We start from the raw sequence: 56,338 nt of genomic DNA on the forward strand, positions 1-56,338 counted from the left end.
TTTGTCCCTCCCCCCCCCCCCCCCCCCCCCCCCACACCCCCCCCCCACCCCCCCCCCCCCCCCCCCCCCCCCCCCCCCCCCCCCCCGCGGCCCTTGGTGTTTAAGGTTTGTTGACGCAGTGTTGCCGAAGCGCGTCACCGGCCTTTGCCCGCCCTGTGACATACCGCACGGCGATTCCCGCCGTTCGGGGGGCTCCCAGGCAAGTTCGGATGCGATGGAGGCCCTACCGGCCCAGGCTGCGACTCAACTTGACCAAGAGTCAGCTGACTGAAGGTCGGCGCAGGATAGCGCCGTGACCATGTCATGGTCAAGGACTATCTTTATTACCCCATCCTTCGGTCAAATGTCCTCCACCTGTCTTTCATTGGCACACCGGCAGGCCAACAGCCGTGCCGGCATGGGGAGGACGTCACAACGTTGAAGATATCCACGAGGACCGCCGCGGCCGCCGCTGCCGTGGCGGTCACCGCTGCACTCGGCGCCGGGCTGCTGCCCGGGACGGCCGCGGCCGCACCGGTCTCCATCACCCGGGACCCGGCCGACGCCGCCCTGTCCCAGGCCGCCAAGGTCGTCCACGACCTGCCGGGCCCGCTGACCGAGAAGGTCAAGGCCGAGCAGAAGGCCGCCACCGAGCAGTTGCTGGCCGGCACCGCAAAGATCGAGCAGCACGGCAGCAGCACCAGCATCAAGCTGGGCCGCGACAAGTACGTCGAGCTCGCCCGGCAGCGCACGGACAAGATCTTCACCATCCTGGTCGACTTCGGTGACCAGGTGGACAACACCACCAAAACGCCGGACGGCAAGGTCAAGTACGGCGGCACCCCCGGTCCGAAGCACAACCAGATCGAGCAGCCGGACCGGAAGACCAACAACTCGACCGCCTGGCAGGCCGATTACAACCAGGCCCACTACCAGGACCTCTACTTCAGCAAGGACAAGCCCTCGCTGAAGACCTACTACGAGCGGCAGTCCTCCGGCCGCTACTCTGTCGACGGTGTGGTCTCCGACTGGGTCCGGGTACCGTGGAACGAGGCCAGGTACGGCTCCAACTTCTGCGGCCAGCACGTCTGCTCCAACGCCCAGGACCTGATCCGCGACGCGGTCGACATCTGGTACAAGGACCAGAAGGCCAAGGGCCAGACGGACGCCCAGATCAAGGCCACCCTGGCCGAGTACGACAAGTGGGACCGCTACGGTTCGCACCACGACGGGAACTTCAACCAGCCCGACGGGTACATCGACCACTTCCAGATCGTGCACGCCGGTGAGGACGAGTCCGCCGGCGGTGGCAAGCAGGGCACCGACGCGCTCTGGGCCCACCGCTCCTACGTGTACGGCAACCTGACCGGCCAGGCCGGCCCGGACAACAACAAGCTCGGCGGCGTCCAGATCGGCGACAGCGGTTTCTGGATCGGCGACTACACCATGCAGCCGGAGAACGGCGGCCTCGGTGTCTTCGCCCACGAGTACGGCCACGACCTCGGTCTGCCGGACCTCTACGACACCTCCGGTTCCGGAGACGACAACTCGGTCGGCTTCTGGTCACTGATGTCCTCCGGCTCGTGGCTGGGCACCGGCCGCAACGAGATCGGTGACCGTCCGGACGACCTGGACGTCTGGAGCAAGCTCCAGCTCGGCTGGCTGAAGTACGACAAGGCCAAGGCCGGTCAGGACTCGGTCCACCTGCTCGGCCCGGTGGAGTTCAACACCGCCCGCCCGCAGGCCCTGGTCGTCAACCTGCCGAAGAAGACGGTCACCACCGAGATCAACACCCCGTACGCGGGCAACGGCGAGTGGTGGAGCGGCAGCGCCGACAACCTCAACGTCACGCTGACCCGCGACCTCGACCTCACCGGCAAGACCTCCGCCAGCCTGAGCGCCAAGGGCTGGTACGACCTGGAGCAGGACTTCGACTTCGCCTACGCCGAGGTCTCCACCGACGGCGGCGCCAACTGGAAGGCCCTGGACGGCACCTTCGACGGCAAGGCCATCCCGAAGAACAGCGCGGGCGCGGCCGGCCTGACCGGCAACTCCGGCAACAAGTGGGGCGACCTGGTCTTCCCGCTGGACGCCTACGCCGGCAAGGCCGTCAAGATCCGCTTCCGCAACACCACCGACGGTGGCCTGCACCTCAAGGGCCTCGCCCTCGACAACATCGCCGTCACCGCGGACGGCAAGGCCGTCTTCTCCGATGACGCCGAGAACGGTGACAACGGCTGGACGGCGACGGGCTTCTCCCGCATCTCGGGCAAGTTCTCCAAGGACTACGACCAGTACTACCTGGTCGAGAACCGCCAGTACGTCTCGTACGACGCGACCCTCAAGGTCGGCCCGTACAACTTCGGTTCGGCCGCCCAGCCCGACCGGGTCGAGCACTACGCCAACCAGAACGGCGTGCTGATCTGGCTCTGGGACACCTCGCAGGCGGACAACAACACCAGCGCCCACCCGGGCACCGGCCTGATCCTGCCGGTCGACGCCCACCCGGCCCCGCTGAAGTATTCCGACGGCAAGTACATGCGCTCGCGCGTGCAGGGCTACGACTCCACCTTCGGACTGGAGAACACCGACGGCCTCAAGCTCCACAAGGCCGACGTCCTCACCACCATCCCGTCGTCGAAGGCCGTCCGCACCTTCAACGACCACACCACCAGCTACTGGGACGCCGCGACGCCCACCAGCAGCGTCAAGGTTCCCGACACCCACACCAGCATCTCGGTCATCTACCAGAGCCTCAACAAGCTGGAGACCGTGATCGCCGTCCGCCCGGTCAAGTGACCTGAGCGGTAGGCAGTCCGGGCCCCGGTGGAGCGATCCGCCGGGGCCCTTGCCGCTTCCCGGCAGCCGGTCCGCCATGGCAGCCGGCGAGGATCTCCCGCACTCGACCCGGCAGGACCACGGCCGCGGTCTTCCGGAGAGCCCGATCCGATCGGACGTCAGCTCGGGCCGTGGAGCGGGTGGCATCCGCTCCCCCGCGCACCGGAGTCAGGACTGGAGCAGGGCGAGGAAGGCCGCCATGGCCTCGGAGATCTCCTCGGGCGTCCAGGTGAGGGCTTCAGCGGCCACCGTCACCTCGGTCACCGAGTGCCCGGCCAGGCCCGGTTCGCCGGGTTCGAGCCAGCCCCAGAAGAGGGCGATGCCCCTCTCCTCGGCGAGGCGGAGGCCGGCCTCGTCCAGGGCCTTGGCGGGGTACGGGAGCCAGAGCTGGAACTGGTGGGTGTGCGGCGGCTCGGGGAAGACCCGGGCACCCGGCACCCGGGCCAGTGCGGCGGCGACCGCCCTGGCGTGGGCCACGTACTCGTCCAGGCGCGGGAGTTCGCGGTCCAGGCCGGCCAGCGCCGAGAGCACGGCGGGCCACTGCTGGTAGAGCTGGCCGCCGTAGCGGTGCCGCCAGGCGCGGGCCTCGCGGACGAAGTCCCCGGATCCGGCGAGCGCGCCGCCGCTGATGCCGCCGAGGGTCTTGTAGAAGGAGACGTACACCGAGTCCGCCAGGGCGGTGATCTCGGGCAGGGTCCGGTTGAAGTGCCGGGTGGACTCCCAGAGCCGGGCGCCGTCGAGGTGGACGGCGGCACCGCGCTCCCGGGCGGCGGCGACCAGCTCGACCAGCTCCGTCCAGGTCGGCAGGAGGAATCCGGCTTCCCGGAGCGGGAGTTCGATCATCAGGCTGCCGAAGTGCTCGCCCAGACACCGGAGTTCGCCGGCGGTGGGAAGCCTGGGGGCGGCGGTCGGCCAGACCGCGTCCAGGCCGCTGAGCCGGGCGTACGCACGGCGCTCGTGCACCTCGGGGTGGGCGAGCGGGTGCATGGCCACCGTACGGTTTCCACTGCGTTCGGCCCAGATCCGCAGGGCGGCCTGCTGGGCCATCGTCCCGGTCGGGAAGAAGACCGCGTCGGGCTTGCCCAGCAGGCCGGCGACCCGGACCTCGAGCGTCCGGGCTATGCCGTCGCCGTAGAAGTCGGGCCGCTGGTCGAGGTCGTACGCCGCAACGCCGTCGGTGGACGGCTCGTGCAGCGCGGACAGTTCGGTCAGCCGGTCGCGGATGCTCGTCGGGCGGACGCCCGAGAGGAGGCGCTCGCTGCGGCGGAACGCGGCGAACCGGCGCTCGCGCGGGATGTCGGCGGAGCCGGTGTCAGGTTGGTAACCCATCCGCCGATAATCCCCGATCCCACGTCCGCGCAACATGCCTCGGACACACATCAGTTGAGGGAATCCGCCCGGCGGAAACGGGGGTGTGCCGGAGATCCCCCCGGGGTGCGCCGCGCCCCCGGTTCCCGTGCGATGGGAATCGCCGGCCCAGCGTCAGCGAGGCGGATAGAGCGAGTACGTCGGGAAGTTGCCGTAGAGCTTCTCCTCGGCGCCCTCGGGGCCGTAGGTGACGGCCCGGACCAGGAGGTCGCCGCCGACGAAGGCGCCCTTCCAGGAGGCGCCGAACCCGCCGAACACCTCCTCACGGTCCCCCCGGCTGCGCGGCCGGTTGATCCCGACCTTGAAGGCGAGCAGGTCAGGGGCGAGCCGGTCGGCGAGGGCCAGGTCGTCGGTGGCGAGCGAGGCGACCAGGGAGCCGTTGCCCGCGTTCATCGCGGCGAGCAGCTCGGCCTCGGTGTCGACCAGGACGACGGAGTCCAGCGGGCCGAAGGGCTCGGAGTGGTGCAGCGCCCAGTTGGCGGGCGGGTCGAGCAGGGCGGCGGGCGCCAAGTAGGCGTCGGCGCACTGCCCGTCGAGGAAGACGCCCGCCTCCAGGCTTCCCCGGTGGAGCGGGACGGCCCGGCCGGCCACGGCGGCGTCGAACCGGCTGCGCAGCTCGGCCGCCTTGGCGGCATGGATGACCGGCCCGAAGTCCAGCTCGGGCAGCGGGTCCTCCGGGGCGGCGACCGCCAGCGGATGCCCGAACCGCAGGTCGGCGAGCACACCGAGGTAGGCCTCCAGGAAGGCCGGGAAGAGCCGGCGCTGCACGACGTAACGGGGGTAGGCGGTGCAGCGCTGTTTGGCGTACTCGAAGCCCTTGCGCAGGTGCGCCGCGAGCGTCGGCCAGTCGGTGAAGTCCCACACGCCCCAGGTGTTGAGGCCCTCCTGCTCCAGGAAGTGCCGCCGACCCAGGTCGGCGAGCGCGGTGGCGGCCTTGCGGCCGTTGGCCCGGCCGCCGACGAAGGCCAGCGCGCCCAGCCCCTCGGCCCGGATCAGCGCGTCTGCGATCTGCCCGCCCGTCCCGGAGAGCAGGGTGACCGGCAGCCCGGCCCGGTGCATGACCGCGTGGGCGAGGGTGAGGCAGTGGAAGCCGCCCTGCGACGGGGTCTTGGCGACCACCGCGTTCCCGGCCAGCAGCTGGACCAGTTCGGCGTGCACCTGGACGCTCATCGGGTAGTTCCAACTGGCGATGTTGGAGACAGGACCGGGCAGCGGGGTGCGCCCGACCATCTGGCGGTCGATGTCGTCCAGGTACCAGCGGACACCGTCCAACGCCCGATCGACGTCGGCGCAGGCCAGCCGCCAGGGCTTGCCGATCTCCCAGACCAGCAGCAGGGCCAGCAGGTCGCGCTGCCCGGCGAGGCCCTCGACGGCGGCGGCGACCCTGGCCTCCGCCCAGGCCGCGTGCCGGTCGACGGCGAAGGCGACCGCGCGCCGCGCCTCCTCGATGCCGACCCGGGGTGGTCCCGGTACCGGGGTGCCGTCCAGCGGTGTGCTGTGCTCGCCGGGGGTACCGACGGCACGCCACTCGCCGCGTACCAGGTTGAGCAGTCGGTCGGGCGCGAATGCCTCCGGCGCGGCCCGTACGCAGCGGGCGTAGGTCTCGTTCCAGGACGTGCCGGGTTTGAGCCGCGGTGCCGCCATGGGAGGTCCTCCGGTGAGGGAAGAGGTGCTCGGACAGGTCGGGTGCTGCCGTGGTGCGGACAGGGTGGCACGGCCCGGCGAGCGGGGACAGCGGGCCGGGCGGCGGAACTGTGCCCCGGCTCACGATTCCGTCCTGGCAGGGCCGGGTAGCCGACCGCCCGCCGGACGCCGTTCGTGGCGATTGTCACAGCGCCCGACCCCGGTACGAGGCCTGGTAGTAGCCGTCGGCCGCCGAGTGGATCACGGCCGCGGCGGAGCCGGCCGAGGTCTTCCCGCCACCGTCGCGGACCAGGCCGCGACAGATAAGAAAGGGACAAAAGGGATGATCCACTCGAAAGATCACCACATCCGGGGATCGAAGATCACGGACTGCCGGGACTACCAGCCGTAGTAGCGGACGGGTTTGGGCACCGGCCCCGGTGGCGGCTTAGATCTGTCTGTCCCGAGCCCGGCATGCCCTCAGCGGCCCTGTGCCGGCGTCCCCGTCCCCGAGGTGCCACGACCCGATGCCTTCCCGCCATACCGCCCGCCGTCTGCTTGCCGAAGCGATCAACACCGGAAGTGCCACCGCGACGGTCGGCGCCCGCAAGCTCGCCGACGCGATCGGCACCGGCCGCACCGGCGCCGCGATCGGCGCGCGCCGGCTCGCGAGGGCGGCGGAGTCCGGACGGGCCGGCACCGTGACCAGTGCCCGCAGGCTCTACCGGGCCGCCGACGCCCGTACGCCGGACCGGCTCCGCCCGGCCGTCCGGTGGGTCCGGCAGAACCGGACGACGACCGCCTGGAGCGGCACCCTGGCGGTGGCCTTCGGCGCCCTGCTGCTGCCCAGCTACGCCTCGGCGCACACCGTGCACCCCACCACCCCGGGCGACTCGGCCTTCACCTCGATCTCCACGCCGTTCCACCAGCCCGCCCTGGTCCAGGTGGCCCAGCCCACCCCGTACCAGCTGCCGCGCCCGGTCGACTCGCAGAAGGCCGTCACGGTGGCCGCCGACCTGGCGCCGAGCACCGCACCGGCCCCCGCGGCCGGGGCCGCCGCCCAGCCCGCGCCCGGCTCGCTCCTCACCCCCGGGTCCGCCTGGTCCGCCCCGGTCCCGGGCGCGCTGATCAGCAACCCGTACGGCAAGCCCAACCGCGCGTACGCCGCCGGCTACCACACCGGCGTGGACTTCGCGGTGGACTCCGGCACCCCGCTGCTCGCGGTCGGCCACGCCACCGTGGTCTCGGCGAAGTGGGACGGCGCGTACGGCAAGGAGGTCGTGCTGCGCCTGCCGGACGGTCACTTCGCCCAGTACGCGCACATGTCCTCGCTGGAGGTCAGCGCCGGGCAGACGGTGTCGGCGGGCCAGCAGATCGGCCGCTCGGGCACCACCGGCAACTCCACCGGGCCGCACCTGCACTTCGAGATCCGCAGCGCCAACCGGTACGCGGCGGTCATCGACCCGATCGCCTACCTCTCGGCCCGCGGGGTCAGCGACTTCTGACGCACGTCCGCACTGCGCCCCTTCCGCCTCCCCGGGCGGAAGGGGCGCTGTTGCGTCAGCCGTCCGCGGGCTCGATCCGGGCGGCGATCTCCAGCGCGACCGTCAGCGCCGCCTCCATCGCCTCGGCCACGGTGGACACCTTGGGCTCGGTGCACGCCAGTCCGCCGTTGACGGACTCCTTGAGCAGGAAGAACGCGGAGTTGATGGTGAAGAGCGCCATGGTGGCGCGCAGCCGGTCGGGGAAGCCGGCGTCAGGCCCCTGGACCAGCCGGATCATCGCCAGCATCCGGTCCTTGAACTCCAGCCCGGCCTTGGACTCCCGCAGTGCGGGCTGGTTCTCGTGGAAGAAGCGCAGCAGCGGCGCCCGCGAGGCCATGCCCGCGGCGAAGCGGCGGACGAGCTCGTCCCGCAGCTGCGGCGACCACTCCTCCTCCTGCCCCCAGGCGATCACCTCGTCGATCGGCGCGGCCATGCTCTCCACGATGCCGTGGACGATGTCGTCCTTGGTCTTGAAGTGGTAGTAGAGCGCGGCCTTGGTGACCCCGAGCCGGTCGGCGATCTCACGGAGCGAGGTCTTCTCGTAACCCTGCTCCGAGAAGAGCTCCAGCGCCACGTCGAGGATCCGCGCCCGGGTGTCGGTACGGGGGCTCTGCGTCGTACTCATGCCGTGTCGGCCTGCCTTGTGACTGCGATGGTGGGGCGGACGCGCGCCGGCTGCGGAGCGCTCCTCGGACTGCATTCTCCCTGCCCAGGGCTGTCGCGCCGAAACTGGCTTGACGCCCGGCTAGTAAACAACCTACCGTGCCAATTGATAATTAACTAGCCGGTCGACAAGTAAGTGAGCCGAGGCCCCACCGCCAAGGGGTGCGAAGGCCGCGGCCGGCCGATGCGCTTCCGGGAGACGCACCATGTCACAACAGCAGGTCGAGGCTTCGGCGGCCACCCCGCCGACCGCCGAGGGGTCGGCCGAGCCCGCGCCGAGATCACCGCGCGAAATCCGCCTGGTGATGATCGGCCTGGTGGTCGCGATGCTGCTGGCCATGCTCGACAACCTGATCGTGGGCACCGCGATGCCCACCATCGTCGGCGACCTGGGCGGCGCCGAGCACCTGTCCTGGGTGGTCACCGCGTACACCCTGGCCACCGCCGCCTCCACTCCGATCTGGGGCAAGCTCGGCGACCTCTACGGCCGCAAGGGCACCTTCCTCACCTCGATCGTGATCTTCCTGCTCGGCTCGGCACTCTCCGGCCTGTCGCAGTCCATGACCCAGCTGATCGCCTTCCGCGCCGTGCAGGGCCTGGGCGCCGGCGGTCTGATGGTCGGCGTGATGTCCATCATGGGTGCGCTGGTCCCGCCGCGTGACCGCGGCAAGTACCAGGGCATGTTCGCCGCCGTGATGGCCCTCGCCACCATCGGCGGCCCGCTGGTCGGCGGTTTCATCACCGACCACCTGAGCTGGCACTGGACCTTCTACATCAACCTGCCGCTGGGCATCGTGGCGCTCGCCTTCATCGTGGTCACCCTGAAGCTGCCCAAGGTCCGCTCCAACGCCAAGATCGACTACATCGGTGCGGTCCTGCTCACCGCCGGGATCACCTCGCTGGTCCTGATCACCACCTGGGGCGGCCAGCAGTACGCCTGGGGCTCCAAGCAGATCCTCGGCCTGGCCGCGCTCGCCGTCGCCTCGCTGATCGCCTTCTGCTACGTCGAGCAGCGGGTCGAGGAGCCGATGCTCCCGCTCGGCCTGTTCCGCAACCTGAACTTCGCCATGGTCTCGCTGATCGGCTTCATCGTCGGTTTCGCGATGTTCGGCGCGGTCACCTTCCTGCCGCTCTACCAGCAGACCGTCCAGGGTGCCTCGGCGACCAACTCCGGGCTGCTGCTGATGCCGATGATGTTCGGCATGCTGGTGGTCTCGCTGGTGGTCGGCCAGGTGGTCACCAAGACCGGCAAGTACCGGATCTTCCCGATCATCGGCACCGCCGTCATGGTCGGCGGCTCGCTGCTGCTCTCCACCCTCTCCACCGACACCAGCCGGTTCGCCTCCTCCTGCTACATGGTGGTGCTCGGCGCCGGCATGGGCTTCCTGATGCAGATCACCATGCTGGTCGCGCAGAACAGCGTGGAGCTCAAGGACATGGGCGTGGCCAGCTCGACGGCCACCCTGTTCCGGACCATCGGCGGTTCCTTCGGTGTCGCCCTGTTCGGCGCGCTCTTCAACAACCGCGTCACCGAGACGATGAAGGAGCGCATGGGCGACAAGGCCGCCACCATGGGGTCCGGTGGCAAGCTCACCCAGATGAGCCCGGAGGCGCTGCGCCACCAGGATCCCCTGATCCAGGACGCGTACCACCACGCCGTCTCCAACGGCATGCACACCGTCTTCCTGTGGGGCGCGGTGATCAGCATCGTCGCCGTCGCGGCCTCGCTCTTCCTGCGCGAGGTGCCGCTCCGCGGCGCCGGGAAGCCGTCGGGCGAGCAGTCGCTCGAAGCGGCGGCGGTCTGACACCGTCCGAACGGCCCTGTTGTGCTATTGGCACAACAGGGCCGTTCGGCATTTCTATCCCGTAGTTCTCCGCCTTCTCCGTCCTAAGCTTCGGAACGCCAGATTCGCACCGACACAGGAGTGGGAATGAGCAGCAAGGACAGCCTCCGGCGCCAGTTCGACGAGATCGACACCGATCACGACGGCTACATCGCCGCCGATGAGTTCAAGGCGTTCCTACAGAAGAACCCCAAGGTCAGCGACGCCAACGCACGCGCAGCTTTCGACTACGCCGACGAGAACAGCGACGAACAGATCAGCTTCGAGGAATTCTCCAGGTTCGTACGCTGATCGACCTGGGCGGCGGCCCGAGGCGGATCGAGGCCCCGCCTCGGGCCGCCTGGTCGTCAGTGGGGAAGTCGGTACACACCCGGGGCGACGGGCTCCACCAGGCCGTCCGCGACCAGCCCGTCCAGCGCCCGCGCCCGCTGCACGGGCTCGTGCCACACCGCGTCCAGCCGCTCCTGCGGCACCTCGCCGTGCGCCTCCCGCAGCACCGCCAGCAGCTTCCCGCGCACCTGCCGGTCCGTGCCCTCGTACGACTGGCCGCGCCGCGCCGGGCCCTCGTACGGCGGGCGGCCGGCCCGCTGCCAAGCGCAGTGGCGCAGCAGCGGACAGGCCCCGCACTCCGGGCTGCGAGCGGTGCAGACCAGTGCGCCGAGCTCCATCACGCCGACCGCCCAGGCGGCCGCGGTCTCGGCGGTGGCGGGCAGGTACTCGGTGGCGGTGCGGCGTTCGGCGGCGGTGGTCGCCTGGGCCGGGTACTCCACGCCGGTCACGGCACGGGCGAAGACCCGGCGGACGTTGGTGTCCAGCACCACGTGCCGCTGCCGGAAGGCGAACGACGCGACGGCGGCGGCCGTGTACTCTCCGACGCCGGGCAGCGCGAGCAGTGCCGCATGGTCGTCCGGCACCTCCCCGCCGTGCTGCTCGGTGATCGCCACGGCGGCGGCGTGCAGCCGCAGGGCCCGGCGCGGGTAGCCGAGCCGGCCCCACATCCGGACGGCTTCGCCCGGGGCGTCGGCCGCCAGGTCCGCCGGGGCGGGCCAGCGCTCCAGCCAAGCGGCGTACGCGGGCAGGACCCGCTTGACCGGAGTCTGCTGGAGCATGAACTCGCTCACCATGACCGCCCACGGCGAGGCGTCGGCCGTCCGCCAGGGGAGGTCGCGGGCGTTGGCCCCGTACCAGTCGAGCACGGTCGAATGGAGCAGCGGGGCGGGAGTGGAGGTGATGGCAACCATGGCCCTTCGATCCTCCCACGCCAGCCCCCGTCGCCGGTCGCCGGTCACCGGTCGCCGGTCGGAAGCGGAGCATCACGGGGCACGGGGAACGCTGCGAGCACGGGGAACGCCGTGCGGCGGAGGGTGCCGGCGTCGCGTACGCCTCCGGTCGGTGGACCGCACCGCACCCCGCCGGGGTCCCCGGGTGCCACCGGCCCGGTCCGCGAGCTCGGCCGGCCGCAGCCGCCACCCGACGCGCGCCGCTTCCCGCGCCCGTACGGAGCAACGGGGCATTCCCCTGCCCGGAGCAGTCGACGTCCCCTGGTCGGCTACGGGGCGGATCGTCGGTGGGCGACACGGCCTACATCTCTTCCCTCATCCGGGCCAAATGACGGATGATGTGAATGAAGCGACGCAGGGTCAGTGTTGGTGCATCAACGGGTACATTCAGTCTCGTAGAGTTTGCGCGTGCCCTCTCTTCGTCAACCCGTCGGACCGCTGCCCGCGTCGATCTACTGGCGGCGGCGCATCGTCGTGTCCGCTGTCCTGCTCGCCGTGATCGCGCTCGTCGTCTGGTTGACGACCGCTCAGGACGACGGCGGCAAACCCACCGGGAAGACCGCCCAGCCCGTCCCGGCGCAGTCGATCACCCCCGGCGCCTCACCGACCGGCTCCGCGATCACCACCCGCCCCGGCGGCAGCGGCGGTTCGGGCGGCGGCGTCTCGGGCGGCGGCGGTGGCGAGGTCAGCCTCACCGGCGGTGCCAGCGGCGGCAGTTCGGCCAGCCCGTCCGGTTCCTCGGCCGGTGGTTCCGGGGGCTCGGGCGGCACCTCGGGTGGCCCGGCCGGTGGCGGGTCGAACGGAGCCGTCGCGCCGCCTCCGGTGAACACGGCCGAGGTGATGGCCCTCCCGGTCTGCAGCGCCTCGCAGGTCACCCTGGAGCTGGCCGGCACCCAGAACTCCTTCGAGAGCAAGGACAAGCCGCGCCTCGCGCTGACCGTCCGCAACACCTCCGGCTCCAACTGCCGGGTGGACCTGGGCCGGACGGCGTCCGCGATCGTGGTGACCTCGGCGGCCAACGAGCGGATCTGGTCCTCCGCCGACTGCCCGACCGACAAGCAGGCCACCTGGGTTGAGATCAGCGCGGGCAACGGCCTGACCGAGACGTTCACTTGGGACCGCAGCCGCAGCAAGCCGCAGTGCGCCACCCCGGACGGTTCGACCGCCCAGACCGGCAACTACCTGGTGCAGGCGACCCTGACCGGCCCGGCCGGCGGTCCGATCACCGCCCGGACCTCGATCCGCCTCGACGGCTGAGCCCGGCTCGGCCGCCGTCCCGGCCGAGCCGGCCCGGATCCCCGCCGACAGCAAGCCGCCCGCCGTACGGAATTCCGTACGGCGGGCGGTTTGCTGTCACACGTCCGCCCCGCTCGCATCGTCCGCGCAGGGCAGTTGGGCCGGAAGAGGACTGCGGCGGCGCGGCATCGTCCGCGTGCGCAGGGCAGTTGGCGTCAGACGTACCGCTCCAGGATGGACGACTCCGCGAGACGCGACAGCCCCTCGCGCACCGAGCGGGCCCGGGTCTCACCGACGCCCTCGACGGTCTGCAGGTCGTCGATGCTGGCGGCGAGCAGCTTCTGCAGCCCGCCGAAGTGCTCGACCAGCCGCTCGATCACGGTGTTGGGCAGGCGCGGCACCTTGGCCAGCAGCCGGTAGCCGCGCGGCGAGACCGCCGAGTCCAGCGACTCGGGCGAGCCCGAGTAGCCCAGCGCCTTGGCGACCGTCTGCAGGTCCAGCAGCTCGGCGTGGGTGAGGGCCTCAAGGTCGTCCAGCACCTCGGGCACGGTACGGCCCTTCTTGGCGGCCCGCTCGGGGAAGTAGTCCCGGGCGACCAGCTCACGCTCGGGCTCGACGCCCGCGATCAACTCGTCCAGCTGGAGCGAGAGCAGCCGGCCGTCCGTACCGAGCTCCAGGACGTAGCCGGCGATCTCGGCGGCGATCAGCCGGACCATCTCCAGCCGCTGGACCACCGCCGCGACGTCCCGAACCGTGACCAGGTCCTCGATCTCGAGCGCGGAGAGGGTTCCCGCGACCTCGTCCAGGCGCAGCTTGTAGCGCTCCAGGGTGGCCAGCGCCTGGTTGGCCCGGGAGAGCACGGTGGTGGAGTCCTCCAGCACCCGGCGGGTGCCGTTGACGTACATCGCGATCAGGCGCATCGAGTGCGAGACGGCGACCACCGGGAACCCGGTCTGACGGTTGACCCGCTCGGCGGTGCGGTGACGGGTGCCGGTCTCGTCGGTGGGGAGGGTGGAGTCCGGCATCAGGTGCACACCGGCTCGGACGATCTTGGTGATGTCCTTGTCGAGCACCACCGCGCCGTCCAGCTTGCACAGCTCGCGCAGCCTGGTCGCGGAGAACTCGACGTCCAGCACGAAGCCGCCGGTGCAGAGCGACTCGACGGTGCGGTCGAAGCCCAGCACCACCAGGCCGCCGGTGTTGGCGCGGAGCACCCGCTCCAGGCCGTCCCGCAGCGGGGTGCCGGGGGCGATGGCCTGAAGGGAGGCCCGCAGCAGGGCCTCTTCGCGGGAGGACCTGTCCACCCGGTCGCTGGCTGCCACGTGACTCCTCCGGTCGCCCCGGACCGTGTGGCGTGGCGCCCGACGGTCTGTCGCTGCTCAATTACTGCACTTGATGCCAATTGGACAGATCAGAGTCTAACTGTGCACGGCAATATCGGGGCCGGGGTCAGGCCAGTTCGTCGGAGTCCACCGGCTCCCACCCGGCCATCAGCTCGTCCGGGTAGGCGGCGACGGCCGGCGCGGGAACCGGGCGGGGGGCAGAACGCCCTTGTGGTGCAGGCTTGTTGTCGCCCTCCGCCTTCGGCCTGGCGGGCCGGCGGCGACCGGGGATGGCCCGCAGCGCCTCGCCGATGTCGGAGACCTCGACCACCTTCATGCCCGGCGGCACCTTGCCCGGGTCCGGCGGGACCAACGCGTGGGTGAAGCCCAGTCGGTGCGCCTCGGCGAGCCGCCGCTGCACGCCCGTCACCCGGCGGACCTCGCCGGCCAGGCCGACCTCGCCGATCGCCACCAGGTTGCTCGGCAGCGGGGTGTCGGAGGAGGAGCTGGCCACCGCGAGCGCGATCGCCAGGTCGGCGGAGGGCTCGGTGAGCTTCACGCCGCCGACCGTCGCCGTGTAGATGTCCTGCTTGCCGAGCTTCACGCCGCCGTGCCGCTCGACCACGGCCAGGATCATCGCGATCCGGGGGGACTCCAGACCGGAGGTCGTCCGGCGCGGGGAGGGGATCTGCGAGTCCACCATCAGCGCCTGCACCTCGGCGACCAGCGGGCGGCGGCCCTCCAGGGTGACGGTCAGGCAGGTACCGGGGACGGGCTTGTCGCGGCGCGTCAGGAACAGGCCCGAAGGGTCGGCCAGGCCCGCGATGCCCTCGTCGTGCAGCTCGAAGCAGCCGACCTCGTCGGTGGCGCCGTAGCGGTTCTTGACCCCTCGGATGATGCGCAGCCGGGCGTGCCTGTCCCCCTCGAAGCTCAGCACCACATCCACCAGGTGCTCCAGCAGCCGGGGGCCGGCGATCTGGCCGTCCTTGGTCACATGGCCGACCAGCAGGGAGGCCATGCCGCGCTCCTTGGAGGCGCGGATCAGCGCGTTCGCCACCTCGCGGACCTGGGCGGGGCCGCCGGGGGCGCCGTCCAGCTCGGCGGAGGCGATGGTCTGAACCGAGTCCAGGATCAACAGGCCCGGGTTGACCGCCTCGATGTGGCCGAGGACCGCGCCGAGGTCGGACTCGGCTGCCAGGTAGAGGTGGTCGGAGAGCGCCTTGATCCGGTCAGCGCGCAGCCTGACCTGGCCGGCCGACTCCTCACCGGTCACGTACAGGGTGCGGTGCCGGTCGCTCGCGGCCTTCGCCGCGACGTCCAGCAGCAGGGTGGACTTGCCGACACCGGGCTCACCCGCGAGCAGCACCACCGCGCCCGGGACGATCCCGCCGCCGAGCACCCGGTCCAGCTCGGGCACACCGGTGGTGCGGGCGGTCGCCACCTGGCCGTCCACCTGCGCGATCGGCTTGGCGGGCGAGCTGACCGGACCGGCGGCCGTGGTGCGGATCGGCACCGCGCCGTACTCCTCGACGGTGCCCCAGGCATTGCACTCGGGGCAGCGACCGACCCACTTGGGCAGCTGGTTGCCGCACTCGGTGCAGCGGTACGCCGGGCGCGGCTTGGCGGTGGTCTTGGTGCGGGCAGCCATGCCGCCAACCGTATCGGCTGGGTACGACAACCGGGGACCGCCGGCCGCCGCAGGTGCGGGCCGGCCGGCCGCCCCGACGGCAACCGTCCCCACCCGGGCGGTCGTGCACGCGGCCCGCCCCGCCGGGGGCCGAGACGTCCGCCCGGCCGGGTGATGTCCAGGGCCCGGTCCGGTCGACGACCGCGGGATCAGGCCGTCAGCCCGGAGAGGGCGGCACCGACGTTGTCCGCCCCCAGCACCACCGGCAGCACGGTGGCGATCGCCGCGTTGTGGGTGGACATCCAGGCCTTCCACTCGCCCAGCTCCCGGTCGGTCCCCTCCCCGCCGGCCAGCCGGACGGTGAGCGGCACCAGGATGCACAGCGATGCCAGCAGCACCATCAGCACCAGGGCCAGTGCCCGGTTCCCCGCGTCGCCGCCGCTGGTCGCGATGGCGACGGCGCCGCCGACCGCCACCAGCGGATTCTTCGGATCGGAGGCGACCAGGGAGACGGCCAAGGCCGCCGACCGGCCGGGGGTGAGGCGGTCGACGGAGGACATCCAGCGCGGCGGACGGTGCACATGGCCCTCCCGCGGGCGCTCCCGCCACCGCCTGGCGCCGAGGAGCAGGAGCAGCAGCCCCACGGCCAGCCGCACCCACCACGGCCAGGAGGCTCCCGCCCCGTGGTCGGCCGCTCCCCCTCCCCGGCCCGTCCACGAGACCCCCACGAGGACCACGACCGCCGTGGTCACGGCCGCCAGGGTCGCCGCCCATCCGAGCGCGAACACGGCGCCCTTCACCCGCCCGCGCGCAGTGGCCAGCAGCAGGACCGTCGCCACCAGCGGCACCGGGCCGATCGCGATACCGGCCGCCGAGGCCAGCATCGGTCCGATCGCGTCGCCCACGGCAGTCCTCCTCTCCGGGCGGCCGGGTTCTCCCGGCGGCCGAGCAGGCCGCCACGGCGGCGGACGCGCCTGCGGCCCCGGCTCAGCGCGGTTCGAGCGGCGGCAGCCGGTACGAGCCGTCCAGCACCGCGGCCCTGGGCTGGTACATCCGCAGGATCGGCCGGAACTCGCCGGCCGGGGTCGGCAGCCAGTTCGCCGTCTCGGCCGGTTCGGCGGGCCGTTCGTGCTGCAGGAGCAGGGTGAGCGAACCGTCCTCCCCGTACGCCAGGCCCTGGGTGCGGTCGCCGATCGAGTAGCGGCCGATCGGGTTCTCGGTCAGGCGGCGGTCGGGCAGCTCGTAGACGGTGAGCGACCAGAAGGCGTCGACCGGCGGCAGGTCGTCCAGGCGCAGGGTGTACGAGTGCGCGCCGGTGAGCGGCCTGCCCGCGGCGTCGTCATGGGTGGTGGCGTAGGTGGCCTCGTACGCGTGGTTGCCCCAGAGGCCGGTGTGCGCGGCGGCCGCCCGGATGAGATAGGCGGCCCGGCGGTCGGCGGTGCGCCACTCGCGGGACGCGACCGTGCCGGGGCCGAAGTGGTCGAGGTTGTAGTCGTACAGGTGCAGGCTGACGGCCCACTCCCCGGCGGGGCGGTCCTCGGTCGGCCGGGTCACCGCCTCGACCCGCTGCCGTCCGGCCGCCAGGCCCCTGGCGAGGGCCTGGGTCCAGGCGGGGTCGGCGGCCGAGAACGGGGAGGGGCCGGCGTCCAGCAGGCCGAGCGGTGCGAAGCGCTGCTGGTAGGCCAGGTCCGGCTCGGCGGGCGGGAAGGCGGCCGTCCACTGCCGGAGCCGCTCCAGGAAGCCCAGTTCGCGGGGCACCGCAGGATCGGGCTCGGGGATCCCGGCGTACACGCCGCCGGGCTCCAGCGGGGTGAGGGCGAGGTGCCGCTGGAGGTCGAGGACCCGGGGGAGGTCGGCCGGGCCGCCGCAGGCGTAGCGGCCGACGATGGTGGCGACGACGGTCGGCGAGACGATCACCTGGACGTCCTCGGGCGGTGTGCCGTGCCAGTGCGGCGGGGTGATCAGCCAGGTCTGCTCGGCGGTGCCGGTGGAACGACGGCCCAGGTAGGCGAAGTTGTTGGTCCAGGCGTCCACGAACTGGAGCACGTAGTAGCTGCCCCGGCTGTCCGGGACGTGCAGCAGGATCGGCCCGCCGGAGAGGTCGAGCTGGGCGAAGGAGTACAGGGTGTCGCTGTTGACCGAGGGGAAGTCCGTCCGGGGCGTGGCCGGTTCCCTGGCGTGCGCGAAGTGGTTGAAGGGAGTGGGTGGCAGGCCGCCACCCATACCGCGGGCCACGAAGGCGCCGACCGTGGTGAGGTCGCGGACGATCGGGCTGCCGTAGACGTAGGCATCGGCCGCCAGCGCCTCCAGGGCGGCGTCGGACGCGGCATCGGACATGCGGGACTCCCTTCCGGATCAGTACTGCCGGCCGGCTGCCCGGTCAGTCGCGGAGGTTGAGCTGCGGCAGCTGCCAGCGACCGTCCAGCACCGGCGGCTCGGGTCCGTACACCCGGAGCACCACGGTGAACGGACCGGCGGGCGCCGGAAGCCAGTTGGCCGCCCGGTCCGGCTCGGCGGGCCTCTCGTGCTGCAGGACCAGGCTGAGCGAACCGTCCTCCCCGTACACCAGGCCCGGGGTGCGGTCGCCGAGCGAGTAGCGGCCGGCCGGGTTCACCGCCAGCAGGCGGTCGGGCAGCCGGTACATGGTCACGGACCAGAAGAACCTGGCCGGCGGGAGCTGCCCGGCCGGGAAGTCCAGGGTGTAGCGGCCCTCGGCGGCGTCCAGCGGGCGGTTGCCCTGGTCGTCGGCGAGCCAGTCGGTGGACCAGATCTCCTCGACCGGCAGCCCGTACCCGCCCTGCTGGGCTCCCACCGCGCGGGCCAGGTAGTCGCTGCCGAGCTGGGCCCGGGTGCCGAACCAGGCGGTGCTCTCCAGGCCCTTGGCCGCCTCCGCCACCAGTCTGGCCCGGCCGTCCGCGATGCCCCGCAGCATCGCCGCCCGGACGTCCAGCGGCAGCGCCGCCGGCTCGAAGTCGCCCGCACCGACGCCGAGTTCGGCCAGCCGACTGCGCAGGGCGGCCTCGGCTGGCAGCACCGGGAAGAAGCCGAGCAGGAAGTCCAGCAGGACGAAGAACTCCAGCGTCTCCAGCACCTCGTCGTCCCGCCAGACCGGCCAGTGCGGCTCGGGTGCGGCGGGCGGCGGCTCGGTGCCGAGATGGGCGCTGAGCGGTCTGAGCGAGTACTGCGCCTGGAGCTCCCGCAGCGCGGGCAGGTCCTGCGGGCCCGCCAGGTAGGTGCGGCCGAGGACGCCGACCAGTTCGGTGTCCGCCCGCAGCACGCCGTCGAAGCCCGCCCCGGCGTCCCCGGTGAAGTGCGGCCCCGCGATCAGGTAGCGGCCCGCCGCCTGTCCGGTGGTCCGGGAACCGACGAAGCCGACGTACGAGGTGTCCAGGTCGTGCACCGCCAGGACGTAGTAGCGCTCCGTGGCCGGGACCTCCAGCACCCACGGCTCCGCCCGCAGGTCCAGCCAGGCGCAGGAGTACGGGGTGTCGACGCTCGGCGCCACCAGGTCGATGTCCGCCGGGGTGAACGGGTTCGGGTAGTGCCGGAAGACGCCGAAACCGCCGACGAAACGCGGGTCCGCGTCGTCGACGGCCTGCGGGTACATGGTCCGGTAGTTCGCCAGCAGGGCGGAGCCCCAGATCCACGCCTCGGTGGCGGTCTCCCTGATCGTCGCCGGGTCCACGAGTGCCGGGTTACCCATGCTGCCGTACTCCCCACTGCCTGGCCGGACCACTGCCCGGTCACACCGGGTCACGCCGATGGCCGGCTGGCCAACCGGCGAGCTATTCGGACATTACCGTACAAAGTGGGCGCTAGACGCGGTCCGAAGCCTTGGCACGCCGGAGGTACGGCGGAGCGCGCCGAGCACGGCCCGCCGGAACGACACGCCGCACTCCGCCACGAGTGAACGAAAGTCAGCTCGAAGTGAACGGCCGTATCCAGCAAGGATCGTGACGCGCAGTCTTACCGGTATGAACATCCTCGTACTCGGCGGCACGTCCTTCCTCGGACGCGCCTATGTCACCGAAGCCCTGCGCCGCGGCCACCGCGTCACCACCTTCAACCGCGGCCTGAGCGGGGCCGACCAGGACGGCGTCGAGGCGGTCCGGGGCGACCGCGACTCGGCTGCCGACCTGGAACGGCTGGTCGACGGCCGGCGGTGGGACGCGGTGGTGGACACCGCCGGCCAGCAGCCCGCCGCGGTCGCCCTCGCCGCCCGCCTGCTGCCGCCTCACGCCGCCCACTACAGCTTCGTCTCCTCCATCCACGCCTTCGCCGACTGGCCCGCGTTGCCGGTCAGCGAGGACTCCCCAACCCACCCCTGCCCGGCCGACACCCCGCCGGACCAGCCCCCGGCCAACGCGCTGAAGGCCGGCTGCGAGCGCGCGCTGCTGGAACACTTCGGCGCCGGGCGCTCGGTGATCCTCAACTGCGGCCTGCTGATCGGCCCTTACGAGAACATCGGCCGCCTGCCCTGGTGGCTGGAGCGGATCGCCCGGGGCGGAAAGGTGGCCGCGCCCGGCAGCCCCGACCGGGCCATGGCACTGATCGACGCCCGGGACTTCGCCGCCTTCGGGCTCGACCTCGTCGAGCGCGGGGCCTGGGGCCGGTACGTGACCACCGCACCGGCCGGGTCGACCACCATGGGCGAGTGGCTGGCCACCTGTGTGGAGGTCACCGGCGGCAAGGCCGAGCTGGTCTGGATCGACGACGAGGCACTGCTGGCGGCCAAGGTCACTCCCTGGGTCGAGCTGCCGCTCTGGGCCCCCGACCTGCCCGAGTGGCAGGGCATCTGGCTGGCCGACACCACAAAGGCCCAGGCCGCCGGGCTGAACTGCCGCCCGATCGCCGAGTCCGTCCGCGACACCTGGGCCTGGATCCAGGAGCGCGGCCCCCGCACCAAGCCCTACACCCAGGGCAGCATCCCGCTCGGGATCGACCCGGCCAAGGAGCGCAGACTGTTGGACCAGGCGGCGGGCTGAACCCGGCCCGAGGGCTCCGGGCGCCCAACTGGGGGCGGGGGGAACCTGGACGGGGCGGGGAGCCCGGCTAGCGCCGGGGCACCTGGCCGAGGGGCGGGGCACCGCGTGGCCGGCCGCTGTGGAGCCGTCCCGTTTCGCGGTGCCCCGCCCCCCTGCGGGAGCCCGTCAGCGCGGCGGAGGCAGGCGCTGCAGGAAGACGTCGAACGCCGTCGGCTTGACCGCCGTGACCCCCGCGAACGGGAAGTCCATCTCCCTGATGACGATCAGTGAGATCACCACCAGCCCGCTGAGGGCCAGCACCATCAGCGCGTGCGAGAAGGTGTTGGATAGTCCGAACAGGAAGGTGAAGCCGACCGTCAGCGCACCACCGATGATCAGCGCCGCCCAGAGCAGCGGCGGCACGTCCTCGTCCACCTGGCTCAGCCGGGCGCGGCGCTCGGAGGCCAGGCTCTCCAGGTGGCTGACCGCGTGGTCGTAGAGCACCCGCTGCTGGTCGTTGCCCGCCTGGATCGCGAAGACGTCATCGCGCATCTGGTAGACGAGTTCGGTCGCGGCCGGAAGGGACTCGTGGTGGGCCATCAGCGGCCACTCGCCGTCCTTGACCGTTTGGGCGTAGTCGAGGGTGTGCTTCTCCAGCTGCGGGCCGAGCGGAGCCGGCAGCTGGCGGGAGATCCAGTAGATCCCGGCCAGCGAGTCGGCCTCCTTGAAGGTGGTCTTGCGGGCCGCGTCGTTGTTGTCCCAGACCGCGATCACCACGAACGCCAGGAGTACTGCGTAGAGCACCCCCACGGCGGCGAAGATGAACCCCGCCACATCGTTGTGAACCTCGCGTACCGGGTGCGGGATGAAGCGTTGCACCAGGTACAGCACCGCCGAGACGGCCAGCAGGACGCCGACCAGGATCCCGATGTCCAACAGACTCATACGTTGTGCTTCCTTGCCCTTGCGGTTGTGCGGACTTGCGGAGGTGGTTCCGGGTGCAAGGGCGCGGTCGGACACGGAGTCGGGGACGGGCCCTCAGTGGTTGCGGCGGGTGACCAGTTCGGCCAGCGCCAGCAGGTCGTCGGCAGCGGTCGGATCGGGGACGGCTGTGGAGAGGTGGCCGATCGCGGCCGCCATCCGCTCACAGGACTCGGTCTGTGCCCACGCCCGTCCGCCTGCGCCGTCCACCGCCGCTGCGGCGGCCAGCAACTCCTCAGCCGTCAGCGGCCGTTCGAGCGCGTAGAGCTCGGCAAGCACCGCCGCGTCCTCGGATCCGGAGGAGAGCGCGTGGACCACCGGCAGTGACTTCTTCCGGGCGGCGAGATCGGCGCCGACCGGCTTCCCGGTGACGGCCGGGTCGCCCCAGATGCCGATCAGGTCGTCGATCAGCTGGAAGGCCAGGCCGATCTCCCGGCCGAAGGCGTCCAGGGCCTGCGTGGCATTGTCGTCGGCACCGGCGTAGAGAGCGCCGATCGCGCAGGCACAGCCGAGCAAGGCCCCGGTCTTGCCCTCGGCCATGGTCAGGCACTCGGCGAGCGAGACATCGTCGCGCCGTTCGAAGGCGCAGTCGCTCTGCTGGCCCGCACAGAGCTCGACGACGCAGTCGGCGAGCCGGCGGACGGCCGCCGGGGTGGCCGGGTGGTCGTCCTCGGCGAGCGTGCGCAGCGCGAGCGAGTGCATCGCGTCCCCGGCCAGGATGGCCTCGGTGGTGCCGAACACCCGCCAGACAGTGAGACGGTGGCGCCGGGTCTGATCCCGATCGATGACGTCGTCGTGCAACAGGGTGAAGTTGTGCACCAGTTCGACGGCCGCCGCCGCCCGGACGGCCTCGGCCGGGCGGCCACCGAGGGCCTGTGCGGCTGCCAGCACCAGTGCCGGGCGGATCGCCTTGCCCGCACCGGCGTCCGCGGGCGTACCGTCCGGCTCCCACCAGCCGAAGTGGTACCCGGCGATCCGGCGCATCGACTCGGGCAGTGTCCCGATCGCGGAGCGCAGCGCCGGGTCGACCAGCGTCCGCGTCCGGACCAGCACGTCGGCGACCTGGTGGCCCTCCCGGCTGCCGCGGTCGAGTGTGAAGATCCCCATGTGTGTTCCTCCCCCGGATCGTCGGGCTCTTTCGGTGGGCCTTCCACGAGGCCGTACCGAGCCCCTCCCCCGGCCCCGGTCGGGGGGTTTTCCAATACAGGCGGTCAGCCGGGGCCTGGTCGCGAAATTCGACCGACCGCACCCCGCTTTCCGATCAGAATCCGCACCGGCCAGAAATCGACCGGACTGAATCAGTCGCGCGGACGCGCGATATCGACGTTCTCCAGTACGCCGATCGCATCCGGAACCAGAATGGCGACCGAGTAGTAGGCGCTGACCAGATAGGAGATGATCGCCTTCTCGTTGATGCCCATGAACCGCACCGAGAGACTCGGCTGGTACTCGTCCGGAATTCCGGTCTGATGCAGGCCGACGACGCCCTGGTTGTCCTCCCCGGTACGGAGCGCGATGATCGAGCTGGTGTGCCCGTCCACGATCGGGATCTTGTTGCAGGAGAAGATCGGCACACCGCGCCAGGCCGGGACCTGCTGACCGTGGACCTCGGTCGGCGTCGGGTAGAGGCCGCGCTTGCTGCACTCCCGGCCGAAGGCGGCGATCGCCTTCGGGTGGGCGAGGAACATCTTGGTGCCCCGGCGGCGGCTGAGCAGGTCGTCCATGTCGTCCGGGGTGGGCGGGCCGGAGTGGGTCTGGATCCGCTGGTCGTACTCGGCGTTCTGCAACAGGCCGAAGTCGCGGTTGTTGATCAACTCGTACTCCTGGCACTCACGGAGCGCCTCGATGGTCAGCCGCAGCTGCTGCTCGATCTGGTTCATCGGCTGGTTGTAGAGATCGGCCACCCGACTGTGGACCTGGAGCACCGTCTGGGCGACGCTCAGCTCGTACTCGCGCGGAGCGAGCTCGTAGTCCACGTACGTGGCGGGGAGTTCGATCTCGCCCTCGTGGCCCGCAGCCAGCTCGATCTCGGCCTCGCCGTGCTTGTTCTGCGACTGCTGCGCGTCGGCCAGGTAGGCGGCGATCTGGTCGCGCAGCGCCTCGGAGCGGTTCACCAACTGCTGGAACGCGGCCCAGGGCAGCACGAGCACCGTACCGGCCGTGGCGGCCTTGACCGAGTACCCCCAGAGCGCGTCGGCCTGGTGGACGGCCTCGTCGCCGAGGTGGTCGCCGTCGGCCAGCACGCCGAGCACGGTGGTCTCGCCGTACTTGCCGTTGCCGATCCTGTTCACCTTGCCGTGCGCGATCAGGAAGACCTCGTCGATCGGCTGGCCGGCCTCGACGAGCACCTCACCCGCCGCGAAGTCCCGCTGGACGAACCGCCCCGCCAGCTCCTCCAGCACCGCGTCGTCCTCGAGGCCCCGCAGCACGGGCACCTCGCGCAGCGACGGCGGGACGACCCTGACCTCCGCGCCGGTCTTCACGAAACTCACCCGGCCGCGCCCCACCGCGTAGCTCAGCCGGCGGTTCACCCGGTAGGTACCACCCGAGACCTGCACCCACGGCAGCGTCTTGAGCAGCCAGCGGGAGCTGATGCCCTGCATCTGCGGCTCGGACTTGGTGGTCGTGGCCAGATTCCGCGCGCCGGCGGTGGTCAGGCTGGTCTGCTGCCGGTCCTGCGGCTGGCCGCTCTGAGCAGGAATACCGAGATTTGTTTCGGTCGTCATTAGAGAGAGCCTCCGCATGAGCGCATGAAGTATCGCTTTACTGCACACATGCTGCGCCCAACCGGAGCCATTCGCAATCACTCTTTCGAGTGGCGGGAATAGGTGCCGAATTAGTACGACTGGTTCACCTGTTCAATTAGCTGGTCGGCCACCTTGTCGAGTCGGCGGAAATTCAGCACGTCAGGACCCTGGGGAGTAGCGAGCGAAGATCGAACAGTCGTACCCGAACGGCCGGGGTCGCGAACCCACCGCCACCCCGACCGTCGGCGCACACCCACGTGCGTACGCCTGCCTACGCACGCCTGTGCCTGCGTACGCCTGTCCGCCTGCCGACGCAGCCCTGCCAGCGCGGACCCACCCGCCGGCACTCCTGCAGATGCCCCTACAGGTGGTCCCTCAGGTACTCCGAAACGTTCCGGCACCATCCGGCGAGCTCCTCGCGGTGGTGCAGCTGCCCCTGGCACAGGGCGGCGACCTGCGCGTCGGTGAGCCGGTCGGGGCTGCGCACCTCCAACAGGTGCGAAACCTCCCGCAGCGTCGTCGACAGCCGCTCGGCATCCGCATGGCTGAGCATCACCAGCGCGTCGGTGTGGCCAATCGTCATGGAACCAGGCATCGAGCCCTCCTACAGTCGGCCCCCTGTCCGATCGGTTCCCCGTCCTGCGGGATCCCGTCCGGCCGGACCCGCGTCCGCCCGGACCCCCGTCCACGGTACGGCCGCCGACACGACGACTGCATCCGGTGCGCACCTCCGGCGCCGAGGACGGCTGCCGCGCTATCAACAGAAGGGCAAATAGGGACAAAACCTTTCATTGGAGTCCGCCATGCCGCTTCTCACCCGAGCCCCGCAGCAGTTCTTGCTCGCCCCCGACGATTCCGGCCTGATCGCCGAGATCGAGGCGTACCTGGCTTCCCTGCCGACCCCCGCGCGCACCGCCGTCCCGTACGTCTGCGCCCTCGGGAGCGTCCGCCGGCCCTGGAACGCCGGCCATCCGGAGCCCCGGTCGACCCTGCTGGACCGGATCGCCCGCCGTCCGCCCCGCCCGGTCCCGGTCAGCGTGGCCGACCATCTGCGGCTCACCTCCCACTACATCGCCTTCCACGGCTGGCTCCAGGGCGCGATGTGGGACGAGGCCGGACGGGTCTGCCTGCTCGGCGCGCAGGCGGCGGTACTCGCCCACGGGTACGGCACACCGGACCACGTCCGCCGCGGCCGCGTCCAGGTGATGGAGGTGCTGCACGGCACCGGGTACCCGGTGGCCTCCCCCGACGAGTACAACGACGCCCCGACCACCCGCCAGGCCGACGTCCACCGGCTGCTCGACCGGGCCGCGAGCCGGGCGTCCGGCCTGGGCATCTAGCGGGGCGGGCCTCCGGGCCCGCCCCCGGCCGGCGCTCCGGGGCACCGCCGCTCCACCGAGCCGGACGTCGCCGCTTCGCCAGGCCGCGCCCGGGCGGTGTACGGTCGGGTGTCGTTCGCTGGACCGGGGAAACGTGAAGGGAGTGGGGTGCCGATGGCCCCGCGCCGGAGCGCCGATCCCGCGGCCCGGACCTTCGTCGAGGAGGCCCGCCGCCGCCAGATCATCGAGTGCACGATCGACCTGATCTCCACCCGCGGCTACCCCGCGACCTCGCTCTCGGCCATCGCCGAGGAGGCCGGCATCTCCAAGTCGGCGGTGCTGTACCACTTCTCCTCCAAGGACAACGTCACCCGGGCGACGCTCGACCACGTCTTCGAGCAGTTCGCCGGGTACGTCCGGGAGCGGGTGGCAGCGGAGTCCGATCCGCTCGACGCCGTGATCGCCTACCTGCGCGCATTGATCGGCTACCAGCAGGCCAACCGGCGCCACGTCCGGGTGATCACTGAGATGCTGCTGGACGACCGAGGCGGCACCCAGCTGAAGAACCCCGGTTCACATGACACCCGCGGCCGCTGGCAGGAGCTGGCCGCCCTGCTCGCCGCCGGCCAGCGAGCCGGCCGCCTGCGCGAGTTCGACACCCAGGTGACGGCGCTGGCCATCGGCGGCGCGATCGACGGCGTCATCTCGCACTGGCTGGTCCACCCCGAGCTCGATCTCGACGCCGCCACCGCCGAGTTGGAGACCTTCACCCTCAACGCCATCCGACCGCCCGAGTAGCCACCACGTTCCAGCGCCCGAGGGACTCGCCTCCAGCCCGCCGCACCGGCAAGCGAGTTCACCGTGGTCGCCGCGCTCGCCCGCTGCGCTTGGGATCCTTCTTGCGACGCGCCATCAGATCCGGTGCGAAGCACTTGCCTTCCGCCCGGTGCGGCCCTCACGCCGCCACGGCGGCTACCGCCGCGCGAAGGCGGGTGCACGTTCGGGACGGATGCCGATGCCGCCGAGGTAACCCGTCACGCTGCGCAGCGCCGGCACCCGCTGCATCAAGCGGATCGGAACCGGCAGGCGCTCGGTGTCGAGCGTGCCGCTGAGGGCGGGGCCGTGCATCATGTCGTGGTCGCCCAACTGCATCTTCTGCACGAAGGCCGTCGGCAGCCAGCGCCGCTTCTGCACCCGCGCCAGATCGGCGGGTCGGACGTGGCCTCGGCGCAGTGGGTCCGCGAGGATCCGGGCCGCCGCGACGGCGTCCTGCACCGCGAGGTTGACCCCGACACCGCCGACCGGGGACATGGTGTGCGCGGCGTCACCGATGCACAGCAGGCCCTCCCGGTACCAGCAAGGAAGCCGGCCCATCGTCACCTCCAGCAGTTTGACGTCCTCCCAGGACTCGATCGCGTCCGTCACCTCGGCGCCCCAGCCGAACAGTTCGCCCAGCTCGTCACGGAACCACTGGATCCCCTGGGCCCGGAGCCCGGCGTCGCGGCCCTTGGGGATGAGGTACGAGGTCTGGTAGTAGTCGCCGCGGTCCATGGTGGCCGCGACCCGCCCGCTGCGGACCTGCCCGAAGACCCGGCCCGCCTTGTCGCCGTCGGGCCGCAGGACCGGGACCCGCACCTGCCAGACGTCCATCGGCACCTCGAACCAGTCGGGGCGCATCCCGGCCTCCCAGCGGACCTCCGAGTCCCGGCCGTCGCAGGCGACCACCAGGTCGGCCGCGAGCTCGCCGGGCAACCCGGCCCCGTCCACGTACTGAACGCCCGTCACCCGGCCGCGGTCGGTGCGCAGGCCGGTGAACGCGGTACGCATCCGCAGGGTGAACGAGGGCTCCTCGGCGGCGGCTTCGGCGAGCAGGTTGAGGAAGTCCCACTGCGGGACCATGGCGATGTACTTGTGCGGACCGGGGATCCAGCGGCAGTCGGCCATGGTGACGGTGTGTTCGCCGATGTTCATCTGCATCTCCTCCAGCCTGCGGGCCGGAAGTTGGGCGAACCTACGGCCGAGGCCGAGTTCGTCCAGCAGTCGCAGGGTGGAGGGGTGGATGGTGTCGCCCCGGAAGTCCCGCAGGAAGTCCCCGTGCTTCTCCAGCACGGTCACCTCGACTCCGGCCCTGGCCAGCAGCAGCCCGAGCATCATCCCCGCCGGGCCGCCGCCCACCACACAGCACGTCGTCCGTTCCATGTCCACGCTCCCCTCGCAGCAAGGCAATGACCGAGCGGTCAGTTAACTGACCGCTCGGTCAGACTAGCACCGGCAATCGGGGACGCCAGGGCACCGGGGGGCCGCCCCTCCACCCGGACGCCAACACCGGGCACACCACCCCCTGAACCAACTCCCCTCGGCCCCAGGCGGGTCAACCGACACAAGCGCCAGTCGACCGGCCGGCCCGTACACGCCCCCGATCGGATCGCGCAACACCTGGAGCGGCCGCGCGGCACTCCCGCCCACCGCCGACATCACCCCGGGACCTGATGGGCACCGCCAGATCGCGGCCACGACGAAGGCCGAGACGCGCGCAGCGCAGGAGAAGCAGCGCGAGGCGAGGGGCCGCGCGAACCGACCACCGGAGCGGCGCCCGATCTCGAGCGGGACCGGGAAGCCGCCCGGCTCCGTGACCACGGTGCCGCGCCAGCCGCAACCTGCGCAGCCCTCCGCCGAGAGTCGCACACCTACGCCTACCGACACCCCGACACCACTCCGACCTGCGGAGATTGCTTCGCCTTCGTACAACCGCGGCTACGAACCGCGGCACCCGGGGAGGAGATCCGCCTCCTTCGACGCCCCATCACCTACACTGTCGCCGTCACACAAAGTGAGGGATCATGTGAGTAGCGTGAATGAAGCACCACGAAGGTCGCGGCGTCACCTCGTACTCCGCGGATCACTGATCGCCGCGCTCGTCGTGCAGTTGGCCGCGCTCGTCTCCCAGCAAATGCAGATCGACGATCTGCAGGCTCAGCGCATCGGCGAGCTGCAGGGAGAGCACATCGTGCACGGCCCCTCCGGTCCGCCCGGCCCCTCCGGTCCGCCCGGCCCCCAAGGCCTGCAAGGCAGGGACGGGAAGGACGGGAAGGACGGGAAGGACGGACAGGACGGGGAGAACGGCGAGAACGGGCGAGAGGGACGAGACGGGACCGACGGCAAGGAGGGCAAGGAGGGCAAGGACGGCAAGGACGGACAGAACGCTGCCGCTGCCGCCGAGCCATCGCCGAGCGAATCCCACCACGACAAGCCCCCCTGGAACAGGGGACCCCTCCCCGGCGACTCCTTCGGCATTCACAGTTCCCGATGGCCCCTGGTTCCGCAGTCCATGGGCCCGCAGGTACGGAGTTGAAGCAATCTCCGCATGCCAGAGCAGCGTTGGGAGGCCGAGAGACATAGGCGCACGACTCCCGGCAGAGAGCTGCGCAGATTGCGGCTGAGGGCGTACCCGTGACCGCGTACGTCAACAGTGCGGCCGTCGCCTACTCGTTGCGCACCGAGGGCCTTCGCGCCCCACTCCGAACCGTCCGGCCGCGAAGTCGGTGGCCTGACCCGATCAAGCGCCCCGCGACCGGCCTCGCCGACAAGCTCGGCGAAGCCATCCGCGGGGCGCTTGGCGACGAGGATCCACCAGCCGGTTCCGGCACGGCAGTGGCACGGCCGTCCTGGCGACCCGCACCGCTCGAACAACGACGAAGGGCTGGCCCCCCGGGATCACCCTCGTGAACCGGCCCTTCGTACGTGCTGCAGGGTCTCAAGCAGAGAGCCCCCTGTCGGGTTCGAACCGACGACCCCCGCTTTACAAGAAATCCGAGGTCCCTCACGGTCCACCATTCGGTGTCTCCCTGTTTTCCCCTCCGCAGAGGGCAGGTGCCTGATGAGTCGACCACTAGGTCTCACGAGGCTTCACGATCCTTGTGTCCCCACCCCGTCCTCACCTGGCCATCGCAGGACGCCCCCTTCCGGCTCCTCCGTCAGGCTCCCCCAGGTCAGCCCCGACGACGAACCCAGCGACCAGGGATCTGACCTTCCAGAGCACAAACGGCTCCACCCCACTGCTCGGGGGCGGAGCCGTTTCCCGCTCTCGCGGGTTCGGCGCCAAGGCGGTCTCCTGAGCCAGCCCAAGCCGACACCGGCCTACTCACCGTCTGGCCGCCCGAGCACATCCACGCCGCGCCACGTTCCCCCAAGGGACGGTCCAGGGTTGATCTCAGGGCGATCACTGATGGATGACGACGGCCGCAGTCAGCAGAGTTGGCGAGGTCAACACGTCCCAACTGTGCCGTTGAGGAGAAACTGGATGCGCATCCGCCGCGTAGTCACCACCCTCGCCCTGGCCACTGTGCTCACGGCCGGCGCGGCTGCGTCCGTAGCCACCGCCGCACCAATTCCCAGCACCTCGCCATCCGCCGCGCCGACCATTCAGGAGATCCTCGGCCACCTGCCCGACGACGTCGTAGCCGGCGCGCTGGTCCGGCAGGACGGCGCGAGCGCCACCGCCGGCCCGGTCACCGCCGACGCGTACATCCGGATCGGCAGTGTCACCAAGGTGTTCACCAACACGGTGGTCCTCCAACTCGTCGCCGAACACCGAATCGGCTTGGACTCACCGGCCCGGCAGTACGTCCCCGAGGTACTGCCCGAGGCGTACGGCCACGTCACCGTGCGCCAGCTCCTCGACCACACGAGCGGCCTGCCCAAGCCCGCCCAGACCCCAAGCCCGGCCGACGGACCCGGATGGCAGCTCAAGTCCGTGGCACCCGCGGACTTCCTGCGCGAGTCGTTCGCCGCCGCCGACGCGCCGCCTGCACCCCAGCGCGAGCAGCAGTACAACGGGCTCAACTCCTTGGTCCTCGGCCTGATCGTCGAGAAGGTCACCGGCCACTCCTTCACCACCGAACTCGAGCGCCGGATCATCCGGCCGCTGCACCTGAGCCACACCAGCCTGCCCGCGGCCGACGACCCGGCGATCCCCTCGCCCCACGCGGAGGTGTACCTGGACGGACAGGACGTGACCGGGCAGAGCCCTTACCCCTGGGCCGAGGGGGGCATGATCTCCACCGCCGCCGACCTGGACCACTTCCTCACCGCGCTGTTCCGGGGGCGCCTGCTCCCGCCTGCGCAGCAGAAGCTGGTGTTCGAGGTGCCAAAGGTGTCGAACGGCCCCGACAACACCAACTGCGCCGGTAACGACGCCTGCTACAGCGTCGGCGGGCTCATGCGCTACAAGCTCCCGGATGGCGAGTACGCCTGGGGCAAGACCGGTTCCCGTCCCGGCTGGGACAACGGAATCTTCGCCACCCGCGACCTCCGGCACCGCGTGGTGTACTCCCTGAACCCGACGGGGAGCGGCAACGACCTGCCGTACATCAAGGCGCTCGTCAACACCGGGCTCGCCAACTGAGAACGGACTGTTCGCCCAAGAAACGCACCCTAGGCGCTGGACTGCGCTGATGCGGTTGGCCGTGGTGTTCCTCCTTCGCTTATGGCTCCGCCCCGGCCTGTTGGCCGGGGCGGAGAGGTCGGTGTGGTGATGCTCGGGGTGGTCGTGTCCTTCCTGCGCTCGCGGCCGCTGTGGCCTCGCGCGCGAGGCGGCTTCGGCGGCGGTCCTGGTACTGCGCCTGACGGCAGGCGTCGCAGACCCGCTCTCCGTGGCGCGAGTGCGCTCGGGCTCCAGCCGGGGTACCGCACGACTACACCGAGGGCGTCATCATCCCGAAGTGCGTCCGGCCCAAGCCGCTCGTGTGGACGCCAGCCGTGAAGGCGTACCGCGAGACAGGGAAGATCCCCGGGCCCGTCGTGGTGTGGACCCCCGAACAGGCCGGGCGGTTCCTCGACCTGGTCGCCGAGCACCGTCTGTACCCGCTTCTTCCACCCCAAGGCCTTTGGGAACTCCGACGCGGGGAAGCTGTCGGCCTCGGCCTGCCCTGGGCCGAGACCGACATCGACGAACTCGGCACCATCCACGTCAGCGAGCAGTTGGTCACCGACTCCGTGGAGGTCTGGGAGGACACCCCAAGAGTGACAGCGACGAGAAGACCATCACCCTCGATTCCGAGACGTGGCGGCTCCAACGCGCCTGGCGGGAACGCCAGCAGGTCGAGCGGGAGGAGTGAAGAAAGACGACGCGGAAGCGTGGACGAAGTCGGGGAGGGTCTTCATTACCTGGGAGGACGGCACGCCCTACCACCCGGACTACGATTGCCGGGGTTCGACAGGGCCAACGCCGAAGCCCCTCCCACGGTCGTCCCACGCGCTGCTGCCTCCGACACCGCCGAGACGTCTGACGACGTTACTGACGCCGTCATGGCGATCGTGCGGAAGCTGGCACCCGCCGCCGAGGTGCTGCTCCCCGAGGCAGCGGCCTCGATCGTCGCCAGAGTGCAGGGCTCCGTTCTCAACACCATCCTGACCCACCATCGGTTCGACCCCCCTCGCTTCCGCCTCGCCGCCAACGGGGAGCAGGTGCCCGCGCACACGTACTCCCGGCCGATCACCACCCGGCGGAGCACCGTCTGGCACCAGTTCCAGCCCTTTTCGTAGGTGGAGATCATTTCGTCCCGGCGGTGGGCAGGAGAGCAGCCGGACCAAGTACCCGTGGGAGCTCGCACTGGCGGCGGTCGAGCGGGCCTGGGCGGAGTCGGTACGGCGTGACACCCCTGGCAGCAGCTCACCCCACGTATAGTGCAGGCGTTTTGGGGAACTGATGACCACGTCGCCGAGGAGGCCGTTGCATGGAGCCCGTCACGCTGATCACTGGTGGATCGACCGGAATCGGTGCCGCCACCGCCCGCACCCTCCTCAAGCAGGGCCACCGTGTGGCGGTCACCGGACGTGACGCGGGCAAGCTGGCCGCCTTCGCCGCTTCGGCCGGAGCGGGTGAGCGGCTGCTGACGATCACTGGTGACGCCGCCGAGGCGGCGGACGTCGCCGCCGCCGTGCGCCGCGTGGTTCAGGCGTGGGGCCGACTGGACAACGTCATTGCCAACGCCGGTTTCTCGCTGCCCGGCAACCTGGAGAGCCACGCCCCCGAGGACATGCGCGCCATGGTCCTCACCAACGTTCTGGGCCCGGCCCTGCTGGTGCGCGAGACCCTGCCGCAGTTGAGGGCATCCAAGGGCCGGATCGTGTTCATCGGTTCCGTCGCCGGGGTGCGCAACACGCCCGGCAACCTGTACTCGGTCACCAAGTGGGCTGCGCACGCGCTGGCCGAGAACACCCGGCTGCTGGTCGGCAAGGACCGAGTCGGCGTGACCGTCGTCGCCCCCGGAGTGGTGGACACCGCGTTCTGGGCCGAGCGCGGCGGCACCCCTGAGGAGGCGATGACCCCCGAGCAGATCGCGGCCACGATCGCCTTCGCGCTCAACCAGCCTGCGGGCGTGGACATCAACCAGATCACCATGCGGCCGACCGGGCAGCTTGGCTGACGCGAGTACGGCGATCGAAGCGGAGCTGAAAGCCGTCGTCCGCGATGCCGAGGGCGTCGTAGCGCAGCTGGAGGAGGCGTACGGCCCCGGGGCGCGCGGGGCTCTGGCAAGACTTTCGTAGCCAGAGATCATCCTGGATCAGCGCCCCGTGTACCGGCGGCGCAGGCGAGCGATCAGTACGACTCGGTGGCGGAGAAGCGGGACGCTGGCACGGCCTCCCATCATGCGCTTCTGGAGCTTCACGTCGGTGATCCGGCCCTCGTTGACGCGGGAGTTGTGAGGCATCGTGATGCCCTGGGCGACCGCGTGCTGGTCCTCGCGCAGGGCGGTGGCCATACCGGCGAGGGGCGCCAGCCCGCTGTTGGCGGCAGCGCGTCCGTGAGGATCTTCTGGCCGCCGGGATGGCGTTGCAGTCGTCCCACTACTCGTTGCGTGCCTGGTCACGCTGGTACGGGTGGTGATCCAGGGACGGTTGGACTCGTTGCGGGCAAGTGACCCGTCCCCGCTCTGAGCTGGGCAGGGACGCGTGATACGAGTGGTGGAGGGTCAGGTGCCGGTGGCGAGTTGCTCGACGGGTTCCGGGCAGTAGCGGCTCCAGGGGTCCAGGAAGCTGTTACGGGTGAAGCCCTTGCGCTGGGTGTCGCGGTCGAAGCCGATGCTCGCCGAGCTGATGCCGTAGTCCTTGAGCAGGAGCTGCAGCCCGCGTGCGGTCAGACCGTTGATGCCGTACTCGGCCCAGGGCGCCTCGCTGTCGGCGTTCAGGGCCGTCAGGATGTGCTCGGCGGACAGTGCGTCCGGGTTGCCTCCGGCGGCGAAGACGCGGCGGATGTCGACGAGGATCCTGGTCTTCAGTCCGCCGTCCTCGTCCTGGCCGGACTCGTGCGCGACAGGCCGCGCGGGCGAGTGCGGGCCACTCACCTCCGGCGAGGTCGGCGACCGTCACCAGGGGCTCCCAAGTGTCGGCAGCGCGGTCGTCGACGGGCATGAGCGGTTCCATGTTGGCAGCCGTGCCGGTCAGCGGCACCAGCCAGGCGCGAAGGCCGTCGCGCAGTTCACCACCTTGTGGTCCGGGCCGGTCACCCGCAGGGTAGGCCGGTTGCGCTGGTGACCGGCGTTGAGCAGGCCGCGCAGGTCCTCGTTCTTCTCGGCCGCCTTGATGCTGCCGAACAAGGTGTCGGCCTCGGACCAGGAGTCCGAGGCCGGTGATCAAGCTCCCAGAAGGCCAAACCTGCAGCTCATCCGGGGTGGAAACGAGAGCCCCCTGTCGGGTTCGAACCGACGACCCCCGCTTTACAAGAGCGGTGCTCTGGCCAGCTGAGCTAAGGAGGCACGGTGGCCGTCCGCGGCGGACCACGGCGGCACCAGGGGCAGTCTACCGGGACGGGGGGCCGTGGTGGCGGCAGATATCAAGGTGACCGGTATGACCGGGCTGTCCCGGTTGTGATCCGATCGATGCCGAAATCGGGTGCTGTGGGGGGCTGACAGCGGATGAACCGGCGGGTAGCGTCGCCCGGAGTCGAATCCCGTCGGCTGGTTCAGACCATTGGCGGCGGGGTGGCGACAGGACAACCCAACCCTTTACTCGGATCGTCCGGCACGTTCCTGCCGGTGAAGGAGAGCACAGTCATGGCTTCTGTGACGTACGACAAGGCGACCCGCCTCTACCCGGGCGGGACCAAGCCGGCCGTCGACGCGCTGGACCTGCACATCGAGGACGGCGAGTTCCTCGTGCTGGTCGGCCCGTCCGGCTGCGGCAAGTCGACCAGCCTGCGGATGCTGGCCGGCCTGGAGGACGTCAACGGCGGCGCCATCCGGATCGGTGACCGGGACGTCACCCACCTGCCGCCGAAGGACCGGGACATCGCGATGGTGTTCCAGAACTACGCGCTGTACCCGCACATGACCGTCGCCGACAACATGGGTTTCGCGCTCAAGATCGCGGGCGTCAGCAAGGACGTGATCCGCACCAAGGTCGAGGAGGCCGCGAAGATCCTCGACCTCACCCAGTACCTGGACCGCAAGCCGAAGGCGCTCTCCGGCGGTCAGCGCCAGCGTGTCGCGATGGGCCGCGCGATCGTCCGCGAGCCGCAGGTCTTCCTGATGGACGAGCCGCTGTCCAACCTGGACGCCAAGCTGCGCGTCTCCACCCGCACCCAGATCGCCGGCCTGCAGCGCCGCCTGGGCATCACCACGGTGTACGTGACCCACGACCAGACCGAGGCCATGACCATGGGCGACCGGGTCGCGGTGCTCAAGGACGGCCTGCTGCAGCAGGTCGACACCCCCCGGGCGATGTACGACAGGCCCGCCAACGTCTTCGTGGCCGGCTTCATCGGCTCCCCGGCGATGAACCTGGTCGAGGTTCCGCTGGTGGACGGCGGCGTGAAGTTCGGCGGCTCGGTCGTCAACATCTCGCGTGAGGACCTGGCCGGCGCGGGCAACGACAAGACCGTGACCGTCGGCATCCGGCCGGAGCACTTCGAGATCGTCCCGGCGGGCGGCATCGAGGGCGTCGCGGTCACCGTCAACGTGGTCGAGGAGCTCGGCGCGGACGGCTTCGTCTACGGCACCACCAAGATCGGAGGCGCGGACCGGGACATCGTCGTGCGCGTGCACGGCCGCCAGGTCCCGCAGAAGGGCGAGACCATCCACGTGGTCCCGACCGGTGGCGAGGCGCACGTCTTCTCCAGCAGCACGGGCGAGCGCCTGAGCTCCTGAGCAACCGTGTGAGCCCCCGGCGGACGGTGTCCGCCGGGGGCTCACACATTGGCCTGCACGCGGCCCGTCCGCTCTGCGCACCGCCTTCGCGTCAACACGCCGTGCGGACGAACCGGGACACGCGTCACTCATTGGTGTAACGGAGTGCAACCTAAAGCGCACCGAGCGCTACTCTCCTGAACGTGAAACAGCTCGTTCGCCGTATCGGCCAGACCGTCGCCCTCACCCTCCCCGTGATCCTGGTGACCACCGGGACCCTCGCCGTGACCCATGTCCCCTGGGCCCAGCCGACCAGGCTGGACCAGCAGGTGGTCGCGGCGTCCAGCGGCGACGGCACCATCGGCCGCAGCACCACGACCACCGGCACCGAAGGGCTCTCCCCGCAGGACGCCCTCCGCGCCGACCTGATGGACGAGCTCCGCAACCACACCCCGGGCACGGCGCTCGACCTGCTGGAACGCACCATGCGCGAGAAGCCGTCCCTCACCCCGTACTGCAGCAACCTCGCCGCGGACCTCGGGCGCGCCGCCGTCCGCAAGTACCAGGGCGACGTCCAGCGGGCCCGCTCCTTCGCCCGCCCGGTCTGCGACGGCTCGTTCGCGGCGGGCGTGGCCGGCTGACCCCGGCGGCCGGGACCGCCGGTTGCCGCCGCTGGGCTCTCCGGCACCGGCCGGGGACCTTATCGTTCTCGGCATGACCGTCCCCGCACCGATCTCGCCGTGACCGCCCCGGCCTCCCGCTCCGCCCCACGGGTGGTCCCGCCGGCCGTGACCCAGGCCGTCATCCTGGCCGGCGGCCAGGGTGCCCGGCTGCGCCCGTACACCGACGACCGCCCGAAGCCGCTGGTCGAGATCCCCGGGACCGGAATACCGATCGTCGGGCACCAGCTGACCTGGCTAGCCGCCGAGGGTGTCACTGACGTGGTTATCTCCTGCGGGCACCTGGCCGGGGTGCTCCAGGAGTGGCTGGACAAGGCCGACCTGTCGTTGAACGTCTGCACGGTCGTGGAGGCGGAGCCGCTCGGACGCGGCGGCGGTCTGAAGTACGCCTCGAAGGCGCTGCCCCACCCGGACGAGCCCTGGTACGCCGCCAACGGCGACATCTGGACCCGCTTCAGCCTCCGCGACATGGCCGCCTTCCACCATGAGCGCGACGCCGTCGCCACCCTCGCACTGGCCCGGCCGCGCATCCCGTGGGGCGCCGTGGAGACCGACCGGTTCGGCAACGTACTGGACTTCATCGAGGCACCGCCTTCCCCGTTCCTGATCAACGCCGGCCTGTACGTCTTCGGGCCGGAGTTCCACGAGCTGCTCCCGGACGTCGGGGACCACGAGCGCACCACCTTCCCGCAGCTCGCCCGCAGCAGGCGGCTCGCGGGGTACCAGCTGCCGCAGGGGTGCTACTGGCGGGCCATCGACACCGTGAAGGACCTCACCGAGGCCGCCAGGGAGCTCTCCTCGGGCGGGTGAGGCGCGCGGGCGGCGGCCCCGGGGGCTCGGGCCCGGCACGGGCGGGCGGTGCCTCCTCCCCAAGCCCCGGGACGACCCCGGAAACGGAGAACTGCCGGGCCCCTCCGTTCGGGAGGGGCCCGGCAGCCGCGGCCGGGGGCAGCCGTACCGTCAGACGGTGGTGCCGCCCGGCCTGGCGCCGTAATGTGCGCCGTTCATGCCGAGCGCGGGGAGCGGTCCGCTGCCCAGGACCCCGCCGAGCAGGCCGCCGCTCGAGGAGGCCGGCTTCGGGGTGGACCCGCCCGTGCCGGAACCCGAGCCGGGCGAACTCCCGCTGCGGCTGCCCGCGCCACTGCTGGAACCCGTCCCGGTGCCCGCGCCCTCGCCGCCGGCCGAGCTCCGGTCCGGCCTCGCGCTGTGTGTCTTCCCGCTCCTGCTGGAGGAGGCGGACGGGGAGGCCGAGGGGGCGGACGACGGGGACCGCGAGGCCGAGGCGGCCGAGCTGGACACGGGCGCCGGCACCGGCGCCGGCATGACCGGGGAGACCGGCCCCGAGGACGGCCCGTTGCCGGGCCACACCGGCGTTCCGTAGTCGGGCGACGGCTTGGCCGGACCGGGGACGGGCCGGCCGCTGGTACGGACCGCCGCGCCCAGCACGGAACCGAGCAGCAGGGTCGTCCCGATCACCAGGGTGGTCACCACTGCACCCCGGCGCAGGATCCGGCGGCGCAGCGCGGCCGGCGCGTCGGAGCCGTACCGGCGCCAGGCCTCCAGCGCGATCCGCCCGTCCAGGGAGCCGAACGGGGCACCGGCGATCAGCAGCGGGCTCCAGGCGGCCAGGAAGATCAGGTCGGGCGCGTCGTAGACCGGCACGGCCCGCCAGCTGACGGTGAACAGCAGGGCCGCGGAGAGCACCGTCGCGGCGCCGGCCGCGAGCCGCTGCCAGAGCCCGAGGATCGACAGGACGCCCACCACGACCTCGGTGAACGCCACGCCGAGCCCGGACCCGACGGGATGCGCCATGGCGAAGTCGAGCAGCGGCTGCGCCGCCTTCCAGGGGTGGAGCGAGCCGAGCCAGCGCATCATCGAGCCGCGCTGGCCGCCGTCGAAGTACACCGGGTCGCAGAGCTTGCTGAAGCCGGCGTAGACCGAGAGCGAGCCGAGCAGCACGCGCAGCGGCAGCAGCACCAGGCCGAGGTCGACCTTCCGGCCCGGGTACCAGGCGTGCCGGTTCTCCCCGCCGACCGGGTGGCTGACCTCGGGCAGCTCGCCACCGGGCGTCCACGGGGGCCGCATCCGCATGCCCGGGGCCGGCGCGGGGGCCCCGTACGAGCCACCGGCGCGGCCGTGGCCGCGGCCCTCGGGCGAGCCCGGCTGCTTGGGCACCGCCTGCCCGTACTGCTCGGGCTGCCCGTACGGGTCCCGGTACGGCCCGGAGGGCGGGAACGGCTCCAGTCGCTGGGTGTCCTCCACCCCGAGCGGGACCGGGCCGCTGCCGGGCGCGGCCGCCGGGGCGGGCACGGTGTTGAGGCGGACGGCGTCCAGCAGCTGGGTCGCCGCCAGGTCGCCCGGCGCGGCCTGCCCGGTCCAGGTGACGGCGGTGACCCGGCCCTTGCGCCGCACGGGCGTACCGACCGAGCCGACCGAAGACCCGGCGGTGCCGACCGCACCGACACCCGCCAGCGCCGCCGCGAACGCCGAACCGTCCACCACCACGTGCGGGGTGACCAGCGGCCTGCCGCCGAGGCTCTGCGTGCCGTACGGGTCGCCGAAGGCCGCACCGGCCGGGGACTCGATCAGCGAGGCCCCCGGGGTGGTGAGCCGCACCCGGAAGCTGGCCTGGGTGCTGCTCAGCCTGGCCGGGTCGGACGGCACCTTGACCGTGTTGAGGCTGGGCTCGTCGTCTATCCCAGCCGTGCCGCCCTGCCTCGGGCGCCGAGGTGTTCTGGTGTCCACACCCGTCTAACCGGGTGACGGCCGCTTAGGACACTCTCCCGGGTGGATTCCTGGCGGTGATTGAAGTGATCATGCGCAAACCGATCGGGCCCGGTCAGGCCCGATCGGTTGACGGTCACAAAGTCGCCGGTCGAGAACCGGCGACGCCGGTCAGCGCTTGGCGCGCAGCCGCGCGGCCTCGTACAGCACGATGCCCGCGGCGACACCGGCGTTCAGCGACTCGGTCTCACCCGGCATCGGGATCCGCACCCGGATGTCGCAGGTCTCGGAGACCAGCCGGGACAGGCCACGGCCCTCGCTGCCCGCGACGATCACGACCGGGCCGGTGAGCGCGTCCAGGTCACCGATCTCGGCCTCGCCGTCGGCGGCCAGGCCGACGACCATCAGACCGGCCTTCTGGTATGCCTCCAGGGCCCGGGTGAGGTTGGTGGCCCGGGCGACGGGCAGCCGCGCCGCCGCACCGGAGGAGGTCTTCCAGGCGCCGGCCGTCATACCGGCGGCCCGGCGCTCGGGGATGACCACGCCGTGCGCACCGAAGGCAGCGGCGGAACGGACCACGGCACCCAGGTTGCGGGAGTCGGTGACCCCGTCCAGCGCCATGATCAGCGCGTCCTGGCCGACGTTGGCGGCCTCGTCCAGCAGATCGTCGGGGTGCGCGTACTCGTACGGCGGGACCTGGAGCACCAGACCCTGGTGGTTGAGCCCGCCGGTCATCTGGTCCAGCTGCGCACGCGGGGCCTCCATCAGCGGGACGCCGCGCTCGTTGGCGGCCTGAAAGGCCTCGCGGACGCGGTCGTCGGTGTCGATGAACTGCATCACGTAAAGCGCGTTGGCCGGGACGCCGCCCTGCAGCGCCTCGACCACCGAGTTGCGGCCGACCACCAGCTCGGCCGCGCCCGCTCCACCGCGCCCGCCCCGGCCGCCGGCCCCCGCGCGGCGCATGCCGGCGCGTGCCTTGGCGTCCCGCTCGCGCTTCAGCGCGGCGTTGGCGGCACGCTGCTTGGGGTGGCCCTTGCGGGCCTCACCGGGCGGGGTCGGGCCCTTGCCCTGGAGTGCCTTCCGGCTGTGGCCGCCGGTCCCGACACTCGCGCCCTTCTTGGATCCGGGGTTGCGGCGGTTCCTGCGCTGGCTGTTGCCGGCCATGGCTGTACTTCCTGTCTGTCCGTCATGCCGGGCGGCCGATTCCCGCCCGCGGCATGCTCTGCGTCATGTGGGCCCCTCCCCGCCCGCTGCCGGACAAGGAGGGAGGGCCGCACCGGTCCGGTACGGCCCACCCTCACCCCTTCGGCGCCCAGGCGCCCAAGGGGTTACTGGTTGTTGATGATCCAGCGCGGGCCGGACGGGGTGTCCTCGATGGTGAGGCCCGCCTGCGAGAGCTGGTCGCGGATGGCGTCCGCCGTCGCGAAGTCCTTGCGCACCCGGGCCGCCTGCCGCTGCTCCAGCACCAGCTGGACCAGCGAGTCCACCACGCCGTGGAGGTCGTCGCCCCGGTCGGTCCCGGCCCAGTGCTCGTCGAGCGGGTCGAGACCCAGTACTCCGAGCATCGCACGGACCTCGGCGAGACGCGCCACCGCGCTCTCCTTGTCGTCCGCGGTGAGCGCGCTGTTGCCCTGCCGGACCGCGGTGTGCACGACCGCGAGCGCCTGCGGCACCCCGAGGTCGTCGTCCATCGCCTCGGCGAAGGCCAGCGGCACCTCGGGCGCGGCGTCCACCCGGCCGCAGCGCTCGACCGCGCGCTCGATGAAGCCCTCGATCCGCCCGAAGCCGGTCTCCGCCTCGCGGATCGACTCCTCGCTGTACTCGATCATCGAGCGGTAGTGCGGGGCGGCCAGGTAGTAGCGGAGCACGATCGGCCGCCAGCGCTGGACCATCTCGGAGATCAGCACCGAGTTACCGAGCGACTTGCTCATCTTCTCGCCGCTCATGGTGACCCAGGCGTTGTGCACCCAGAAGTTGGCGAAGTCGTCGCCGAAGGCGCGGGACTGGGCGATCTCGTTCTCGTGGTGCGGGAAGATCAGGTCGAGCCCGCCGCCGTGGATGTCGAAGGCCTTGCCCAGGTACTTGTGCGCCATGGCCGAGCACTCCAGGTGCCAGCCCGGGCGACCCCGGCCCCACGGAGTGTCCCAGCTGGGCTCCCCCGGCTTGGCCGCCTTCCACATCGCGAAGTCGCGCGGGTCCCGCTTGCCGGTCTCGCCCTCGCTCTCGGGCTGCAGCAGGTTCTCCAGCCGCTGGTTGGACAGCCCGAGGTACTGCGGGAAGGTGCCGACCGCGAAGTAGACGTTGCCCTCGGACTCGTACGCGTGCCCCTTCGCGATGAGCTTCCGCATCATCTCGATCATCTCGGGGACGTGTCCGGTGGCCCGGGGCTCGACCGAGGGCGGCAGGCAACCCAGCGCGGCGTAACCCTCGCTGAAGGCACGCTCGTTGGTGTACGCGATCTCGAACCACGGGGTACCGAGCTCGCGCTCCTTCTTGATCACCTTGTCGTCGATGTCCGTGACGTTGCGGACGAAGGTGACCTGGTAGCCGCGGTAGGTGAACCACCGGCGCATCACGTCGAAGTTGAGGTTGGACCGGATGTGTCCGATGTGCGGGGCCGCCTGGACGGTCGCCCCACACAGGTACATCGAGACACAGCCCGGTACAAGCGGGACGAAGTCGCGTACCTGGCGGGTGCTGGTGTCGTACAGGCGAAGGCTCACAGCGTCAAGCGTAGTGGGCGGCGGGGGGTGCCCCGCCACCTTTCCGGGACCCGATGCCCACTTCTTCCTCGGGTCCACGCCGATCGCTGCCGAACTCAGAAGCGGCCGACCACCTTGCGGGGCTTGATCCGGACCACCACCCGGACGTCGTCGGGACCGTCCATGTCGTAGTCCTTGCCCATGTACTTGTGGGCCAGCTCGTTGATCAGCTCCCGGGCGCCCTCCCGGCTCAGGGCCGCCTCGCCGCGCAGTTCGATGTAGGTGTAGGGCTGCTCCGGCGGGTTGACCACGACGGAGACCCGCGGGTCCCGGACCAGGTTGAGGTGTTTCCGGCGGCCCTCGACGGTGGAGAACAGGACGTCGTCGCCGTCCCGCTTCACCCAGACGACGGACGACTGCGGGCTGCCGTCGGGCAGCAGGGTGGTCACCACCGCGAAGGCCTTGCCGTCGAGCAGCGCCTTTGCCTGGTCGGGAAGTTCTGCGGTCATGAGTCGGACCTCTCCTCTGGTGCGGTGAACGGTCGGGCGGGCGGCGATCCGCCGCCCGCCCACGCTATCGACTCTCTTGCCGCACAGGGGGGTTGAACACTCGTCAGGCCGTAAATCGTCCCGGCCGGCGGTCAGATCCGGTACACCAGCGCGGTGGCGATCGCGGCCAGGCCCTCGCCCCGGCCGGTGAGGCCGAGCCCGTCCGTGGTGGTGCCGGAGACCGAGGCCGGGGCCCCGACCGCGGCCGACAGCGCGGCCTGCGCCTCGTCCCGGCGCTTGCCGATCTTCGGGCGGACGCCGATCACCTGGACCGAGACGTTGCCGATCTCGAAACCCGCCGCGCGCACCAGCCGGGCCGCCTCGGCGAGCAGGGTCACCCCGGCGGCGCCGGACCACTCCGGCCGGTCGGTCCCGAAGTGCGCGCCCAGGTCGCCGATCCCGGCGGCCGAGAAGAGCGCGTCGCACGCCGCGTGCGCGGCCACGTCGGCGTCCGAGTGCCCGGCCAGGCCGACCTCGGAGTCCGGCCAGTCGAGGCCGGCCACCCTGAGCGGCCGCCCCACCTCGAAGGCGTGCACGTCGGTGCCGATACCGATCCGCGGAATCAGCGGCTCAGAAACCATCGGAGGCCCTCCTGCGGGCGAGTACGGCCTCGGCGAGCACGAGGTCCAGCGGACGGGTGACCTTGAAGGCCTCCTCGTGGCCGGGCACCACGACCACCTGACCGCCGTAGCGCTCGACCAGACCTGCGTCGTCGGTGACCGGCGGCAGGCCGCCGCCGGCCTCCTCGGCCAGCGCCTTCCGGTGCACCTCGTGCAGGGTGTCCAGGCGGAAGCCCTGCGGGGTCTGTACCGCGCGCAACGTGGCGCGGTCGGGCGTGTCGAGCACCGGCTCGGGTGCTCCCGGCGTGGCGGCCGGAGTGACCTGCTTGACCGTGTCGGCCAGCGGCACGGCCGGCACGACGGCCTCGGCGCCCGCCCGGACGGCGGCGGCGACCGCGTCCACCACCTCCACCGGGACCAGCGGCCGGGCGGCGTCGTGCACCAGCACGATCCCGGTCCCGGCCGGGACCGCGGCCAGGCCAAGGCGCACCGACTCCTGTCGGGTCGCGCCACCGGCCACCACCCGGATGTCCTTGCCGTCCAGGCCGTGGCTGTCCAGCAGTGCGGCCACCCCGGCCACACCGTCCGGCGGCGCGGCGACCACCACCAGGCCGACCGCCCGGCTGCGCGCCAGCGCTCGGACCGCGTGCACCAGCAGGGGCACCCCGCCGAGCTCGCGCAGGGCCTTGGGCGCGCCCGGCCCAAGCCGTTCACCCCGCCCGGCGGCGGGTACGACGGCTGCTGCAACTGCTGCTGTGGCGTTCAGGTTTCACTCCTTCGCCGAAGTGGGTATGGCCATGGCGTGCGCGGCGGGTGCACAGCGCGGACCCCTTCCAACCGCAGACCCGTGGACCTACGCGGACCACCGGCACTACGCACCACCCCGGGCATCGGACCGTCCAGGTCCGGCCGTGGCTGTCCGGGCCGGCTCACCCGTTTCACTCGGATCCACCGAACCAGGGCGCCCGGCTGCGGGTACGCCGAAGCGCCCGAGGTGCCACCGCGCCACCCGCCCGGCGTACCGAACCGTGGTGGCGCGCCGACATCGGGCGCTGTGGCGTTCGCGGTGCTACCGGGAGGCCGGCCTCAGGAGGCCAGCACCTCGTCGAGCAGCGTCTCCGCCTTGTCCTCGTTGGTGTTCTCGGCCAGGGCCAGCTCGCTGACCAGGATCTGCCGGGCCTTGGCGAGCATCCGCTTCTCGCCGGCCGACAGTCCGCGCTCGCGCTCGCGACGCCACAGGTCGCGCACGACCTCGGCGACCTTGATGACGTCACCCGAAGCGAGCTTCTCCAGGTTTGCCTTGTAGCGGCGGGACCAGTTGGTGGGCTCTTCGGTGTACGGTGCACGCAGCACCTCGAAGACGCGGTCCAGACCCTCCTGGCCGACTACGTCGCGCACGCCGACGAACTCTGCGTTCTCCGCGGGCACGCGCAGCGTCAGGTCTCCCTGCTGCACCTTCAGCACCAGGTAGGTCTTGTCCACACCTTTGATCTGGCGAGTTTCGATGGCCTCGATCAGCGCAGCCCCGTGATGGGGGTAGACCACCGTGTCGCCAACCTTGAACGTCATGTGACAGGACCCCTTCCGTGGCTTTCCAGAATAACACGCTTTTCGGCGCACCCGAAGGGCGTTTCCGCAGGTCAGGGCGGGTCTCGGGGCTTGACAACCACCCCCTTCACGTGCTGCGACCGATGTTCGACGGAGGCTTCTCGCAGGTCGGAGGCGGTATGGAGGACCTGACGAAACCTCTGGCGACACTTCGGAAACCATGATTGGATCTTGAGTTTTTGCCGCACAGCGCGCCGCGCCCCATCGCGATCCCGGTCACACTCCGGTCCGCCGAGCCGCGGAGCCACGCCGAATGATCATCGTTAGTAAACGGTGCACCCGTGTCGACGAGGGGCGGGAAGCGCCGGAAGTGCGCTCCGGATGCGACACGGGGCCACCCCGTGAGAAGCGGATAAGCGTGGTCGGTAGTCTGAGCCCTGACTGACCACCCGACACGTGATCCAAGGAGAAGTCGCCGCCGTGAGCCGGAGCCTTCGACGCGGCGCCATCGCCGCCCTCGTCCTCGCAGCGATCGTCCCGCTGTCCGCCTGCGCCGCCGGGAACACCCCGGACACCCTGGAGATCAAGCCGGACAGCGCGGCCACCTCGCTGGGCGAGCACCTCAAGCTCAACAACATCGTGGTGGTGACCAAGGCCGATGCGATCGGCGACCAGACCGGCCCGGCCAACGTCTCGGTCAACATCGCCAACAACGGCACCACCCCCGAGACGCTGCAGTCGATCACGGTCGGCGAGGGCAGCGCGGCGACCTTCACCGACGCCAAGGGCGCTCCGGTCACCGAGATCGTCATCCCGGCCGGCGGTGCGGTGCTGGTCGGCGGCCAGGGCCAGCCGGCCGCTCACGTCGCCTCGGCCAAGGTCACGGTCGGCGGCTTCGCCCCGGCCAGCTTCGCCTTCGCCAAGAGCGGCAAGGTCACCGCGCAGGCCCAGGTCAGCCCGGCCACCGGCCTGTTCGCCTCGTACGGCCCGACCGTCGCCCCGGCGCCGGTGGTCCCCACCACCTCGGCCCCGGCCACCGCCCCGGCCACCGCCGCGCCCTCGGGCGCGGCCTCGGGCGCCGCCACGGCCCCCGCCTCCGGCGCTGCCACGGCCCCGGCCGGTACGGCCCCGAGCGGCGCCGCCTCCGGCACCCCCGCCACCCACTGACACCGCGGTCGTACGCCGAAGGGCCCCTGCTCGGCAGGGGCCCTTCGCTTCGCTGCTGCGGGGTTTACGGCTCGAACTTGTAGCCGAGGCCGCGCACCGTGACCAGGTAGCGCGGCGCGCCCGGGTCCGGCTCGATCTTGGCTCGCAGGCGCTTGACGTGGACGTCCAGGGTCTTGGTGTCACCGACGTAGTCGGCGCCCCAGACCCGGTCGATCAGCTGCATCCGGGTGAGCACCCGGCCCGCGTTGCGCAGCAGCATCTCCAGCAGGTCGAACTCCTTCAGCGGCAGATCGACCTTGGCGCCGTCCACCGTGACCACGTGCCGGTCCACGTCCATCCGGACCGGGCCCGCCTCCAGGGCGCCCGGGCCGCCGCCGTCGCCGTTGCCCCCCGCGTCCTCGCCGCGGCGGCGCAGCACCGCGCGGATCCGGGCGACCAGCTCGCGGGTCGAGTACGGCTTGGTGACGTAGTCGTCGGCCCCTATCTCCAGGCCGACCACCTTGTCGATCTCGCTGTCCTTGGCGGTCACCATGATCACCGGGACGTTGGAGCGGACCCTCAGCTGACGGCAGACCTCGGTGCCGGGCAGCCCGGGGAGCATCAGGTCGAGCAGCACCAGGTCGGCGCCGTTCCGTTCGAACTGCTCCAGCGCGTCGGGCCCGGTGGCGGCGACGGCCACCTCGAAGCCCTCCTTGCGGAGCATGTACGAGAGGGCGTCGCTGAACGACTCCTCGTCCTCGACCACCAGTACTCGGGTCACGATCGGGCCTCCGGGGCAGAAATGGGGCTTGTGGTTGCGGGGATTCGCTTCGACAGCGGGGTGATCGGCTGCTCCACCGGGATCTGCCCGGCGGGGAGCCGCAAGGTGAACGTGGAGCCTTGGCCCTCGACGCTCCAGACGGACACGGTGCCGCCGTGGGAAGCAGCGACGTGTTTGACGATGGACAGGCCGAGGCCGGTTCCGCCGGTGGCACGGGAACGGGCCGGATCGACGCGGTAGAACCGCTCGAAGATCCGCTCTCGGTCCTTCTCCGAGATGCCGATTCCCTGGTCGGTCACCGAGATCTCGATCAGCTCGCCGTCCGCCTCGCCCAGCGCCGCGGCGCTGGAGATGCGGCGGACGGCGATGGCCACCCGGGTCCGCGGCGGGCTGTAGTTGACCGCATTCTCCACGAGGTTACCGAGCGCGGCGGCAAGCTGGCCGCGGTTTCCGTGCAGGTGGAGGCCGGCGACACCGCCGGAGGCGATGTGGATCTGCTTGGCGGCGGCTGGCTGGCGGCAGCGGTCGGTGGCCTCCGCGATCAGCTCGTCCACCGGCACCGGCTCCGGGTCAGTCAGCAGCTGGTCGTCCTGGACCCGGGAGAGGTCGATGATCTCCTGGACCAGGCTGGCCAGCCGGGTGGCCTCGATCTGCATCCGGCCCGCGAAGCGCTGGACGGCCTCGGGGTCGTCGGCGGCGTCCGCGACGGCCTCGGAGAGCAGCGAGAGCGCGCCGACCGGGGTCTTGAGCTCATGGCTGACGTTGGCCACGAAGTCGCGGCGGACCGCCTCGATTCGGCGGCGCTCGGTCAGGTCCTCGACCAGGACCAGCACCAGCCGGGAGCCGAGCGGGGCGACCCGGACCGAGACCGCGAGCGGATCGGCCGAGCGAGCCACCCCCGGCTTCGGCACCTCCAGCTCGACCTGTCGGATCTCGCCGTCGCGCCGGGTGGCGCGGGCCAGCGACATCATCTGCTCGACGGCCACCGCGCCGCCCCGCACCAGGCCCATCGCGTAGGCCGCCGAGCTGGCCTTGACCACCTCGTCGGCCTCGCCGAGCACGATGGCGCAGGAGCGCAGCACCGACAGCACGGTGTCCACTCCGGGCGGCAGTACCGGCTCGTGCGGGGGCGCACCGCCGGTACTGCTCCTGCTCTTGCCGCCGACCCTGCCGCTCCGACTCTGCTCGCGCTCACTCCAGCGGAAGGCTATGGCGGCGGTGAGGCCGACACCGAGCCCGGCTATGGCGCAGGCAGCGGCGGCGGCCACATTCACGTCCATACGGCCAGCCTAAGCGCAAGGCGAAGACCTCCCTCAAGCTTGCGATCAAGGGATCGACCTTACGTTGCCGAGAATTCACCTTCAGGTTGCCACCGGTTCACTGCTGCGGCCGTGCGCCGTCGCCCGGACGGCCCAGTGTGGGTCACGCAGCCCTGCGGGCGGTGGCGTGCGCGTACGATTCGCGCCACCTGCAGCGGCCTCCCGGCCCTCGCGCACGCCCACGGGCGGATGTCCACGGATGTGGTCGCACGAGACGGCGGGACGACCGGTCGGCACCGCCACCGACACAGCTACTGAGGAGAGAGCATGCGCGACGCGTACCACGAGGAACTCGACTCGATCAGCGACGGACTGGTCGAGATGGCGCGGCTGGTCGGTTCGGCCATGGGTCGGGCCACCACCGCGCTGCTCGACGCCGACCTGGAACTGGCCGAGAGCGTCATCGCCGCCGACGCGAAGATCAACGATCTGCACCACGACCTGGAGAACCGGGCCATCGACCTGCTGGCGCGCCAGCAGCCGGTCGCCACCGACCTGCGGATCGTCGTCACCAGCCTGCGGATGAGCGCCGACCTGGAGCGCTGCGGCGACCTCGCCCGGCACGTCGCCAAGGTGGCCCGCCTGCGCTACCCGGCCACGGCCGTCCCGGGCGACCTGCACCCGATCGTGCTGGAGATGGGGCAGCTCGCCCAGCGTCTGGTCGCCAAGGCCGGACTGGTCATCTCCACCAAGGACGTGGACAAGGCCCTGGAGCTGGAGCAGGACGACGACGCGATCGACGCGCTGCACCGCGAGCTCTTCTCGCACCTGCTGGACGACCGCTGGCAGCACGGCATCGAGACCGCCGTGGACGTCACCCTGGTCGGCCGGTACTACGAGCGGTTCGCCGACCACGCGGTGTCGGTGGCCAAGCGCGTGGTGTTCCTGGTGACGGGTGAGCACGCGAACGAGTTCGTCGCCGCGCAGGAGGCTTCCCAGGCCCAGTAGGCACGGGGCGGGGGCAGCTGCCGGTGGCATAACCGGGACGCCCCCGGAGGGCACCGCCCGGACGGGGGCGCACGGTGCGCCTCGCGAGCGCCTCTGCGCGCCCGTTGACGCCCTGTCATGGGCGGGCTTCACTCATGGCGTAGGCACACCCGCCGTGTGCCCGTCCCGAGGAGGGCCCAGCGCGATGAAGGCAACCCCGACCCCCAACACCCCACCACCGAGCGTCATCGAACCGCCCGCACCGGCCCTGCTGCCGATCCTCGCCGCCGGCTGCGGCTGCGGCCCCGGCTGCGGCTGCGGCTGCCAGTCCGGAGCGCCGTGCCAGTGCGGCGGCGCCAGCGGCGGCTGCTGCGGCAGCCACTGAGCCCAGGCAGGCCCGCACCGGGTGTCCCGCCGTACGACGGGGCACCCGGTCGCGGTTCTGCTGCCGCCCCGCACCGGCGGACGTCAGAAGTCGACGTCGGTGCAGGAGTAGAAGGCGTTGCCGGTGTCGGCGATGTCCCAGACCGCAAGCACCACCTGGTGCCCGGTCCGGCCGGCCGGAAGCGTCGCGGTGTGGCTGAGCGTGCTCGGAGGCCGGGCGCCGCCGTAGGGGACGGTGAGGAAGGGCGTGGTGTCCAGGCTGTCCGGGGTCAGCGGCTGGAGGCGTCGTAGCCAGGCTTGTCGCGTGCCGGGCGGTGAACGTCCAGGTGAAGGTGAGCTGCTGGCCCGCCGCCACCCGGGTGGCCGGCCAGTCACCCCCGCGCGGGTCGTCCAGTTCGGCGAACCTGGTGTTGCCGCCCGAGCAGAGGGTGCCGCCCGCGGGCCCGTTCTCCGGGAAGCCCTCGGGGCCCTCCACGCTCTGCGGCTCCCACTGGATCTGGCCGCAGTCGGTCACGGTCCCGGCCGCGCAGAGGGCGGACCGGCTCGGCGGGTCGGAGATGTACCCGTGCGACCGGGCGGGGGCCGCGAGAGCGATCGGGACGGCCGCCGCGCCGGCCGCGGCCAGCAGGGCATGGCGCTTGCGCACGGTGCTCCTTCCTGAACCCGCTTCCGGGCACGCCGAAGCGGGGTGTGCGGGGGGATGGAGTACACGAAGGACGCGGGCCGCATGTGTGGGGGCGGGATCCGGGGACGGATCACGGAACGCCCGCGCCGGTTCCGCACTTACGCTGGAAGCGCCACCCGCGACCGTCAATGATCTGAACCACCGCTAGCGCCAGGGGAGTTGACCGGATGCCCCGAGGATGCACACCGTCACCACGGCACTCCCCGGATCGGCCCGGCACACACGACCGAGCCCCCTGCCGCGCGGCGGGACCGCGGACAGGGGGCTCGGAGGAGCACGGCGAGTGCCGTGCGGGCTTACTTCTTGCCCTGGTTCTTGACCGCCTCGATGGCGGCTGCGGCGGCATCGGCGTCCAGGTAGCGGCCACCCTTGACGACCGGCTTGAAGTCGGCGTCCAGCTCGTACACCAGCGGGATGCCGGTGGGGATGTTCAGGCCGGCGATGTCCGCGTCGGAGATGCCGTCGAGGTGCTTGACCAGCGCGCGCAGGCTGTTGCCGTGCGCGGTGACCAGCACGGTCTTGCCGGCGGCCAGGTCCGGGACGATCGCGTCGTACCAGTACGGCAGCATGCGCTCGACGACGTCCTTGAGGCACTCGGTGCGCGGGCGCAGCTCGCTCGGGATGTCCGCGTAGCGGGCGTCGTGCGCCTGCGAGTACTCGGCGTCGTCGGCCAGCACCGGCGGCGGGGTGTCGTAGGAGCGGCGCCAGAGCTGGAACTGCTCCTCGCCGAACTCGGCCAGGGTCTGGGCCTTGTCCTTGCCCTGGAGCGCACCGTAGTGACGCTCGTTCAGGCGCCAGCTGCGGCTGACCGGGATCCAGTGGCGATCGGCCTTGTCCAGCGCGATCTGGGAGGTGCGGATCGCGCGGCGCAGCAGCGAGGTGTGGACCACGTCGGGGAACAGGCCCTCGGCGGCGAGCAGCTCGCCACCGCGTGCGGCCTCCTTCTCGCCCTTCTCGTTGAGGTCGACGTCGACCCAGCCGGTGAAGAGGTTCTTCTGGTTCCACTGGCTCTCGCCGTGGCGGAGCAGGATGAGTCGGTACGTCGTGTCAGCCATGGTCCACAGCTTAATGGAGCCAAATAAGCGGTGGCCGGGCCGAAAGTGCCTTAGTAATATGTGATCAAGCATTGGACCACTTACATGCCCGTCGGGCAGCCCCAACAGCCCGTTCTGCGGGCCCCTGCTGCCCTCGGAGCCCCCTTTGCCCGGACCCGCCCGCATCCCCGCCGCCCTCTCGAACACCGTCGGCGGCCTGCCGAGACAGTTCTGGTGGCTCTGGACGTCTACGCTCGTGAACCGCCTGGGCGGCTTCGTGGTCACCTTCCTCGCCCTCTATCTGACCGCCGAGCGTGGCTACTCGGCCTCGTACGCGGGCCTGGTCGCGTCACTCTTCGGGCTCGGCTCGGCCATCGCGGCCCTCGGCGCGGGCGTGCTCACCGACCGGATCGGGCGGCGGCCGACGCTGCTGGTCGCGCAGCTGTCCACGGCGCTCTTCACCGCCGTGCTCGGTTTCACCGACGGCCCGATAACCATCGCTGCGGTCGCCTTCCTGGTCGGCCTGTCGAACAACGCCTCCCGCCCGGCCATCTCGGCGATCATCGCTGACGTGGTTCCGGCCGAGGACCGGGTCCGCGCGTTCTCGCTGAACTACTGGGCGATCAACATCGGGTTCGGTGTCTCGTCGGCCGCCGCCGGGCTGCTCGCGAGCCACGGCTATCTGACCCTCTTCCTGCTGGACGCGCTCAGCACGCTGCTCTGCGCCGTGGTGGTCTTCGTCAAGATCCCCGAGACCCGGCCGGAGGCCGCCGCCCGCCCGGTCGAGACGGCCGGCCCCGGCGCCGAGGCCCGGATCGGGCTGGGCACGGTCTTCAGGGACGGCCGGTTCATGGCAGTGGTCGGCGCCAACCTGCTGCTCGCGGTGGTCGCGCAGCAGGGCAGCACCACACTTGCGGTCAGCATGGGGGAGGCGGGCATCTCCACCGCCGGGTACGGCTTCGTCATCGGCCTGAACGGGCTGCTGATCGTGCTGCTCCAGCTGCCGCTCACCCAGCTGACCAGCGGCCGCAACCGGACGGCGCTGCTGGTCGCGAGTGCCCTGCTGACCGGCTGGGGCTTCGGGTTGACCGCGCTGGCCGGCTCCTCGGCCGCCTTCTACGCCCTCACCGTGGCCGTCTGGACGATCGGCGAGATCATCAACGCGCCGACCATGATGAGCCTGGTCGCCGAGCTCTCACCGACCGTGGCTCGTGGCCGCTACCAGGGTGTGTACTCGCTCTCCTGGTCACTGGCCTCCTTCCTCGGTCCGGCGGCCGGCGGCTACCTCCTGCAGCACGCGGGCGGCGCCGTCTGGGGCGCCTGCGCGGTCTGCGGGACGGCCGCCGGCCTCGCGTTCCTGCTGCTCGGGCGGCGGAAGGCGGCGCAGCCGGGCTCGGCCGAGTCCGGCTCCTTCGGCGAGTCCGGCGACTTCGGCACGCCCGGTGCGTCGGGCGCTTCGAACACCACCGCTGAGCGGGAGGCGGTCTCCTCGGCCTGAGTTCCGGGTGTGGTCGCTCTGGGTTTCGGCTCTTGAGCTCAGGCCGTCCCGTCCGTTCCGGTCGCCGGCCGGCCGGCCTCCTGCGGCCGGGGCTCGGAGGTCGCCGGTCCGGCGAGGTGGGCGAAGGCTTCGAGGTTCCGGGTCGACTCGCCGCGCTTGGTGCGCCACTCCCACTCACGCCGGATCGCCGTGGCGAAGCCGAGTTCGAGCAGGGTGTTGAAAGGCTCGTCGGCACTCTCCAGGACGGTGCCGAGCAGCCGGTCGACGACGTCCGGGGTGAGCGCGTCCAGCGGGACGCGGCCCGCGAGGTAGACGTCACCGAGCCGGTCGATGGCGTAGGCGACCCCGCACAGACGGGTGTTGCGTTCCAGCAGCCAGCGGTAGACCGCCTCGTGGTTCTCGTCGGGGCGGCGGATCACGAACGCGTTCACCGAGAGGGTGTGCTCGCCGACCCGCAGTGCGCAGGTGGTGGCCAGCTTCCGACTCCCCGGCAGCGAGGCGACCAGGGTGTACGGATCGGTGGCGGCCGGCTCCCAGGTCACCCCGACCTCGTCCAGGGCGGAGCGGAGCAGCTCGAGGGCGTCGTCCTTCGTGCGGATTGCCATGGAGGAGACGCTACTCGGCGGTAAGCCCGGTTTTCCAGCGGCACCGGGTGATGAGCGCTCCCGGGCGAAGGGTCCGCACGGCGCACCCCGGGGTCGTCCAACCGACCCCGGGGGCTGGTGTCAGCCGCTCAGCTGATGCGGAGGCGGGAGCGGGCGAGGCGGCCCGCCTGTCGGGCGAGCGCGCCCGCGTACACCTCGGCCGTGGCCGCGGCGGCCGTGCTCCAGCCGAAGCCCGCCGCATGCCGGGCCGCGGCGGCGCCCTGCTGCCCGACCAGCTCGGGCCGGGTGGCGTACTGGTGCAGCGCGTCGGCCCAGGTGTCCGGGTCGTGGCCGTTCACCAGGGTGCCGGTACGACCGCCCTGGACCGCGACCGGGAGACCGCCGACCGCGGCCGCGACCACCGGCGTGCCGCAGGCCTGGGCCTCCAGGGCGACCAGCCCGAAGGACTCGCTGTACGAGGGCATCACCAGCACCGATGCGGCCCTGTACCACTCGGCGAGCTCGGTCTGCCCGACCGGCGGATGGAAGCGGACCACGTCCGTTATGCCGAGCTGGGCCGCGAGCTTGTGCAGGCTCTCCGGCTTGGCCAGTCCCGTTCCGGACGGCCCGCCGACGACCGGGACCACCAATCGCTCGCGCAGGCCGGGCTCGCGCTCCAGCAGCACCGCGACGGCCCTGAGCAGCACGTCGGGCGCCTTGAGCGGCTGGATCCGCCCGGCGAAGAGCAGGACTGGGGCGTCCTGCGGCAGCCCGAGCCTGGCGCGGGCTGCGGCGCGGTCGCCGGGCCGGAAGATGTCCAGGTTGACACCCGGGTGGACGACGGCGAGCTGGTCCTCGCGGGCGGAGTAGTGGTACGAGAGCTCGCCGGCCTCCTCGGCGGTGTTGGCGATCAGGCGGTCGGCGGCCTCGACCACCTGGGTCTCACCTATCACCCGCGCGGTCGGCTCCGGCGTGTCGCCCTCGGCGAGGGCGGCGTTCTTGACCTTGGCCATGGTGTGCATGGTGTGCACCAGCGGCACGCCCCACCGCTCGGCGGCCAGCCAGCCGACCTGGCCGGAGAGCCAGTAGTGCGAGTGCACCAGGTCGTAGTGGCCCGGCCGCTGCCCGGCCTCGGCCCGCAGCACGCCGTGGGTGAAGGCACAGAGCTGGGCGGGCAGATCCTCCTTGACCAGCCCCTCGTACGGCCCGGCCGTGACGTGCCGGACCAGGACCCCGGGCGCTAGCTGCACCAGGGGCGCGTCCTCGGAGCGGATCGCCCTGGTGAAGATCTCGACCTCGATGTCCAGCTCGGCCAACCGTTTGGCCAGCTCGACGATGTAGACGTTCATCCCGCCCGCGTCGCCGGTGCCCGGCTGGTGCAGCGGCGAGGTGTGGACGCTCAGCATGGCTATCCGACGGGGCCTGCGCGGACGACCGCCGACCAACGACTGCAGGCGGGCGCGGGTGGGCGTTAGCGCGTACTGGGCACGGCGTGCCTTCCGTACGGGATGCTGGGTCACCGGGCTGAAGCCTCCTCTTGCTCCCCCGACTGCCTAGGGGCCGTGCTGCCTGCGGACCGTACTGCTCCGGACGTTCTGTGCGGCCGCCCCGCCGGACCCCTGCCGGACGGCGGCGGCCCCACGCGGGCATCGTCCAGTGTGACAACCCCGGGGCCGACGGCCGGTATTCCCGTCTCGCTGGATGAGATGCGGCGCGGTCCGCGTAGGCTTCCTCGCATGGCCGCCTCGTTCGATCCCTCCGCCGCCCGCGGGCGCTCCGCGCGCCCGGTCGGGACGGTCACCCGGGGCACCACCAACACCAACCGCCTGCGCCGGATGGACCGCTGGATAGCCCACACCCTCGGCCCGGCACTGCGCCGCGCCGACCGGCCGCCGATCGCCGTGGACCTCGGCTACGGCGCGGCGCCCTGGACCGCAGTCGAACTCTCCACCCGCCTGCGTGCGGTACGGACTGACATCCGGGTGGTGGGCATCGAGATCGAGCCCGACCGGGTCGCGGCTGCCCTCCCGTACGCCGCTCCCCCGCTGCTGACCTTCCGGCGCGGCGGCTTCGAGGTACCGCTGGACGGTGCGGCTCCGCTGCTGATCCGGGCGGCGAACGTACTGCGACAGTACGAGGAGTCGGCGGTGGCCGCGGTCTGGGAGCGGCTGCGCGGACGGCTCGCCCCCGGCGGACTGCTGGTCGAGGGCACCTGCGACGAGATCGGACGTCGGCACGTCTGGGTGGCGATCGGCCCCGATGGCCCCCGCACGGTGACCTTCGCGGCCCGGCTCGGCGGCCTCGACCAGCCATCCGACCTGGCCGAACGGTTGCCGAAGGCACTGATCCACCACAACGTGCCCGGCCGTCCGGTGCACGCTTTCCTGACGGACTTCGACCGCGCCTGGGCCGCGGCCGCGCCGTACGGAGCCTTCGGGGCGCGCCAGCGCTGGGTGGCCGCGTGCACCGCCCTGGCGGGGAGCTGGCCGCTGGTGGACGCCCGTGGCCGCTGGCGGCAGGGCGAGGTCACACTGCCGTGGAGCGCTCTGGCGCCGTAGCCGGGGCCGGGGCCGGGGCCGGGCCGACCCAGGTCGAACCCGATCAGGCCGGAACCGACTGGGGCCGGGCCTGCGATCCGACTCGCTGTGGCTTCCGCGAGTTCACTCGAACGAGTTATCGAATACCTCTAGCATGTTGACGCCCCGCCAGGTCACCATGGGGGCGGTTGCACGAGCCGACGGCTTTCAGCAAGGGGAGACTTGAGATTCCGTCAGCTCCGCTGCTCCAGGGCGCGCCACACCCGATCGAACACTCCGTACGCCTCCGCACCGAACAGCACGAACCGCACCTCGGCCAAGCCCGTGGGCTCCACCGACCCGACCGACGCCGGTCCGACCGGCACCGGCCCGGCGGGTCCGGCAGGTTCGACCGGCCCGGCCACCGCTTCCGCCACCGCCGTGAGGGCGATCCGCGCCGCGTCCTCCAACGGCCAGCCGTACACCCCGGCCGAGATCGCCGGGAACGCCACCGTCCGCGCCCCCAACCCGACCGCCACCCGCAGCGATTCGCGATAACAGGAGGCCAACAGTTCGGCCCGCTGCTCGTACTCCTCCGACAGATGGACGGGCCCCACCGTGTGCACCACCCACCTGGCCGGCAACCGGCCGGCCGTCGTGGCGACGGCCTGCCCGGTCGGCAGGCCCCTGCCGTAGCGGGAGGCCCGCAGCCTGCGGCAGTCCGCGAGGATCTCGGGGCCGCCCCTGCGGTGGATCGCACCGTCCACCCCACCACCACCGAGCAGGGAGGAGTTGGCTGCGTTCACAATCACGTCCACCTGCTGTTCCGTGATGTCACCCTCGACCAACGTGATCTGCGTCACCAGACCAGACCTCCCGTCACACCGTGTCCACAGGGCGCCCACACTAACCACCCCGACCGCTGGGAGCGTGGCAATAACCACATCGACGCCGGTCGGTCAGAGAAATCCCCGGAGATCACGTTATGGTCGCGAGAAGCTCCCCGACACACGGTGCCATGCGGGCACTGAGCACGGCTCTCAGCCGTTGCCCAGTCGGGGAAAGGGAGGATCGACCAATGCCCGCAACGGGAGACGGGCGGGCACCGCGTGCCTCGTACCGGCCGGGCAGCCCCGGCGGAGTCTTGACCGAACATGCCATCGCCACCGTCGGCGGCGTCCTGACCGAGCGTGCTGCAAGCGCCGCCCTCGACCGGCTGGACGGCTGCGGTGAGACCACCGTG

The 56,338-nt window shown here is 71.5% G+C and carries 49 protein-coding genes, 1 tRNA gene and 2 pseudogenes (1 of these 52 cut by a window edge); 20 read left to right on the plus strand and 32 right to left on the minus strand.

From position 1 onward, the window contains the following. Positions 1-417: 417 nt before the first annotated feature. On the plus strand, positions 418-2,778 hold the full coding sequence (locus ACZ5ON_RS22170) for an immune inhibitor A domain-containing protein (RefSeq protein WP_465595267.1): 2,361 nt from the start codon (positions 418-420) through the stop codon (positions 2,776-2,778). 207 nt (positions 2,779-2,985) lie between these two features. Here ACZ5ON_RS22170 and ACZ5ON_RS22175 read toward each other — a convergent pair whose 3' ends face one another. The 3 genes from ACZ5ON_RS22175 to ACZ5ON_RS22185 all read right to left on the minus strand — a co-directional run bounded on the left by ACZ5ON_RS22175 (position 2,986) and on the right by ACZ5ON_RS22185 (position 6,160). Further along, entirely contained in the window at positions 2,986-4,146 is a 1,161-nt protein-coding gene (locus tag ACZ5ON_RS22175) for a threonine aldolase family protein (protein ID WP_465595269.1), read from the minus strand. A 153-nt stretch (positions 4,147-4,299) separates the two neighbouring features. Next, complete coding sequence (locus ACZ5ON_RS22180) at positions 4,300-5,829, minus strand: aldehyde dehydrogenase family protein (RefSeq protein WP_465595272.1); 1,530 nt, start codon at positions 5,827-5,829, stop codon at positions 4,300-4,302. A gap of 184 nt (positions 5,830-6,013) precedes the next feature. Next, positions 6,014-6,160 (minus strand): hypothetical protein, encoded by a 147-nt coding sequence (locus ACZ5ON_RS22185; protein ID WP_465595275.1) that lies wholly within the window; start codon positions 6,158-6,160, stop codon positions 6,014-6,016. A 175-nt stretch (positions 6,161-6,335) separates the two neighbouring features. Between ACZ5ON_RS22185 and ACZ5ON_RS22190 the strand changes: the two genes are divergently transcribed. After that, positions 6,336-7,313 (plus strand): M23 family metallopeptidase, encoded by a 978-nt coding sequence (locus ACZ5ON_RS22190; protein ID WP_465595278.1) that lies wholly within the window; start codon positions 6,336-6,338, stop codon positions 7,311-7,313. Positions 7,314-7,368: 55 nt separating this feature from the next. On the opposite strand, the gene ACZ5ON_RS22195 is transcribed toward ACZ5ON_RS22190, so the two are convergent. Beyond that, a complete protein-coding gene (locus ACZ5ON_RS22195; RefSeq protein WP_465595281.1) occupies positions 7,369-7,977 on the minus strand; it encodes a TetR/AcrR family transcriptional regulator in 609 nt (202 codons plus the stop codon). Positions 7,978-8,221: 244 nt separating this feature from the next. Here ACZ5ON_RS22195 and ACZ5ON_RS22200 point away from each other — a divergent pair, with 244 nt between their 5' ends. Next, positions 8,222-9,820, plus strand: coding sequence for an MDR family MFS transporter (locus tag ACZ5ON_RS22200; RefSeq protein ID WP_465595284.1), 1,599 nt, complete (start codon positions 8,222-8,224; stop codon positions 9,818-9,820). A 126-nt stretch (positions 9,821-9,946) separates the two neighbouring features. Then, positions 9,947-10,150 carry an EF-hand domain-containing protein gene (locus tag ACZ5ON_RS22205; RefSeq protein WP_465595287.1) on the plus strand — a complete coding sequence of 68 codons (204 nt, stop codon included), beginning with the start codon at positions 9,947-9,949 and terminating at the stop codon, positions 10,148-10,150. 56 nt (positions 10,151-10,206) lie between these two features. Here the strand turns inward: ACZ5ON_RS22205 and ACZ5ON_RS22210 are convergent, their stop codons facing one another. Further along, complete coding sequence (locus ACZ5ON_RS22210; RefSeq protein ID WP_465595290.1) at positions 10,207-11,100, minus strand: HhH-GPD family protein; 894 nt, start codon at positions 11,098-11,100, stop codon at positions 10,207-10,209. A 447-nt stretch (positions 11,101-11,547) separates the two neighbouring features. On the opposite strand from ACZ5ON_RS22210, the gene ACZ5ON_RS22215 reads away from it, so the two are divergent. Further along, positions 11,548-12,396 (plus strand): hypothetical protein, encoded by an 849-nt coding sequence (locus ACZ5ON_RS22215; RefSeq protein WP_465595293.1) that lies wholly within the window; start codon positions 11,548-11,550, stop codon positions 12,394-12,396. A gap of 194 nt (positions 12,397-12,590) precedes the next feature. Here ACZ5ON_RS22215 and disA read toward each other — a convergent pair whose 3' ends face one another. The 5 genes from disA to ACZ5ON_RS22240 all read right to left on the minus strand — a co-directional run bounded on the left by disA (position 12,591) and on the right by ACZ5ON_RS22240 (position 19,027). Then, positions 12,591-13,649 (minus strand): DNA integrity scanning diadenylate cyclase DisA, encoded by a 1,059-nt coding sequence (disA, locus tag ACZ5ON_RS22220; protein WP_465595596.1) that lies wholly within the window; start codon positions 13,647-13,649, stop codon positions 12,591-12,593. A 175-nt stretch (positions 13,650-13,824) separates the two neighbouring features. Next, entirely contained in the window at positions 13,825-15,345 is a 1,521-nt protein-coding gene (radA, locus tag ACZ5ON_RS22225; protein WP_465595296.1) for a DNA repair protein RadA, read from the minus strand. A 188-nt stretch (positions 15,346-15,533) separates the two neighbouring features. Then, entirely contained in the window at positions 15,534-16,229 is a 696-nt protein-coding gene (locus tag ACZ5ON_RS22230) for a GAP family protein (protein ID WP_465595300.1), read from the minus strand. Between the two features lie 82 nt (positions 16,230-16,311). Continuing rightward, a complete protein-coding gene (locus tag ACZ5ON_RS22235; RefSeq protein ID WP_465595303.1) occupies positions 16,312-17,661 on the minus strand; it encodes a DUF1254 domain-containing protein in 1,350 nt (449 codons plus the stop codon). 43 nt (positions 17,662-17,704) lie between these two features. Next, complete coding sequence (locus tag ACZ5ON_RS22240) at positions 17,705-19,027, minus strand: DUF1254 domain-containing protein (protein WP_465595306.1); 1,323 nt, start codon at positions 19,025-19,027, stop codon at positions 17,705-17,707. A gap of 271 nt (positions 19,028-19,298) precedes the next feature. On the opposite strand from ACZ5ON_RS22240, the gene ACZ5ON_RS22245 reads away from it, so the two are divergent. Next, positions 19,299-20,309 (plus strand): NAD-dependent epimerase/dehydratase family protein, encoded by a 1,011-nt coding sequence (locus tag ACZ5ON_RS22245; protein WP_465595309.1) that lies wholly within the window; start codon positions 19,299-19,301, stop codon positions 20,307-20,309. 165 nt (positions 20,310-20,474) lie between these two features. Here the strand turns inward: ACZ5ON_RS22245 and ACZ5ON_RS22250 are convergent, their stop codons facing one another. From ACZ5ON_RS22250 to ACZ5ON_RS22265, 4 genes are all read right to left on the minus strand, one after another. Then, positions 20,475-21,233, minus strand: coding sequence for a bestrophin-like domain (locus ACZ5ON_RS22250; protein WP_465595312.1), 759 nt, complete (start codon positions 21,231-21,233; stop codon positions 20,475-20,477). Positions 21,234-21,326: 93 nt separating this feature from the next. Then, entirely contained in the window at positions 21,327-22,376 is a 1,050-nt protein-coding gene (locus tag ACZ5ON_RS22255) for a family 2 encapsulin nanocompartment cargo protein polyprenyl transferase (RefSeq protein WP_465595315.1), read from the minus strand. A gap of 191 nt (positions 22,377-22,567) precedes the next feature. Beyond that, positions 22,568-23,995 carry a family 2B encapsulin nanocompartment shell protein gene (locus ACZ5ON_RS22260; RefSeq protein WP_465595318.1) on the minus strand — a complete coding sequence of 476 codons (1,428 nt, stop codon included), beginning with the start codon at positions 23,993-23,995 and terminating at the stop codon, positions 22,568-22,570. Positions 23,996-24,377: 382 nt separating this feature from the next. Then, positions 24,378-24,599, minus strand: coding sequence for a hypothetical protein (locus ACZ5ON_RS22265; RefSeq protein WP_465595321.1), 222 nt, complete (start codon positions 24,597-24,599; stop codon positions 24,378-24,380). Positions 24,600-24,819: 220 nt separating this feature from the next. On the opposite strand from ACZ5ON_RS22265, the gene ACZ5ON_RS22270 reads away from it, so the two are divergent. Together ACZ5ON_RS22270 and ACZ5ON_RS22275 are read left to right on the plus strand one after the other, a co-directional pair. After that, positions 24,820-25,356 (plus strand): DUF6197 family protein, encoded by a 537-nt coding sequence (locus tag ACZ5ON_RS22270; RefSeq protein WP_465595324.1) that lies wholly within the window; start codon positions 24,820-24,822, stop codon positions 25,354-25,356. Between the two features lie 153 nt (positions 25,357-25,509). Then, the gene (locus ACZ5ON_RS22275) at positions 25,510-26,133 is read left to right on the plus strand and encodes a TetR/AcrR family transcriptional regulator (protein WP_465595327.1); all 624 of its coding nucleotides are present in this window, start codon (positions 25,510-25,512) and stop codon (positions 26,131-26,133) included. Positions 26,134-26,307: 174 nt separating this feature from the next. Here ACZ5ON_RS22275 and ACZ5ON_RS22280 read toward each other — a convergent pair whose 3' ends face one another. After that, positions 26,308-27,534, minus strand: a complete 1,227-nt coding sequence (locus tag ACZ5ON_RS22280; protein ID WP_465595330.1) for an FAD-dependent oxidoreductase — start codon at positions 27,532-27,534, stop codon at positions 26,308-26,310. 2,101 nt (positions 27,535-29,635) lie between these two features. Between ACZ5ON_RS22280 and ACZ5ON_RS22285 the strand changes: the two genes are divergently transcribed. The 3 genes from ACZ5ON_RS22285 to ACZ5ON_RS22295 all read left to right on the plus strand — a co-directional run bounded on the left by ACZ5ON_RS22285 (position 29,636) and on the right by ACZ5ON_RS22295 (position 32,762). Next, positions 29,636-30,739 (plus strand): serine hydrolase domain-containing protein, encoded by a 1,104-nt coding sequence (locus tag ACZ5ON_RS22285; RefSeq protein ID WP_465595333.1) that lies wholly within the window; start codon positions 29,636-29,638, stop codon positions 30,737-30,739. A gap of 902 nt (positions 30,740-31,641) precedes the next feature. After that, the gene (locus tag ACZ5ON_RS22290; protein WP_465595336.1) at positions 31,642-31,878 is read left to right on the plus strand and encodes a hypothetical protein; all 237 of its coding nucleotides are present in this window, start codon (positions 31,642-31,644) and stop codon (positions 31,876-31,878) included. A 191-nt stretch (positions 31,879-32,069) separates the two neighbouring features. After that, complete coding sequence (locus ACZ5ON_RS22295) at positions 32,070-32,762, plus strand: SDR family oxidoreductase (protein ID WP_465595339.1); 693 nt, start codon at positions 32,070-32,072, stop codon at positions 32,760-32,762. 138 nt (positions 32,763-32,900) lie between these two features. Here the strand turns inward: ACZ5ON_RS22295 and ACZ5ON_RS22300 are convergent, their stop codons facing one another. The 3 genes and pseudogenes from ACZ5ON_RS22300 to ACZ5ON_RS22310 all read right to left on the minus strand — a co-directional run bounded on the left by ACZ5ON_RS22300 (position 32,901) and on the right by ACZ5ON_RS22310 (position 34,091). Then, positions 32,901-33,098 carry a hypothetical protein gene (locus ACZ5ON_RS22300; protein WP_465595342.1) on the minus strand — a complete coding sequence of 66 codons (198 nt, stop codon included), beginning with the start codon at positions 33,096-33,098 and terminating at the stop codon, positions 32,901-32,903. Between the two features lie 210 nt (positions 33,099-33,308). Further along, positions 33,309-33,944, minus strand: a pseudogene (locus tag ACZ5ON_RS22305) (DUF3631 domain-containing protein); the annotation flags it as partial. 73 nt (positions 33,945-34,017) lie between these two features. Then, positions 34,018-34,091, minus strand: a tRNA-Thr gene (locus ACZ5ON_RS22310). 297 nt (positions 34,092-34,388) lie between these two features. Here ACZ5ON_RS22310 and ACZ5ON_RS22315 point away from each other — a divergent pair. The 3 genes from ACZ5ON_RS22315 (at position 34,389) to ACZ5ON_RS22325 (ending at position 36,949) form a co-directional block, all read left to right on the plus strand. Beyond that, on the plus strand, positions 34,389-35,480 hold the full coding sequence (locus ACZ5ON_RS22315; RefSeq protein ID WP_465595345.1) for an ABC transporter ATP-binding protein: 1,092 nt from the start codon (positions 34,389-34,391) through the stop codon (positions 35,478-35,480). 182 nt (positions 35,481-35,662) lie between these two features. Further along, complete coding sequence (locus tag ACZ5ON_RS22320) at positions 35,663-36,100, plus strand: hypothetical protein (protein WP_465595348.1); 438 nt, start codon at positions 35,663-35,665, stop codon at positions 36,098-36,100. Positions 36,101-36,199: 99 nt separating this feature from the next. Further along, positions 36,200-36,949, plus strand: coding sequence for a nucleotidyltransferase family protein (locus ACZ5ON_RS22325; protein ID WP_465595351.1), 750 nt, complete (start codon positions 36,200-36,202; stop codon positions 36,947-36,949). 150 nt (positions 36,950-37,099) lie between these two features. Here ACZ5ON_RS22325 and ACZ5ON_RS22330 read toward each other — a convergent pair whose 3' ends face one another. From ACZ5ON_RS22330 to ACZ5ON_RS22360, 7 genes are all read right to left on the minus strand, one after another. Then, complete coding sequence (locus ACZ5ON_RS22330; protein WP_465595354.1) at positions 37,100-38,884, minus strand: DoxX family protein; 1,785 nt, start codon at positions 38,882-38,884, stop codon at positions 37,100-37,102. Between the two features lie 150 nt (positions 38,885-39,034). Beyond that, positions 39,035-40,027 carry a 23S rRNA (guanosine(2251)-2'-O)-methyltransferase RlmB gene (rlmB, locus tag ACZ5ON_RS22335; RefSeq protein ID WP_465595357.1) on the minus strand — a complete coding sequence of 331 codons (993 nt, stop codon included), beginning with the start codon at positions 40,025-40,027 and terminating at the stop codon, positions 39,035-39,037. A 164-nt stretch (positions 40,028-40,191) separates the two neighbouring features. Further along, positions 40,192-41,586, minus strand: a complete 1,395-nt coding sequence (gene cysS, locus ACZ5ON_RS22340; RefSeq protein WP_465595360.1) for a cysteine--tRNA ligase — start codon at positions 41,584-41,586, stop codon at positions 40,192-40,194. A 95-nt stretch (positions 41,587-41,681) separates the two neighbouring features. Then, positions 41,682-42,074, minus strand: coding sequence for a PPOX class F420-dependent oxidoreductase (locus tag ACZ5ON_RS22345; RefSeq protein WP_465595363.1), 393 nt, complete (start codon positions 42,072-42,074; stop codon positions 41,682-41,684). Between the two features lie 131 nt (positions 42,075-42,205). After that, positions 42,206-42,694, minus strand: a complete 489-nt coding sequence (gene ispF, locus ACZ5ON_RS22350; RefSeq protein ID WP_465595366.1) for a 2-C-methyl-D-erythritol 2,4-cyclodiphosphate synthase — start codon at positions 42,692-42,694, stop codon at positions 42,206-42,208. Beyond that, positions 42,684-43,439, minus strand: coding sequence for a 2-C-methyl-D-erythritol 4-phosphate cytidylyltransferase (gene ispD / locus ACZ5ON_RS22355; RefSeq protein WP_465595599.1), 756 nt, complete (start codon positions 43,437-43,439; stop codon positions 42,684-42,686). The genes ispF and ispD overlap by 11 nt, the downstream gene beginning before the upstream one ends. A gap of 320 nt (positions 43,440-43,759) precedes the next feature. After that, positions 43,760-44,242, minus strand: coding sequence for a CarD family transcriptional regulator (locus ACZ5ON_RS22360; protein ID WP_014136563.1), 483 nt, complete (start codon positions 44,240-44,242; stop codon positions 43,760-43,762). Between the two features lie 459 nt (positions 44,243-44,701). Here ACZ5ON_RS22360 and ACZ5ON_RS22365 point away from each other — a divergent pair, with 459 nt between their 5' ends. Beyond that, a complete protein-coding gene (locus ACZ5ON_RS22365) occupies positions 44,702-45,388 on the plus strand; it encodes a DUF461 domain-containing protein (RefSeq protein WP_465595369.1) in 687 nt (228 codons plus the stop codon). A gap of 64 nt (positions 45,389-45,452) precedes the next feature. Here the strand turns inward: ACZ5ON_RS22365 and phoP are convergent, their stop codons facing one another. Both phoP and ACZ5ON_RS22375 read right to left on the minus strand, forming a co-directional pair. Beyond that, a complete protein-coding gene (phoP, locus tag ACZ5ON_RS22370; protein ID WP_344634991.1) occupies positions 45,453-46,148 on the minus strand; it encodes a two-component system response regulator PhoP in 696 nt (231 codons plus the stop codon). Continuing rightward, on the minus strand, positions 46,145-47,428 hold the full coding sequence (locus ACZ5ON_RS22375; protein ID WP_465595373.1) for a sensor histidine kinase: 1,284 nt from the start codon (positions 47,426-47,428) through the stop codon (positions 46,145-46,147). The genes phoP and ACZ5ON_RS22375 overlap by 4 nt, the downstream gene beginning before the upstream one ends. A gap of 306 nt (positions 47,429-47,734) precedes the next feature. Here ACZ5ON_RS22375 and phoU point away from each other — a divergent pair, with 306 nt between their 5' ends. Both phoU and ACZ5ON_RS22385 read left to right on the plus strand, forming a co-directional pair. Next, positions 47,735-48,415: a phosphate signaling complex protein PhoU gene (gene phoU, locus ACZ5ON_RS22380; RefSeq protein WP_465595376.1), complete on the plus strand. Its 681-nt coding sequence runs from the start codon at positions 47,735-47,737 to the stop codon at positions 48,413-48,415. A 184-nt stretch (positions 48,416-48,599) separates the two neighbouring features. Further along, positions 48,600-48,779: a hypothetical protein gene (locus tag ACZ5ON_RS22385; protein ID WP_465595379.1), complete on the plus strand. Its 180-nt coding sequence runs from the start codon at positions 48,600-48,602 to the stop codon at positions 48,777-48,779. An 83-nt stretch (positions 48,780-48,862) separates the two neighbouring features. On the opposite strand, the pseudogene ACZ5ON_RS22390 reads toward ACZ5ON_RS22385, so the two are convergent. Then, a pseudogene (locus ACZ5ON_RS22390) lies at positions 48,863-49,424 on the minus strand (lytic polysaccharide monooxygenase). Between the two features lie 335 nt (positions 49,425-49,759). After that, a complete protein-coding gene (locus ACZ5ON_RS22395; RefSeq protein ID WP_465595382.1) occupies positions 49,760-50,518 on the minus strand; it encodes a phosphoglyceromutase in 759 nt (252 codons plus the stop codon). Between the two features lie 145 nt (positions 50,519-50,663). On the opposite strand from ACZ5ON_RS22395, the gene ACZ5ON_RS22400 reads away from it, so the two are divergent. Continuing rightward, positions 50,664-51,995, plus strand: a complete 1,332-nt coding sequence (locus ACZ5ON_RS22400) for an MDR family MFS transporter (protein WP_465595385.1) — start codon at positions 50,664-50,666, stop codon at positions 51,993-51,995. A 38-nt stretch (positions 51,996-52,033) separates the two neighbouring features. On the opposite strand, the gene ACZ5ON_RS22405 is transcribed toward ACZ5ON_RS22400, so the two are convergent. Both ACZ5ON_RS22405 and mshA read right to left on the minus strand, forming a co-directional pair. Beyond that, entirely contained in the window at positions 52,034-52,600 is a 567-nt protein-coding gene (locus tag ACZ5ON_RS22405) for a type III secretion system chaperone family protein (RefSeq protein WP_465595388.1), read from the minus strand. Between the two features lie 128 nt (positions 52,601-52,728). Next, positions 52,729-54,099 (minus strand): D-inositol-3-phosphate glycosyltransferase, encoded by a 1,371-nt coding sequence (gene mshA / locus ACZ5ON_RS22410; RefSeq protein ID WP_465595391.1) that lies wholly within the window; start codon positions 54,097-54,099, stop codon positions 52,729-52,731. 216 nt (positions 54,100-54,315) lie between these two features. Here mshA and ACZ5ON_RS22415 point away from each other — a divergent pair, with 216 nt between their 5' ends. After that, a complete protein-coding gene (locus ACZ5ON_RS22415; RefSeq protein WP_465595394.1) occupies positions 54,316-55,137 on the plus strand; it encodes a class I SAM-dependent methyltransferase in 822 nt (273 codons plus the stop codon). Positions 55,138-55,349: 212 nt separating this feature from the next. On the opposite strand, the gene ACZ5ON_RS22420 is transcribed toward ACZ5ON_RS22415, so the two are convergent. Then, the gene (locus ACZ5ON_RS22420; protein WP_465595397.1) at positions 55,350-55,958 is read right to left on the minus strand and encodes an O-acetyl-ADP-ribose deacetylase; all 609 of its coding nucleotides are present in this window, start codon (positions 55,956-55,958) and stop codon (positions 55,350-55,352) included. A 281-nt stretch (positions 55,959-56,239) separates the two neighbouring features. Between ACZ5ON_RS22420 and ACZ5ON_RS22425 the strand changes: the two genes are divergently transcribed. After that, on the plus strand, positions 56,240-56,338 hold the start of the coding sequence (locus tag ACZ5ON_RS22425; protein WP_465595400.1) for a PP2C family protein-serine/threonine phosphatase. It continues 1,614 nt past the right edge of the window; 99 of the gene's 1,713 nt are visible here — the first part of the coding sequence; the start codon lies at positions 56,240-56,242; its stop codon lies beyond the right edge, outside the window.

This window comes from Kitasatospora sp. NPDC032150 (genome assembly GCF_055579945.1).

Coding starts and splice junctions, on each gene's coding strand:
- ACZ5ON_RS22295 (WP_465595339.1), top strand. CDS start 32,070: ATGGAGCCCGTCACGCTGATCACTGGTGGATCGACCGGAATCGGTGCC.
- ACZ5ON_RS22245 (WP_465595309.1), top strand. CDS start 19,299: ATGAACATCCTCGTACTCGGCGGCACGTCCTTCCTCGGACGCGCCTAT.
- ACZ5ON_RS22250 (WP_465595312.1), bottom strand. CDS start 21,233: ATGAGTCTGTTGGACATCGGGATCCTGGTCGGCGTCCTGCTGGCCGTC.
- ACZ5ON_RS22265 (WP_465595321.1), bottom strand. CDS start 24,599: ATGACGATTGGCCACACCGACGCGCTGGTGATGCTCAGCCATGCGGAT.
- ACZ5ON_RS22210 (WP_465595290.1), bottom strand. CDS start 11,100: ATGGTTGCCATCACCTCCACTCCCGCCCCGCTGCTCCATTCGACCGTG.
- ACZ5ON_RS22240 (WP_465595306.1), bottom strand. CDS start 19,027: ATGGGTAACCCGGCACTCGTGGACCCGGCGACGATCAGGGAGACCGCC.
- ACZ5ON_RS22180 (WP_465595272.1), bottom strand. CDS start 5,829: ATGGCGGCACCGCGGCTCAAACCCGGCACGTCCTGGAACGAGACCTAC.
- ACZ5ON_RS22275 (WP_465595327.1), top strand. CDS start 25,510: ATGGCCCCGCGCCGGAGCGCCGATCCCGCGGCCCGGACCTTCGTCGAG.
- ACZ5ON_RS22260 (WP_465595318.1), bottom strand. CDS start 23,995: ATGACGACCGAAACAAATCTCGGTATTCCTGCTCAGAGCGGCCAGCCG.
- ACZ5ON_RS22405 (WP_465595388.1), bottom strand. CDS start 52,600: ATGGCAATCCGCACGAAGGACGACGCCCTCGAGCTGCTCCGCTCCGCC.
- ACZ5ON_RS22195 (WP_465595281.1), bottom strand. CDS start 7,977: ATGAGTACGACGCAGAGCCCCCGTACCGACACCCGGGCGCGGATCCTC.
- ACZ5ON_RS22375 (WP_465595373.1), bottom strand. CDS start 47,428: ATGGACGTGAATGTGGCCGCCGCCGCTGCCTGCGCCATAGCCGGGCTC.
- ACZ5ON_RS22270 (WP_465595324.1), top strand. CDS start 24,820: ATGCCGCTTCTCACCCGAGCCCCGCAGCAGTTCTTGCTCGCCCCCGAC.
- rlmB (WP_465595357.1), bottom strand. CDS start 40,027: ATGGCCGGCAACAGCCAGCGCAGGAACCGCCGCAACCCCGGATCCAAG.
- ACZ5ON_RS22300 (WP_465595342.1), bottom strand. CDS start 33,098: ATGGCCACCGCCCTGCGCGAGGACCAGCACGCGGTCGCCCAGGGCATC.
- ACZ5ON_RS22235 (WP_465595303.1), bottom strand. CDS start 17,661: ATGTCCGATGCCGCGTCCGACGCCGCCCTGGAGGCGCTGGCGGCCGAT.
- ACZ5ON_RS22395 (WP_465595382.1), bottom strand. CDS start 50,518: ATGGCTGACACGACGTACCGACTCATCCTGCTCCGCCACGGCGAGAGC.
- ACZ5ON_RS22415 (WP_465595394.1), top strand. CDS start 54,316: ATGGCCGCCTCGTTCGATCCCTCCGCCGCCCGCGGGCGCTCCGCGCGC.
- ACZ5ON_RS22385 (WP_465595379.1), top strand. CDS start 48,600: ATGAAGGCAACCCCGACCCCCAACACCCCACCACCGAGCGTCATCGAA.
- ACZ5ON_RS22290 (WP_465595336.1), top strand. CDS start 31,642: ATGGCGATCGTGCGGAAGCTGGCACCCGCCGCCGAGGTGCTGCTCCCC.
- radA (WP_465595296.1), bottom strand. CDS start 15,345: ATGGCTGCCCGCACCAAGACCACCGCCAAGCCGCGCCCGGCGTACCGC.
- phoU (WP_465595376.1), top strand. CDS start 47,735: ATGCGCGACGCGTACCACGAGGAACTCGACTCGATCAGCGACGGACTG.
- ACZ5ON_RS22280 (WP_465595330.1), bottom strand. CDS start 27,534: ATGGAACGGACGACGTGCTGTGTGGTGGGCGGCGGCCCGGCGGGGATG.
- ACZ5ON_RS22205 (WP_465595287.1), top strand. CDS start 9,947: ATGAGCAGCAAGGACAGCCTCCGGCGCCAGTTCGACGAGATCGACACC.
- ACZ5ON_RS22200 (WP_465595284.1), top strand. CDS start 8,222: ATGTCACAACAGCAGGTCGAGGCTTCGGCGGCCACCCCGCCGACCGCC.
- ACZ5ON_RS22315 (WP_465595345.1), top strand. CDS start 34,389: ATGGCTTCTGTGACGTACGACAAGGCGACCCGCCTCTACCCGGGCGGG.
- ispF (WP_465595366.1), bottom strand. CDS start 42,694: ATGGTTTCTGAGCCGCTGATTCCGCGGATCGGTATCGGCACCGACGTG.
- ACZ5ON_RS22285 (WP_465595333.1), top strand. CDS start 29,636: ATGCGCATCCGCCGCGTAGTCACCACCCTCGCCCTGGCCACTGTGCTC.
- ACZ5ON_RS22175 (WP_465595269.1), bottom strand. CDS start 4,146: ATGGGTTACCAACCTGACACCGGCTCCGCCGACATCCCGCGCGAGCGC.
- ACZ5ON_RS22190 (WP_465595278.1), top strand. CDS start 6,336: ATGCCTTCCCGCCATACCGCCCGCCGTCTGCTTGCCGAAGCGATCAAC.
- ACZ5ON_RS22360 (WP_014136563.1), bottom strand. CDS start 44,242: ATGACGTTCAAGGTTGGCGACACGGTGGTCTACCCCCATCACGGGGCT.
- ACZ5ON_RS22255 (WP_465595315.1), bottom strand. CDS start 22,376: ATGGGGATCTTCACACTCGACCGCGGCAGCCGGGAGGGCCACCAGGTC.
- ACZ5ON_RS22345 (WP_465595363.1), bottom strand. CDS start 42,074: ATGACCGCAGAACTTCCCGACCAGGCAAAGGCGCTGCTCGACGGCAAG.